The sequence below is a fragment of the Mucilaginibacter arboris genome (assembly GCF_009754915.1).
GTDB lineage: Bacteria > Bacteroidota > Bacteroidia > Sphingobacteriales > Sphingobacteriaceae > Mucilaginibacter_A > Mucilaginibacter_A arboris.
Genome location: NZ_WPIK01000001.1, coordinates 115343 through 173013, shown reverse-complemented (window position 1 = coordinate 173013; position 57671 = coordinate 115343). Strand labels below are relative to the sequence as shown.

58 protein-coding genes (2 of these 58 running past the window's edge) are annotated in these 57671 nt (G+C 38.7%); 23 read left to right on the top strand and 35 right to left on the bottom strand.

Translation table 11 applies throughout. The features are described from left to right. The 9 genes from GO621_RS00825 to GO621_RS00785 all read left to right on the top strand — a co-directional run. A protein-coding gene (locus GO621_RS00825; RefSeq protein WP_157563033.1) for a glycoside hydrolase family 88 protein crosses the window boundary here: on the top strand, positions 1 to 1034 show its 3' portion. Its footprint begins 880 nt before the window's first position; only the last 1034 of its 1914 coding nucleotides appear in the window; the start codon falls outside the window, past its left edge; the stop codon is at positions 1032 to 1034. A gap of 50 nt (positions 1035 to 1084) precedes the next feature. Beyond that, a complete protein-coding gene (locus tag GO621_RS00820) occupies positions 1085 to 2062 on the top strand; it encodes a pectinesterase family protein (RefSeq protein ID WP_157563030.1) in 978 nt (325 codons plus the stop codon). Between the two features lie 158 nt (positions 2063 to 2220). Then, on the top strand, positions 2221 to 3735 hold the full coding sequence (locus GO621_RS00815) for a tagaturonate reductase (RefSeq protein WP_157563027.1): 1515 nt from the start codon (positions 2221 to 2223) through the stop codon (positions 3733 to 3735). 3 nt (positions 3736 to 3738) lie between these two features. Then, positions 3739 to 5391, top strand: a complete 1653-nt coding sequence (locus tag GO621_RS00810) for a UxaA family hydrolase (protein WP_157563024.1) — start codon at positions 3739 to 3741, stop codon at positions 5389 to 5391. Positions 5392 to 5463: 72 nt separating this feature from the next. After that, on the top strand, positions 5464 to 6864 hold the full coding sequence (gene uxaC / locus GO621_RS00805) for a glucuronate isomerase (RefSeq protein WP_157563021.1): 1401 nt from the start codon (positions 5464 to 5466) through the stop codon (positions 6862 to 6864). 1 nt (position 6865) lies between these two features. Next, entirely contained in the window at positions 6866 to 7879 is a 1014-nt protein-coding gene (locus GO621_RS00800; RefSeq protein ID WP_157563018.1) for a sugar kinase, read from the top strand. Then, the gene (locus GO621_RS00795; RefSeq protein WP_157563015.1) at positions 7869 to 8531 is read left to right on the top strand and encodes a bifunctional 4-hydroxy-2-oxoglutarate aldolase/2-dehydro-3-deoxy-phosphogluconate aldolase; all 663 of its coding nucleotides are present in this window, start codon (positions 7869 to 7871) and stop codon (positions 8529 to 8531) included. The genes GO621_RS00800 and GO621_RS00795 overlap by 11 nt, the downstream gene beginning before the upstream one ends. 24 nt (positions 8532 to 8555) lie before the next feature. After that, positions 8556 to 9905, top strand: a complete 1350-nt coding sequence (locus GO621_RS00790; protein WP_157563012.1) for an MFS transporter — start codon at positions 8556 to 8558, stop codon at positions 9903 to 9905. 79 nt (positions 9906 to 9984) lie between these two features. Further along, a complete protein-coding gene (locus tag GO621_RS00785; protein WP_157563009.1) occupies positions 9985 to 11610 on the top strand; it encodes an NADP-dependent glyceraldehyde-3-phosphate dehydrogenase in 1626 nt (541 codons plus the stop codon). A 165-nt stretch (positions 11611 to 11775) separates the two neighbouring features. Here GO621_RS00785 and ispF read toward each other — a convergent pair whose 3' ends face one another. Continuing rightward, entirely contained in the window at positions 11776 to 12255 is a 480-nt protein-coding gene (gene ispF, locus GO621_RS00780; protein ID WP_157563006.1) for a 2-C-methyl-D-erythritol 2,4-cyclodiphosphate synthase, read from the bottom strand. 23 nt (positions 12256 to 12278) lie between these two features. Next, the gene (gene porV, locus GO621_RS00775) at positions 12279 to 13421 is read right to left on the bottom strand and encodes a type IX secretion system outer membrane channel protein PorV (RefSeq protein WP_157563003.1); all 1143 of its coding nucleotides are present in this window, start codon (positions 13419 to 13421) and stop codon (positions 12279 to 12281) included. Between the two features lie 266 nt (positions 13422 to 13687). Between porV and GO621_RS00770 the strand changes: the two genes are divergently transcribed. Continuing rightward, on the top strand, positions 13688 to 15298 hold the full coding sequence (locus GO621_RS00770) for an SUMF1/EgtB/PvdO family nonheme iron enzyme (protein WP_157563001.1): 1611 nt from the start codon (positions 13688 to 13690) through the stop codon (positions 15296 to 15298). 242 nt (positions 15299 to 15540) lie between these two features. Here the strand turns inward: GO621_RS00770 and GO621_RS00765 are convergent, their stop codons facing one another. From GO621_RS00765 to GO621_RS00640, 26 genes are all read right to left on the bottom strand, one after another. Then, positions 15541 to 16188 (bottom strand): DUF4159 domain-containing protein, encoded by a 648-nt coding sequence (locus GO621_RS00765; protein WP_157562998.1) that lies wholly within the window; start codon positions 16186 to 16188, stop codon positions 15541 to 15543. After that, positions 16185 to 16889 (bottom strand): 16S rRNA (uracil(1498)-N(3))-methyltransferase, encoded by a 705-nt coding sequence (locus GO621_RS00760; RefSeq protein ID WP_157562995.1) that lies wholly within the window; start codon positions 16887 to 16889, stop codon positions 16185 to 16187. The genes GO621_RS00765 and GO621_RS00760 overlap by 4 nt, the downstream gene beginning before the upstream one ends. A 24-nt stretch (positions 16890 to 16913) precedes the next feature. Continuing rightward, a complete protein-coding gene (locus GO621_RS00755) occupies positions 16914 to 18254 on the bottom strand; it encodes a hemolysin family protein (RefSeq protein ID WP_157562992.1) in 1341 nt (446 codons plus the stop codon). Continuing rightward, a complete protein-coding gene (locus GO621_RS00750; RefSeq protein ID WP_157562989.1) occupies positions 18254 to 18811 on the bottom strand; it encodes an inorganic diphosphatase in 558 nt (185 codons plus the stop codon). The genes GO621_RS00755 and GO621_RS00750 overlap by 1 nt, the downstream gene beginning before the upstream one ends. A gap of 24 nt (positions 18812 to 18835) precedes the next feature. Further along, positions 18836 to 19492: a DedA family protein gene (locus GO621_RS00745; protein WP_157562987.1), complete on the bottom strand. Its 657-nt coding sequence runs from the start codon at positions 19490 to 19492 to the stop codon at positions 18836 to 18838. Between the two features lie 58 nt (positions 19493 to 19550). Beyond that, positions 19551 to 20930: an NADH-quinone oxidoreductase subunit N gene (locus GO621_RS00740; protein WP_157562984.1), complete on the bottom strand. Its 1380-nt coding sequence runs from the start codon at positions 20928 to 20930 to the stop codon at positions 19551 to 19553. Positions 20931 to 20933: 3 nt separating this feature from the next. Then, on the bottom strand, positions 20934 to 22394 hold the full coding sequence (locus GO621_RS00735; RefSeq protein ID WP_157562982.1) for a complex I subunit 4 family protein: 1461 nt from the start codon (positions 22392 to 22394) through the stop codon (positions 20934 to 20936). Positions 22395 to 22413: 19 nt separating this feature from the next. Further along, a complete protein-coding gene (gene nuoL / locus GO621_RS00730; RefSeq protein ID WP_317163368.1) occupies positions 22414 to 24318 on the bottom strand; it encodes an NADH-quinone oxidoreductase subunit L in 1905 nt (634 codons plus the stop codon). A gap of 34 nt (positions 24319 to 24352) precedes the next feature. After that, positions 24353 to 24682 carry an NADH-quinone oxidoreductase subunit NuoK gene (gene nuoK / locus GO621_RS00725; protein WP_157562976.1) on the bottom strand — a complete coding sequence of 110 codons (330 nt, stop codon included), beginning with the start codon at positions 24680 to 24682 and terminating at the stop codon, positions 24353 to 24355. Between the two features lie 6 nt (positions 24683 to 24688). Continuing rightward, the gene (locus tag GO621_RS00720) at positions 24689 to 25177 is read right to left on the bottom strand and encodes an NADH-quinone oxidoreductase subunit J family protein (protein WP_157562973.1); all 489 of its coding nucleotides are present in this window, start codon (positions 25175 to 25177) and stop codon (positions 24689 to 24691) included. A gap of 55 nt (positions 25178 to 25232) precedes the next feature. After that, the gene (locus GO621_RS00715; RefSeq protein ID WP_157562970.1) at positions 25233 to 25730 is read right to left on the bottom strand and encodes a NuoI/complex I 23 kDa subunit family protein; all 498 of its coding nucleotides are present in this window, start codon (positions 25728 to 25730) and stop codon (positions 25233 to 25235) included. Between the two features lie 13 nt (positions 25731 to 25743). Beyond that, on the bottom strand, positions 25744 to 26787 hold the full coding sequence (nuoH, locus tag GO621_RS00710) for an NADH-quinone oxidoreductase subunit NuoH (RefSeq protein WP_157562968.1): 1044 nt from the start codon (positions 26785 to 26787) through the stop codon (positions 25744 to 25746). Beyond that, the gene (locus tag GO621_RS00705; protein ID WP_157562965.1) at positions 26788 to 27792 is read right to left on the bottom strand and encodes a 2Fe-2S iron-sulfur cluster-binding protein; all 1005 of its coding nucleotides are present in this window, start codon (positions 27790 to 27792) and stop codon (positions 26788 to 26790) included. Between the two features lie 101 nt (positions 27793 to 27893). After that, entirely contained in the window at positions 27894 to 29261 is a 1368-nt protein-coding gene (gene nuoF / locus GO621_RS00700; RefSeq protein ID WP_157562962.1) for an NADH-quinone oxidoreductase subunit NuoF, read from the bottom strand. Position 29262: 1 nt separating this feature from the next. Continuing rightward, on the bottom strand, positions 29263 to 29811 hold the full coding sequence (locus tag GO621_RS00695) for an NADH-quinone oxidoreductase subunit NuoE family protein (RefSeq protein ID WP_157562959.1): 549 nt from the start codon (positions 29809 to 29811) through the stop codon (positions 29263 to 29265). After that, positions 29804 to 31015 (bottom strand): NADH-quinone oxidoreductase subunit D, encoded by a 1212-nt coding sequence (locus tag GO621_RS00690; protein ID WP_157562956.1) that lies wholly within the window; start codon positions 31013 to 31015, stop codon positions 29804 to 29806. The genes GO621_RS00695 and GO621_RS00690 overlap by 8 nt, the downstream gene beginning before the upstream one ends. 13 nt (positions 31016 to 31028) lie before the next feature. Next, positions 31029 to 31532 carry an NADH-quinone oxidoreductase subunit C gene (locus GO621_RS00685; protein ID WP_157562953.1) on the bottom strand — a complete coding sequence of 168 codons (504 nt, stop codon included), beginning with the start codon at positions 31530 to 31532 and terminating at the stop codon, positions 31029 to 31031. Next, positions 31532 to 32074 (bottom strand): NADH-quinone oxidoreductase subunit B, encoded by a 543-nt coding sequence (locus GO621_RS00680; protein ID WP_157562950.1) that lies wholly within the window; start codon positions 32072 to 32074, stop codon positions 31532 to 31534. Before GO621_RS00680 ends, GO621_RS00685 begins: the two co-directional genes overlap by 1 nt. Positions 32075 to 32188: 114 nt before the next feature. Further along, entirely contained in the window at positions 32189 to 32560 is a 372-nt protein-coding gene (locus GO621_RS00675; protein WP_157562947.1) for an NADH-quinone oxidoreductase subunit A, read from the bottom strand. Positions 32561 to 32636: 76 nt separating this feature from the next. Then, on the bottom strand, positions 32637 to 34349 hold the full coding sequence (locus GO621_RS00670) for a tetratricopeptide repeat protein (protein WP_157562944.1): 1713 nt from the start codon (positions 34347 to 34349) through the stop codon (positions 32637 to 32639). A gap of 22 nt (positions 34350 to 34371) precedes the next feature. After that, positions 34372 to 35292 (bottom strand): PstS family phosphate ABC transporter substrate-binding protein, encoded by a 921-nt coding sequence (locus GO621_RS00665; RefSeq protein ID WP_157562941.1) that lies wholly within the window; start codon positions 35290 to 35292, stop codon positions 34372 to 34374. Between the two features lie 224 nt (positions 35293 to 35516). Next, positions 35517 to 36353, bottom strand: coding sequence for an energy transducer TonB (locus GO621_RS00660; RefSeq protein ID WP_157562937.1), 837 nt, complete (start codon positions 36351 to 36353; stop codon positions 35517 to 35519). 64 nt (positions 36354 to 36417) lie between these two features. After that, positions 36418 to 36954 carry an ExbD/TolR family protein gene (locus GO621_RS00655; RefSeq protein WP_157562934.1) on the bottom strand — a complete coding sequence of 179 codons (537 nt, stop codon included), beginning with the start codon at positions 36952 to 36954 and terminating at the stop codon, positions 36418 to 36420. A 15-nt stretch (positions 36955 to 36969) separates the two neighbouring features. Then, positions 36970 to 37575, bottom strand: coding sequence for an ExbD/TolR family protein (locus GO621_RS00650; protein ID WP_157562931.1), 606 nt, complete (start codon positions 37573 to 37575; stop codon positions 36970 to 36972). A gap of 59 nt (positions 37576 to 37634) precedes the next feature. Continuing rightward, positions 37635 to 38471: a MotA/TolQ/ExbB proton channel family protein gene (locus GO621_RS00645; RefSeq protein ID WP_157562928.1), complete on the bottom strand. Its 837-nt coding sequence runs from the start codon at positions 38469 to 38471 to the stop codon at positions 37635 to 37637. A gap of 311 nt (positions 38472 to 38782) precedes the next feature. After that, positions 38783 to 39121, bottom strand: coding sequence for a translation initiation factor (locus tag GO621_RS00640; protein ID WP_317163358.1), 339 nt, complete (start codon positions 39119 to 39121; stop codon positions 38783 to 38785). Positions 39122 to 39470: 349 nt separating this feature from the next. Here GO621_RS00640 and metK point away from each other — a divergent pair, with 349 nt between their 5' ends. The 5 genes from metK to GO621_RS00615 all read left to right on the top strand — a co-directional run bounded on the left by metK (position 39471) and on the right by GO621_RS00615 (position 42855). Beyond that, a complete protein-coding gene (gene metK / locus GO621_RS00635) occupies positions 39471 to 40721 on the top strand; it encodes a methionine adenosyltransferase (protein WP_157562925.1) in 1251 nt (416 codons plus the stop codon). Between the two features lie 34 nt (positions 40722 to 40755). After that, a complete protein-coding gene (locus GO621_RS00630; RefSeq protein ID WP_157562922.1) occupies positions 40756 to 41316 on the top strand; it encodes an NUDIX domain-containing protein in 561 nt (186 codons plus the stop codon). Between the two features lie 21 nt (positions 41317 to 41337). Further along, complete coding sequence (locus GO621_RS00625; RefSeq protein ID WP_157562920.1) at positions 41338 to 42099, top strand: lysophospholipid acyltransferase family protein; 762 nt, start codon at positions 41338 to 41340, stop codon at positions 42097 to 42099. Position 42100: 1 nt separating this feature from the next. Next, positions 42101 to 42502: a VOC family protein gene (locus GO621_RS00620; protein ID WP_157562917.1), complete on the top strand. Its 402-nt coding sequence runs from the start codon at positions 42101 to 42103 to the stop codon at positions 42500 to 42502. 152 nt (positions 42503 to 42654) lie between these two features. After that, complete coding sequence (locus GO621_RS00615) at positions 42655 to 42855, top strand: hypothetical protein (RefSeq protein ID WP_157562914.1); 201 nt, start codon at positions 42655 to 42657, stop codon at positions 42853 to 42855. Positions 42856 to 42915: 60 nt separating this feature from the next. On the opposite strand, the gene GO621_RS00610 is transcribed toward GO621_RS00615, so the two are convergent. Both GO621_RS00610 and GO621_RS00605 read right to left on the bottom strand, forming a co-directional pair. Next, positions 42916 to 44277 carry a M28 family peptidase gene (locus GO621_RS00610; protein WP_157562911.1) on the bottom strand — a complete coding sequence of 454 codons (1362 nt, stop codon included), beginning with the start codon at positions 44275 to 44277 and terminating at the stop codon, positions 42916 to 42918. Between the two features lie 377 nt (positions 44278 to 44654). Next, complete coding sequence (locus GO621_RS00605) at positions 44655 to 46055, bottom strand: MBL fold metallo-hydrolase RNA specificity domain-containing protein (protein WP_157562909.1); 1401 nt, start codon at positions 46053 to 46055, stop codon at positions 44655 to 44657. A gap of 102 nt (positions 46056 to 46157) precedes the next feature. Here GO621_RS00605 and GO621_RS00600 point away from each other — a divergent pair, with 102 nt between their 5' ends. Beyond that, entirely contained in the window at positions 46158 to 46532 is a 375-nt protein-coding gene (locus tag GO621_RS00600) for a BlaI/MecI/CopY family transcriptional regulator (protein ID WP_157562906.1), read from the top strand. A gap of 2 nt (positions 46533 to 46534) precedes the next feature. Further along, positions 46535 to 48496 carry a TonB family protein gene (locus GO621_RS00595; RefSeq protein WP_157562903.1) on the top strand — a complete coding sequence of 654 codons (1962 nt, stop codon included), beginning with the start codon at positions 46535 to 46537 and terminating at the stop codon, positions 48494 to 48496. 175 nt (positions 48497 to 48671) lie between these two features. On the opposite strand, the gene GO621_RS00590 is transcribed toward GO621_RS00595, so the two are convergent. Next, a complete protein-coding gene (locus GO621_RS00590) occupies positions 48672 to 49700 on the bottom strand; it encodes a dipeptide epimerase (protein ID WP_157562900.1) in 1029 nt (342 codons plus the stop codon). 56 nt (positions 49701 to 49756) lie between these two features. Between GO621_RS00590 and GO621_RS00585 the strand changes: the two genes are divergently transcribed. Continuing rightward, on the top strand, positions 49757 to 50746 hold the full coding sequence (locus GO621_RS00585) for a hypothetical protein (protein ID WP_157562898.1): 990 nt from the start codon (positions 49757 to 49759) through the stop codon (positions 50744 to 50746). A gap of 128 nt (positions 50747 to 50874) precedes the next feature. On the opposite strand, the gene GO621_RS00580 is transcribed toward GO621_RS00585, so the two are convergent. From GO621_RS00580 to GO621_RS00565, 4 genes are all read right to left on the bottom strand, one after another. Next, a complete protein-coding gene (locus GO621_RS00580) occupies positions 50875 to 51489 on the bottom strand; it encodes a rhomboid family intramembrane serine protease (protein ID WP_157562896.1) in 615 nt (204 codons plus the stop codon). Between the two features lie 131 nt (positions 51490 to 51620). Beyond that, on the bottom strand, positions 51621 to 51968 hold the full coding sequence (locus GO621_RS00575; RefSeq protein ID WP_157562894.1) for an MmcQ/YjbR family DNA-binding protein: 348 nt from the start codon (positions 51966 to 51968) through the stop codon (positions 51621 to 51623). A gap of 6 nt (positions 51969 to 51974) precedes the next feature. Further along, positions 51975 to 52697, bottom strand: a complete 723-nt coding sequence (locus tag GO621_RS00570) for a hypothetical protein (protein ID WP_157562891.1) — start codon at positions 52695 to 52697, stop codon at positions 51975 to 51977. 58 nt (positions 52698 to 52755) lie between these two features. Continuing rightward, positions 52756 to 53490 (bottom strand): hypothetical protein, encoded by a 735-nt coding sequence (locus tag GO621_RS00565; RefSeq protein WP_157562888.1) that lies wholly within the window; start codon positions 53488 to 53490, stop codon positions 52756 to 52758. 105 nt (positions 53491 to 53595) lie between these two features. On the opposite strand from GO621_RS00565, the gene pepT reads away from it, so the two are divergent. The 5 genes from pepT to GO621_RS00540 form a co-directional block, all read left to right on the top strand. Next, positions 53596 to 54846 (top strand): peptidase T, encoded by a 1251-nt coding sequence (pepT, locus tag GO621_RS00560; protein WP_157562885.1) that lies wholly within the window; start codon positions 53596 to 53598, stop codon positions 54844 to 54846. A gap of 135 nt (positions 54847 to 54981) precedes the next feature. Continuing rightward, on the top strand, positions 54982 to 55311 hold the full coding sequence (locus GO621_RS00555) for an L-rhamnose mutarotase (RefSeq protein WP_157562882.1): 330 nt from the start codon (positions 54982 to 54984) through the stop codon (positions 55309 to 55311). Positions 55312 to 55320: 9 nt separating this feature from the next. Further along, positions 55321 to 56085 carry an SDR family NAD(P)-dependent oxidoreductase gene (locus GO621_RS00550; protein ID WP_157562879.1) on the top strand — a complete coding sequence of 255 codons (765 nt, stop codon included), beginning with the start codon at positions 55321 to 55323 and terminating at the stop codon, positions 56083 to 56085. A gap of 51 nt (positions 56086 to 56136) precedes the next feature. Then, the gene (locus GO621_RS00545) at positions 56137 to 56994 is read left to right on the top strand and encodes a fumarylacetoacetate hydrolase family protein (RefSeq protein WP_157562876.1); all 858 of its coding nucleotides are present in this window, start codon (positions 56137 to 56139) and stop codon (positions 56992 to 56994) included. Then, a protein-coding gene (locus tag GO621_RS00540; protein ID WP_157562873.1) for an amidohydrolase family protein crosses the window boundary here: on the top strand, positions 56981 to 57671 show its 5' portion. It continues 140 nt past the right edge of the window; 691 of the gene's 831 nt are visible here — the first part of the coding sequence; it begins with the start codon at positions 56981 to 56983; the stop codon falls past the right edge of the window. The genes GO621_RS00545 and GO621_RS00540 overlap by 14 nt, the downstream gene beginning before the upstream one ends.

Genomic DNA, 57671 nt, shown 5'->3' with positions numbered 1-57671 from the left:
CCAGCATGTTTGTTTACACGCTGGCTAAGGGAACACGTTTGGGTTATCTCCCCGAAAAATACAAAGCGGTTGCAAAAAAAGGGTACGACGGAACAGTTAAGGAATTTATAGAAACGGATGCCAGCGGCAACACCAATTTAAAAGGAACGGTTGCTGTTGCAGGTTTAGGCGGAAATCCGTACCGCGATGGCAGCTTTGAATACTACACGAAAGAAAAAGTGGTAACCAACGACCCAAAAGGTGTTGGCGCGTTCCTGCAGGCTGCAAATGAAATGGAATTAGCGGAAATCCCGAAAGCAGGCAAAGGACAAACAGCCATGCTGGATTCTTACTTCAACAATGAACACATGAAAGATGTAACCGGCCGCACAATTTCTTTCCATTACAAATGGGACGAAATGGACAATAACGGCTTTTATTTCTTTAAATGTGCTTTTAATTATCGCGGCGTAAAAACAGCAACATTATATGCTGCGCCAACTACAGCTAATTTAAAAGGCTCTGATATTTACATTATTGTTGATCCGGATACCCAAAAGGAAACGGATAAGCCGAATTATGTAAACCAGCAGGATGCAACAGCGATAGCAGAATGGGTAAAAGCTGGCGGTGTATTGGTTTTATTGGCGAACGATGTTGGCAATTGCGACCTGGAACATCTGAACATTTTGGCAGGAAAATTTGGAATCCGGTTTAATGAAGACAGCCGGAATAAAGTAACTACCGATCTTACCACAGGTGATTTCCAGATGCCGGCCAATGATCCGATTTTTAAAACGGGCAAGAAAGTCCACATTAAAGAAATTTCTACCTTAAAGGTAACACCGCCTGCCGTTGCAGAGTTTACTGATGGAAAGGATGTAATTATCGCGACAGCAAAATATGGTAAAGGTTCTGTTTTTGCCGTTGGCGATCCATGGTTTTATAATGAATATACTAATGGCCGCAAGATTCCGGCTGATTATCAGAATTACGAAGCTTGTCAGGATTTGGTGAATTGGCTGATTAAACAAGTTCCTGCAAAAGCCAAGTAACGATGAGAAAATGCTTCTTTTACCGATGTTTTTTCATCATTCTTAATTTTATGCTGATAAAAGAAGCATCGGCACAAAAACAAATTGTGGTCGATGCAAACGGAAAAGGAGATTTTAAAACGATACAGGCAGCAATTAATAGTTTGCCTGATTCATCAGCAACAGACCGGGTTATTTTAATTCGAAAAGGAACTTACGCGGAAAAGGTTTCCATCACCAAAAACCATATTGTTTTGCAAGGCGATAACAGCAGCAATACAATAATTACGCAGGCAATTTCGAGGGATATGTGGTTGTGCAATAATACGGGCGATTGGGGCGTGGCAACGATTAATTTAAGCGGAAACGACATCACGTTAAAAAACTTAAGCATTATTAATTCTTACGGAAGGGATTTTCAAAGAGATACGTTGCTTGATTGTCCGAACGGAAAAGGATCTCCACAAAAAACAATAACTAAAAACGGCCATCAAATGGCGCTGCGGTCAACCCAAACTACGCGATTAAAAGTGATTAATTGCGTTTTGCGAGCTTATGGAGGCGATACCGTTAGTCCGTGGAATGGTGTTTCCGGCATGTATTATTTCCAAAACTGCACGATGGAAGGTGGCGTAGATTTCTACTGTCCGCGCGGCTGGGCTTATGCCGAAAACTGTACTTTTATCTGTCATAATAAAGAAGCGGCAATCTGGCATGATGGCTCCAAAAATAAGAATGAAAAAACAGTGCTTAAAAATTGTGTTTTTCGTGGAGATGAAGGATTTAAGTTAGGAAGATATCACCTCGATTCGCAGTTTTATCTGATTGATTGCCTGTTTGCTAAAGAAATGGCGGATGCGCCAATTTACCAGGCAGCCAGTTCGAAAGGTGTGCAATGGGGAAACCGCTCTTATTACTACAATTGCCATCATTCAGGCGGAGATTATGCCTGGATAAAAAACAATCTAATAGAAGCTGAACACGCGCCATCAGCACAACAAATTACCGCAAACTGGGCTTTTGACAATCAGTGGGACCCTTTGAAATAAATGAATAAGCTTACGAAAAGATATACATTTTAACCCGATAAAAGAAGCATTGCAGGACAGCACAGTATTGTGTAAATTTTGATACTGACTAAAAAATCGATACTTTTCAGCTCTTCAATAACCTGAATTAAGCGAATACCAATAAGAATAACCTAAAAATGATTTTATCAAAGTCTAATTTAAAAGAAATTCAGTCGCAGGAAGTAATCGTTCCTGATGAAGCAATTTTAAGCCTTCCGGAGAAAGTTTTACAGTTTGGAACAGGTGTATTGCTTAGAGGTTTGCCAGATTATTTTATTGATAAAGCCAATCGTGAAGGTGTGTTTAACGGACGGATTGTGGTGGTAAAATCAACTTCAACAGGAAGCTCTTCCGAATTTGACGATCAGGACGGCTTATATACTTTATGTGTAAAAGGCATTGAAAACGGACAGAAAATAGAAGAGAATATTATCTGTTCTGCTATCAGCCGTGTTTTATCAGCAGGAGAACATTGGGAGGAGATTTTAAAATGTGCCCAAAAACCGGAAATGAAAATTGTGATTTCCAACACTACAGAAGTTGGGATTCAGTTGGTTAAAGAAGATATTAAATTAAGTCCGCCAACTTCTTTTCCAGGTAAATTATTAGCTTTTTTAGTAGAACGATATAAAGCCTTTAACGGAAGCGAAGAAAGCGGAATGGTGATTGTGCCAACAGAATTAATTGTTGGCAACGGTGATAAATTAAAATCGATCGTGTTGGAATTAGCTGCTTTTAACCAGTTGGATGCAGCACTGATAGATTGGTTGGATAAAAGTAACTCTTTCTGCAATTCATTAGTTGATCGGATTGTTCCCGGAAAGCCTGATGCAGAAACGGTTTCTGCTTTCCAGGAAAAAGCCGGTTATGAAGATAAGCTGTTGACCGTTTCCGAAGTTTACCGCTTATGGGCGATAGAAGGCAATGAAAAAGTAAAGGCTGTTCTAAGTTTTGCTGAAGCTGATAAAGGTGTAATTATTGCGCCGGATATTGAAATTTACCGGGAACTAAAACTGAGAATGTTAAATGGTACGCATACATTAAGTTGTGGCCTGGCTTTTCTTGCAGGTTTTAATACGGTAAAAGAAGCAATGGACGATGAAACGTTTTCGAGTTTTGTAAGTGAGTTGATGAAAGAAGAAATAGCATCGTCAATTCCGTACGAAGTAAGCAAACAGCAAACGGATGGGTTTGCAGGCCAGGTTTTAGATCGTTTCCGTAATCCGCACATTAAACATCAATGGATTGCTATTACGGTACAATTTTCCGCCAAGCTTAAAATGCGTGTTGTGCCTGTTTTGGTAAAGCATTATCAAAAATCCGATCAAATACCTGCCCGTATTGCTTTAGGTTTTGCTGCGTACATCGCTTTTATGCAGGTTCAGAAAGAAGAAAACGGCAAATTTTACGGCGGGGTAAACGGAAAAAGTTATCCGGTGAATGATGATCAGGCACGCTTTTTTTATGACCTTAAAAACAGTATTCCTGCTGATATTTTGACTTATACCATATTAAATAATACCGAGCTTTGGGGAACAGATTTAACGCTTCTGCCAGGATTTGAAGATGCCGTACAACAATATTTTGCTAAAATAACCAGCGAAGGGGCTTTAAAAGCGGCTGAAGGGCTATCTGTAAAAAACAAAATTTAAAACATGAAGAACCAAGTATTAAAAGTACACCCTGATGATAATGTAATTGTGGCTTTAACAGATTTACCACAAGGAACAGTAGTTAAATATGATGATCAGGAATACACCTTAATAGATAATGTTCAGGCAAAACACAAGTTTGCCGCAAAAGATTTTGAAAAAGACGACGACATTATCATGTACGGCGTTTTGGTTGGTAAAGCGCAGTATCATATTTCAAAAGGTGGCGTTTTAACTACCAAAAATATTCATCACGCTGCAAACGATTTTACAATTGGCGACCGTAAAACCGATTGGAACAAACCTGATGTAAGCAAATTTGCTGATCGTACTTTTTACGGTTATCCACGGTCTGACGGCAGCGTAGGTACAGCTAATTACTGGTTGGTTATTCCGATGGTTTTTTGCGAAAACCGAAATTTAGAAGTGCTTGAAGAAGCATTAATTACACCTTTGGGTTATGGCCGAAACAAAATGTACACCAACCAGGCGCAGGAACTGATCAAGATGTACAAATCTGGTCAGGATGTTTCCCAGATTTTAAACGCCGATATGCCTTATGTGGAACAGGTTCCAAAACAAGAACGTTTATTTCCTCATGTTGATGGCATTAAATTCTTAGTACATAATGGCGGCTGCGGTGGTACTCGTCAGGATGCGCAGGCGCTCTGCGGATTATTAGCTGGATATATCACACATCCAAATGTTGCTGGTGCAACTGTTTTAAGTTTAGGTTGCCAGAATGCGCAAGTTTCTATCTTGGAGGAAGAAATCAAAAAACGTTCTCCTTTATTTGATAAACCTTATTTTGTGTTAGAGCAGCAAAAAGTTGGAACTGAAGCTGAATTGCTTTCATTGGCAATCAAGCAAACTTTTGCAGGACTGGTTTTAGCAAATAGAAATACACGTCAGCCTTCTCCAATCAGTAAAATTTGTATTGGCTTGGAATGTGGCGGTTCCGATGGTTTTTCAGGGATTTCTGCCAATCCGGCCATTGGTTATACTTCTGATTTGCTGATTGCAGCTGGTGGTTCAGTTATTCTGGCCGAATTTCCAGAGTTATGTGGCGTGGAGCAAAACATGAGCGATCGCTGTGTAGATACCAATAACGCCGAACGTTTTTCTTACCTGATGCGCACTTACAACGAACGTGCAAAAGCGGTTGGTTCTGGTTTTGATATGAACCCTTCTCCCGGAAATATTAAGGATGGTTTGATTACGGATGCGATTAAATCCGCAGGAGCAGCTAAAAAAGGCGGAACATCACCGGTTGTAGAAGTTTTAGATTATCCTGAAAAAGTAACCAAACCAGGATTGAATTTATTGTGTACACCGGGAAATGATGTAGAATCTACCACTGCCGAAGTTGCTTCCGGTGCAAACGTTGTTTTATTTACAACTGGCTTGGGCACGCCAACCGGAAACCCTGTTACGCCTGTAGTTAAAATAGCAAGTAATACCAAGTTGTATAATAAAATGCGTGATATCATCGACATTAATACCGGAACTGTGATTGAAGGTGAAGAAACGATTGAACAAGCCGGAGAACGTATCCTGGATTATGTTATCCGTGTTGCCAGTGGCGAAATTGAAGTAAGCGCAGTGCGTCATGGCCAGGACGATTTTATTCCATGGAAAAGAGGCGTTTCTTTATAAAAAGAAATGCTTCTTTTACCACCTAAATATTTACCTTTTACTGCTCCTTTTCGAGTGTAGAAAAAAACCTAAATGAAACCTTTTTTAGACGAGAACTTTCTCCTGCAAACACCAACTGCCCAAAAGCTTTACCATGAGTTTGCTAAAAATCTACCCATTATAGATTACCATAATCACTTGCCGCCGGATCAGGTTGCAGATAATATCAACTTTAAAAGCATCACGCAGGTTTGGCTTTATGGCGATCATTATAAATGGCGTGCCATGCGAGCCAACGGAATTAATGAGGATTACATCACCGGAGGAAAAAGCGATTACGAAAAGTTTGAAAAGTGGGCAGAAACAGTTCCGTTCACATTACGTAACCCGCTTTACCATTGGACACATTTAGAGTTACAACGCTACTTTGATGTTCACGATTTATTGTCGGTAAAAATAGCACAAAGTGTTTACGATAATTGCACGGCAAAACTGCAAACGCCGGAATATTCTGTTCAAGGTTTGATGAGCAAAATGAAAGTAGAAACCATTTGCACAACAGATGATCCGGTTGATAATTTACAATTTCATCAGCAACTAAAAAAAGAAGGAGGTTCCGTTAAAATGCTTCCTGCTTTTCGTCCGGATAAAGCAATGAACCCGGATGATTTGGAGGCTTTAAACGTTTATATTAATAAGCTGGAAGAAGTAACCAATACTTCAATTGATAGTTATGATGCTTATTTATCAGCCTTAAAAATGCGCCATGATTACTTTGCAGAAAATGACTGCTCGGTTTCCGATCATGGTTTAGAGCAGATTTATGCTGAAGATTATACAGAAGAGGAAATCAAAAATATCTTCCAAAAAATACGTGCTAAACAAAGCATCAGCTACGAAGAAAACCTGAAGTTTAAATCGGCAATGCTTTTTCAATTTGCCGTTTGGGATCACGAAAAAGGCTGGGTGCAGCAATACCATTTAGGCGCACTACGGAATAATAACGTGCGAATGCTGAAACAACTTGGGCCGGATACAGGCTGGGATTCTATTGGTGATTTTAGTCAGGGAAGGCAAATTTCAAAGTTCTTGAATAAGCTGGATACAGAAGATCGCTTGGCAAAAACAATTCTATATAATCTTAATCCAGCTGATAATGAATTAATAGCAACAATGATTGGTAATTACAATGATGGTTCCGTTGCCGGAAAAGTACAATTTGGTTCAGCCTGGTGGTTTTTAGATCAGAAAGATGGCATGACTAAACAAATTAATGCTTTATCCAACATGGGGTTGTTAAGCAAATTTGTTGGTATGCTTACAGATTCGCGTAGCTTTTTATCTTTTCCTCGACATGAATATTTCCGCAGATTACTTTGTAATTTATTTGGAGAAGATGTAGAAAACGGAGAATTGCCTGCTGATATGGAACTTATTGGAAAGATTGTTTCTGATATCTGCTATTACAACGCTAAAAATTATTTCAACTTTTAAGATGAGCAAAATACTCAGTTTCGGCGAATTGTTGCTGCGGATTTGTCCGGATACCGAAGGAAACTGGCTAAAAGAAAATTCCCTTCCTTTTTATGTTGGCGGTGCAGAATTGAATGTTGCTACAGCTTTGGCGCTTTGGGATTTGCCTTCGGCTTATTTAACAGCTTTGCCGGAAAACATGTTGTCGGAACAGATCGTTCAGTATCTTCAGGAAAGAAAAGTTGATACTTCTGCCATTATTTATCAGGGAAACCGAATTGGAACGTACTATCTTCCGAAGGGAAAAGACCTTAAAAATGCAGGCGTAATTTACGATCGTGCTTATTCTTCGTATGCAGAATTGCAACCTGGAACGATAGATTGGAATGCTGTTTTTGAAGATGTTTCCTGGTTTCATTTCAGCGCAATTTGTCCGGCTATCACTCAAAATGTAGCAGATGTTTGTGAAGAAGCTTTAAAAGTGGCTTCTCAAAAAAATATCTTCATTTCGCTGGATTTGAATTATCGCGCAAAATTGTGGAAGTATGGTAAACAGCCGATTGAAATTATGCCTAATCTGGCACAATATTGCGATCTAATTATGGGCAATGTTTGGGCAGCAAATCAAATGCTGGGAACGGCAGTAGATGAAAATATACACGAAATCGGTACCAAAGAAAATTACCTGAATCATGCGATAAAAACTTCAGAAGCACTTATTAAAACTTATCCAAAATGTAAATATGTAGCTAATACTTTTCGTTTTGGTGATCCTGGTATCCAATATTACACTACCTTGTACACCGACGGGAAACTGGAAGTATCGAAAGAATATTCAGCGGCTCATATTGTAGATAAAGTTGGAAGCGGCGATTGCTTTATGGCAGGCTTAATTTATGGTTTGTACCAAAAACAACCGGTAAAAGAAGCATTGGAGTTTGCCACAGCAGCAGCTTACGGCAAATTATTTATTGAAAGCGATGCCACGACAATGAGTGCGGACGAAGTAAAAAAAATCATTAAAAATGAACAGTAAAAAAGAGCATTCTTTAAACCAGATTTTAGAGCAGGGCACCTTGCCTTTGTTTTTTTATAGAGACCCTGAAGTCAGTTTAGAAATAACAAGAACCATTTACAAAGCAGGCGTAAGGGTTTTTGAATATACCAATCGCGGGCCGGAAGCTTTAGAGAACTTTAAATTATTGCGGGAGCTGGCAAACGAAGAAATGCCTGACCTGGAATTAGGTATCGGAACAATTAAGTCGGTAAAAGAAGCAGAAGATTTTCTGAAAGCCGGAGCAGATTTTTTAGTTAGCCCGATTGTAAACCCGAAAGTAGGGCAGATGGCTTTAGAAGCAGAGTTACTTTGGATTCCAGGTTGTATGACGCCGACGGAAATTTTTCTCGCACAAGAAAATTCAGCCGCTTTAATCAAGCTTTTTCCGGCAAATATTTTGGGTGAAGCTTTTTTAACTTCTATCAAAGAATTATTTCCTGGTCAGCTTTTTATTCCAACGGGAGGTGTAGATTTAACAAAAGAAAACATTTCCGGCTGGTTTAAAGCTGGCGTAAGCGCTGTCGGTTTAGGGAGCAAACTCATCAGTAAAAAAGTAATGGAAGGAAAGCTTTATGATGAGCTTTTTACTGCCACAAAAGAAGCACATGAATTAGTAAAAAGCTGTAGATAAATTAATTTGATAAGCCGATAAAACATGAAAATAGGTAAATATAGATGGACAATTGCTACACTGCTTCTTTTTTCAACAACGATCAATTATATGGACCGTCAGGTAATCAGTTACCTGAAAGAGCATTTTTGTACACCTGTTGAAAAAGGAGGTTTTGGCTGGACAAATACTGATTTTGCCTATGTTACTTCATTTTTTACAGCTTTTTATGCAGGTATTACCATTGTTGCCGGCTGGGTAATTGATAAGATTGGCACAAAATTGGGTTTGGCGCTATCCTTAATTATCTGGTCTGTTTTCGGAATGCTGAATGCGCTTGCAGGAAGTACGGTAGCCTTGCATATTGTAATCAGAAGTTTATTTGGTATTGGAGAAGCAGGAAACTTTCCTGCTTCCATAAAAACCGTAGCAGAATGGTTCCCGAAGAAAGAACGAGCGCTGGCAACAGGTGTTTTTAACAGCGGATCAAACATCGGCGCCATGATTGCCTCTTTGTTTGTTCCCTGGTGTTTAATTCATTTCGGTGTTGATTTAGGCTGGAAAATGGCTTACATTATTACTGGCGGTATTGGGTTTTTATGGCTGATTTTTTGGTTCGCTTTGTATAATTCACCTTCCAAACACAAAGGTTTAACAAAAAGTGAATTTGATTATATCCATAGTGATGATATAGCTGTTCATGCAGCACCATCTGAAGATGTTCCAATCAATAACCAAAAAGTGTCCTGGTCTAAATTATTCAAATACCGCCAAACCTGGGCTTTCTTTTTCGGTAAATTATTAACCGACGGTATTTGGTGGTTCCTGCTTTTCTGGCTTCCGGATTATTTGAAAAAGCAGTTCGGCATGACCAGTCATGAAGTGATGTGGCCAACCTTTATTGTTTACGGTACAGCTATTTTCGGTAGTGTTTTTGGTGGAAGTATTCCGATGTTCTTTATTAACAAAGGCTGGGAAACTTACCGCGCAAGGATGACTGCGATGCTGCTTATTGCCGTTTTTCCTCTGATTTTGCTATCAACACAATTCTTTGGTAATGTAGAAAAATTTGGGGCCAATGCTTCCATTATGGCTATTGCGGTTATTTGTGTTGGCGCCGCTGCACACCAGGCATGGTCTGCAAATTTGTTTACCACTGTTTCAGATATGTTCCCTAAAAAAGCAGTTGGTTCTGTAGTAGGTATTGGTGGAATGGCTGGTGGAATTGGCGGCGTACTGGTGCAACAACTGGCTGGCAGGTTAACAGATTTTTATGTTGCCACCCCACAAATTGCTTATGGTATTATGTTTTTTATTTGTGCTTTATCTTACCTGATTGCCTGGTCTTTCATGAAATTTCTTGTTCCGAGGTTTAGCCCAATTTCAGATTTATAAGCAAACAATACTGATGCTGATTTTTTACCGGTAAAAGAAGCATCAACATTTAAAATTATCCCTAATCTAATACTACAATATGGATTTTAAAGATCAACTGGATGCTATTTTTGTAGAAGAAAGCCAGATACCTGAAGAATTTATGCTGAAAGAGCAGATCATTCAACGGGAATATCTCTCTAACGGAGAAATGAAACAATGGGAGGGCGAGCTGAGCGAAGTTTCTTCTCCTGTTTGCATCAGAACTACTGAAGGATTAAAACGAAAGGTAATCGGTGCTTTTCCGGTTTGCGGAACAAAAGAAGCCATGGAAGCGCTGGATGCTGCAATGGCAGCTTACGACAGTGGCCGAGGCGAATGGCCAACCATGAGCGTTGCTAACAGGATACAACGTGTAGAGCAGTTCACCTTTAAAATGGTAGCACAAAAAGACCTTGTTGTGAAGCTGATTATGTGGGAAATAGGTAAGCCCTACGCAGAATCTGTAAAAGAATTTGACAGAACGGTTGAATATATCAATGCTACTATTGATGCTTTAAAAGATATGGACAGGCAATCATCCCGATTTGAAATTGAGCAGGGAATTGTTGCACAGGTCCGTCGCTCCTCGTTAGGCGTTGTTTTATGTATGGGCCCGTTTAATTATCCCTTAAACGAAACTTTTACCACACTTATTCCGGCATTAATCATGGGCAATACGCTGCTTTTCAAACCACCCAAACACGGCACGTTATTGCACTATCCTTTGCTGAAAGCTTTTCAGGAATGTTTTCCAAAAGGTGTTGTCAATACCATTTATGGCCGTGGCGCAGATATTGTTCCGCCATTAATGCAATCCGGAAAAATTAACGTTTTAACTTTAATTGGTTCGAGCAAAGTAGCTAATGAACTGAAAAAGCAGCACCCTAAAGTAAACCGTTTGCGTGCTATTTTAGGATTGGATGCAAAGAATGCAGCTATCGTAACTAAAAATGCTGATATTAAACTGGCTGTAAGCGAAACCGTTTTAGGTGCGCTTTCTTTTAACGGACAGCGTTGTACCGCTTTAAAAATTGTGTTGGTGCATGAAGATATTGCGGATGATTTCTTAAAAGAATTATCAGTTGCGGTAAGTAACCTGAAATTTGGTATGCCTTGGGAAAAAGGTGTAAACTTAACGCCTTTGCCCGAACCGGGAAAACCAGCTTATTTAAAAGCTTGTATTGATGATGCGATAGCAAACGGTGCTAAAGTAATCAACGAAAACGGAGGAGAAAACGTAGCTTCTTTTGTTTATCCGGCTATTGTTTTTCCCGTGAACGAAAAAATGAAATTGTACCGGGAAGAGCAATTCGGGCCGGTTATCCCGGTAATTCCTTTTAAAGACCTGGACGAAACGATAGAATACCAGATCGAATCGCCACATGGACAACAGGTAAGTATTTTCAGTAATAATGCCGAAGAAATAGCTTCCTTAATCGATCCTTTTGTTAATGAAGTGAGCCGGGTAAATATCAATTGCCAATGTCAGCGCGGACCGGATATTTTTCCTTTTACCGGCCGAAAAGACAGCGCCGAAGGAACATTGTCTGTAGTAGATGCGTTGCGGGCATTTTCTATCCGGTCCTTGGTGGCTACCAAACTGAACGATAGCAACAAAAAGCTGATCAATGAAATTGTGAACAATAATGAATCGAACTTTTTAAGTACCAAATTCATTTTTTAGGCGGATAAAAGAAGTATGTTTTGTTATTTCGATCCCATGGGAGAAATCTTCCTTCAAAAAGAATAATAATTTTTAGGTGATAAAAGAAGCATTTTAAACCTATCGTTTTGATAAAGATTCCTCCTATCGTTGGAATGATAACGGCAACAATGCTTCTTTTATCACCTAAATCTTCTCAATCAAACAAACCGCGTAAGCAACCACGCCTTCTTCTCTCCCGATAAAACCCATTTGCTCATTAGTAGTAGCTTTGATAGAAATATCTTCTTCACTAATTCCTGCGGCATTGGCAATATGCGCTTTCATGGCAGGAATATGCGGATTTATTTTAGGTGCTTCTAAACAAATCATAGCATCAATATTACCTATTATCCAGTTTTTTTCAGCCAATAGCTTCATTACTTCTTTTAGCAGGATTAAACTGCTGATGCCGCGCCAACGCTCATCGGTATTAGAAAAATGGAAACCAATATCGCGCAGATTGGCAGCGCCTAACAGAGCATCGCAAATGGCGTGCAGCAAAACATCAGCATCCGAATGGCCGTACGCGCCCGAAGTATGTTCTAAATTTACACCACCCATCACAAAAGGATGGCCTTTACGCAATTGATGGACATCAAAGCCGAAACCAACCTTTATTTTCATCAGTATAAATTTTGGCCTGCTTGTTATTTGGAATAATCTTTACCAAAAGTATAACCCAAAGTAAAGCGCAGCGTATTTGCCAGCGCGCTTTGCTGCTCATTAGCTACCAGATAAGAAAAATCCAGGTTAAAAGCATCAAAACGAAAACCAGCGCCCAGGGTTAAATAGTTACGGTTTCCGCGGTTTGGGTTTTCATAAAAATATCCGCCGCGCAAAGCAAACTGATGGTTGTACCAGTATTCTAAGCCACCGCCAAAATTAATTTCCTTTAGTTCACCTGTAAAACCAGCATCTGTAAAAGAACCAAAAATACCTGCGGGCACACTTGCTGTAGAGTTAGGGTTGGTTGGGACCAAAAGCTTATTTACATCCAAAACAGCAGTTAATTCATTATAATTATCTAAGAACCAAGTATTGGCAACACCTACTTTTAAATTAGTTGGTAAAAAATACTTTTGTCCGGTTTCGGTATAACTCATTTTAGAGCCAATGTTAGAAATATTCAGGCCAAAGGCAAACAGATCGTCCTGCCCGAACATCTGGGTAGGTTTTTTATAATATAAAGAAACATCTGCTGCTATTGCCTGTCCCGGTTTAGTTTGCTGCCCTTCTGAAAAAGTACCGCTGGAGAGGTTTGAATAAATATAACGCAGGGAAGTACCTAATGAAAAATTTTCGCCAAATTTACGGGCAAAAGTAGCATCAATGGAAAATTCATTTGGCGTGTAAGTGCCCTGGTCCTGCTGGTTAATATCAACTAACTGAATTTTACCGAGGTTAAAATAGCGTAAAGAAAGGCCAATGGTATTACGGTTATCCAGTTTATGGGCATAACTTAGGTAAGCCAGGTTAATATCTGGCACCAAACGGCGCAGCCAGGGGCTATAAGACAAGGAAACCTGATCGCCGTTTTCTATAAAAGCTAATTTTGACGGGTTCCAGTAATTTGCATTTTTATCGGATGACAGGGCAACGCCGGCATCACCAATAGCGCCAGAACGTGCATCCGGAGAAACCGTTAGAAATGGAACTGCTGTTAATATTGCGCCAGAAGACGAACTTCCGTTAGTATTTGTACCGTTAACTTGTGCATCTGCATAAAAAATACTAAAACCTAAACTTATTGTTAGTATTAAAAACCTCTTAACTATTGTATTAATTTCCATTAAACTGAAATAATAAGTTTAAAGCCAGTATTAAAATTTCTGTACCTACAGAATAAACAAATATAAAAACCGTTGTACAAAGCAAATAACTTCTTTATAACGCCCTTATTGCCAAAGCTAATTAAATTTTAATCTGCTTGTAACCCTAAAGAAGTAATTTCGTTGAATATAGTAATATCTGCAAAAAAATAAATTTACGATGCTTAAATTTTTTATTGGCGTTTTTACGAAATATATTAAATTTACATTTGACAGGATTTAAAAAAATGAAAAGAAATTTTATCAACTGTGCCTTAACAGTGATTGCGCTTGGCGGGATATTAAGCAGTTGCAATAAGGCAAAATCCCCTAAAACCGGATGGGCTTATAATGACCGTACGAATGGCGGTTTTCAGGTTTTTGCAAAAAAACACCCGGCGCCGGGCCCAGGTTTAGTACCAATTGAAGGAGGTACTTTCGTTCTGGGAGGTTCACTAAACGAAGATTTACAGTTCGATTATAATAATGTTCGCAGAAGGGTTACGGTAGCTTCTTTTTATATGGATGAAACCGAAGTGGCCAATACAGACTGGCTGGAATATTTATACTGGATTAAAAGAACTTATCCTCAGGACCGGGAAATGTACTACAATGCGCTTCCGGATACTTTGGTTTGGCGCCAGCCTTTATCCTACAACGAGCCTTATGTAGATAATTATTTACGCCATCCAGGTTATCAGGATTATCCGGTAGTTGGTGTAAATTGGGAACAAGCCAATGATTATTGCGACTGGCGTACTCAACGCGTGAACGAAGAAATTTTACGCGAACGAGGTATCATTACCGATTGGAAAACCATGAGCAAAAGCGGAAAAACCGGTGGCGCTGCTGCTTTTAACACTGATTTATATTTAAACGGGCAATATCGTGGTGCAGGCATTGACGGTAAACACATGCCTAAAGATTTAAATGCAGCCGCAAAAGGAAATAATGGCAAAGCAGCTACACGCCCAGCCCGTATTGAAGACGGTGTTTTAAAACAACCGTATCGTTTGCCATCAGAAGCCGAATGGGAATACGCAGCACTTGCACTTGCAGGAAATACCCAATATGAAAACATCAGCGACGGAAAAGTTTATCCATGGAATGGCATGGGCGTAAGGTCTCCTAAAAAAGTCACACGTGGTTTAATTCTGGCTAACTTTAAACGTGGTGCCGGTGATAATATGGGAACTGGTGGCGCTTTAAACGATAAAGCTGATATTACAGCACCGGTAAGGTCATATCCGCCTAATGATTTTGGCTTATATAATATGGCTGGAAATGTAAACGAATGGACTGCTGATACTTATCGCCAGCTTTCTTATGAAGATTTTGAAGATTTTAACCCTTTCCGAGGGAACATATATACCAATAAAAGATTAGCTAATACTGATAAAGGACTTTTAGCTAAAGATAAATATGGCCGCCCGATAAAAGATCTGGCTAAAACGTCTAAAAAACAAAAATGGAGTGAGTTAAACGGTAGCCAGGCAACTGCTGCAGAAACTAATGCAACTAACGCCAATCCAAATCAAAGTGCTGTAGTTGCAGCCAATAATTCTGGTAAAGCTTTTACACCTGATGTACGTGGTTACGGAGATTCTGTAAATACTTCTTTGTATGGTAATACCACTTTGGTAAACGATCATTCAAAAGTCTTTAAAGGAGGTTCTTGGAACGATCGAGCTTATTGGTTAAACCCTGCCACACGCCGTTTTATGGATGAAGAAGATGCCACTGCAGAAGTAGGTTTCCGTTGTGCAATGGGCATGATTGGCGCGGCAGAAATCCATCCTGAAGGTAAAGCTCACTTCCGGGTTAAAAAGGAAAAATCACCGAAGAAGATTCAGTTATAAACTCTTCTTAAATCATTAAAAAGCGAAAGGCTTCATTTTAAATGAAGCCTTTCGCTTTTTAATGATTTAGATGCTTCTTTTATCGCATAAAAAACATGATCAAATAATACAGGCATAAAAGAAGCATTACCAATAATGCTGATATTAAATTTGAACAAGCGCTAATTTTATGCCGATAAAAAAAGCATCAGTTTTCCTGTGATTTCTCTTTATAAATTTACCTGTAGCTTTTAAAGATATTATTACTGCGTTAAGGCGTACTGGATTAAATTAGCACCCATTTTTAAGGCTTTTAAACGGCTTTCCTGGGTATCGGAAGGATATGTTCCAAAATCTTCCCAACCGTTGCCTAAATCGCACTCGTAAGTGTAAAAACAAACTAAGCGCCCTTTGTAAATCAAACCAAAACCTTGCGGCCGTTTGCCATTGTGTTCATGGATTTTAGGCAAACCATTTGGAAAAGCGAATTTTTGATGAAATATAGGATGGTTTACAGGAAGTTCTACAAAATCGAGTTCAGGGAAAACCTTTTTCATTTGCGGCCGGATAAATTGGTTCAATCCGTAGTTATCATCAATATGCAGAAAGCCGCCGCCTGTTAAATATTTGCGCAGGTTTTTAACTTCCTGATCAGAAAATACAACATTTCCATGGCCTGTTAAAAACGTAAACGGATAATTGAATAACGTTTCGCTTCCAACTTCTACCACATCTTCTTCTGGTTTAATGTTGGTTTTTAAGTTTTCATTACAAAACTTAATTAAGTTGGTTAACGCAGTCCGGTCGCCGTACCAGTCGCCACCGCCGCTATATTTTATTTTGGCAATTTTATAAGTTGGTTCTGTATGGCCGAACAAAGAGAAAAAGCAGATCAGCAATAAGTGTTTCATAAGCGGTTTAAAAAATTAACTTCAAAACAAGCTTCGAGTGCAGCCGTTTCTGTTCTTAAACGACTATTACCTAAAGTTATGGTTTGAAATCCATTTTCTAAAGCGGTATTTATTTCCGGCGGAGAAAAATCACCTTCAGGGCCAATCAGTACCAAATATTTTTTTTGTGGGATTAATACTTCTTTTATCGATACTTTTTCTCCATCGTTACAATGGGCAATCCATTTTTGTGCTTGAGTTTGATCTTTAAGCAAACTTGATAAATTGGTAAGCGGGTTTAACTGGGGATGATAAGCTTTAAGCGATTGTTTTACAGCAGGAGTAATTACCTTGTTCAGCCTTTCGTGATTGATAATTTTACGTTCGGAACGCTGGCAAAGAATTGGCGTAATTTCATCAATCCCGATTTCGGTAGCTTTTTCTATGAACCATTCCAGCCGTTCAATATTTTTGGTTGGTGCAACTGCTATGTGCAAATAGTGGTTTCGTTTACCAAATTCCTGCTGTGTTTGCAGTACAACAAACCTTGTTTTTTTAGGATCGGGAGCGGTTATTTTTGCATGATAAAAGTTTCCTTTTCCATCAATAACCTCAATCACGTCTTCTTTTTGCAAACGAAGCACTTTAATGCAATGCCTGCTTTCTTCTTCATTTAAAAAGCAATCTGCTGTATTTAAATCAGGAGCATAAAACAAGTACATTTAAACTGGTATAAAGGCAAATTTTTAGTGATTATCGGTTACATCTTCTTCATTAAGCAAGAGTTCCAGCTTAACAGATTCAATGTTTTGTCCTGCTTTTTTTAGCACTGTAATATTATAACCGTTTGCTTCTTTTTGCTCTCCAACTTCTGGTATTTTGCCAAATATCTCTCCCAGCCAGCCAGAAACGGTATCGAAATCGCCGTCTTCCGGCAAGTCATGCGGCAACTCCTCGTTAACATCGTAAATGCTGGCCAAAGCGTTAACCACAAATTCAGTCGAATTAATGCGTTCTACAATTGGCTTTTCTTCGTCATATTCATCCTGAATTTCGCCCACCAGTTCTTCTACAATGTCTTCCAGGGTAACCATTCCTGCTGTTCCGCCAAACTCATCCATTACAATAGCAATCTGGATGCGTTTTAACTGAAGCTCGGTCATCAAGTCATTGATCTTTTTAGTTTCCGGAATAAAGTAGGGTTTACGAATAATATCTTCCAGTTTAAAATCTGTTTGGTTTACCAGTAAGGGCAAAATATCTTTTGCCTGTACAATACCAACAATTTTATCCATCGTATCATCATAAACCGGCATGCGCGAATAACCCTCTTTGATGATACAGTTTAATAATTCTTCATTACTTGAATGAAGTTCGACACCAGATATTTTAGTTCTGGGAACCATAATGTTTTTGGCTACGCGCTCGTTAAAATCAAAAACGTTTTTTATCAGTTCGTGTTCGTTAGAATCCAGCACGCCGCTTTCTTTTCCCTGGTCCAGTAAATACTGCAACTCCTCAGAACTATGGTGTGCTTCGCCGGAATGGATATTTTCGATACCAAAAAGCTTTAATATCGCATTTGCAAAACCATTTAAAAGCCAGATAAAAGGCCGGCAAACGATATAAAAAACACGTAATGGAAAGGCAATGAACAAGCTTGTTCTTACGGGTTGTTGTATGGCAAAAGTTTTTGGTGCAAGTTCACCAAAAACAATGTGCATGATGGTAATAATTAAAAAGGCCAGAAAATGGCCTAAGTTTAATGCAAAACTACCTGTAACTGTAATATGAAAAAGACTAAACAAGTTAAAAACAAGCTTAGTCATAACTTCTTCGCCAACCCAGCCCAGCCCTAATGAGGCAAGCGTAATACCTAATTGAGTAGCGGCTAAATATGAATCCAAATGGTGAAGGATCCCTTTTGTAATTTTAACTACCTGGCTTCCAGATTTTGCCTGTATTTCAATTTGGGAAGCCCGGACCCTAACAATTGCAAATTCGGCTGCTACAAAAAAACCATTTAAAAAAACTAAAAAAACAGTTAAAAAAGCATGAAAACCGCTAATGTCAAGATCAGGACCCATTAAATAGTTTGTTTCTGAAACGTCGATTTATACAGCTCTATACTTTCTTCGATTATTTGATAGGCTGCTTCTCTTCCTTCGAACATTTCTACTGTAACAGCATTACTGTGTTCCAGTTTTTTATAATCTTCGAAGAAACGTGTTATTTCTGCCTCTGTATGCGGAGGAAGGTCGGTAATATCATTAATATAATTTACAGACATATCGTGTGCCGCAACCGCAATAATTTTATCATCTCTTTCGCCTTTGTCCACCATGTGCATTACACCAATTACTTTGGCTTCTACCAAACACAAAGGTACAACTTCCTGCGAGCAGATCACCAAAATATCCAACGGGTCATTATCATCACAATAAGTTTGCGGGATAAAGCCATAATTAGCGGGATACATTACAGATGAAAATAACACACGGTCTAACTTAAGCAGGCCGTAATCTTTATCTATTTCGTATTTGCATTTTGATCCTTTCGGAATTTCAATAATTGCATTAACATGTTCGGGTGATTTGTCTCCTTCGCCTGGTGGAATAGTATGCCAGCAATGTTCTAATGTCATAGTTTTTTATTATAAAATTAAATATTATTTCAATTTTGAAAAGTCGTTTTGTTCAGAATTGTTTTTGGTAGATTTATGATAAGCAATAATAATAGGGGTTGCTGTAAAAATAATAAGTACTACAATTATATACGGCATATAATGAACAATGCCCGGAAACTCTTTACCCAGAAAGAAACCGAGTAAAGTAAGCAGCAATACCCACAACAAACTTCCCAACAGATTATAAAGTGTAAATTTTTTGAATTTAACTTTAGCAACTCCTGCAAAGATAGGGGCAAAAGTTCGTATTATCGGAAAAAAACGGCCAAAAACCAGAGCCATACCGCCATATTTTTTAAAAAAGTCTTCCGCCATATAAACATAGCGTTTTTTAAAAAAAAAGGAGTCTTCCCGGTTAAATAATACCCTGCCAGTGCTATAGCCAAACCAGTAACCTACATAATTGCCTAACACACCTGCTACAAAAAGTGCGGAAAGCAATTGGTAAATGGAAACCTCTAATAACCCGGTTGCACAAAAAATACCTGCTAAAAACAGTAAGTAATCACCAGGTAAAAAAAATCCGAAGAACAGGCCAGTTTCAGCAAAAACAATAAAAAAAATCAGGTAAATTCCGCCCTTGCTAATAATAGCCTGTGCATCAATTAAGTTGGTTAAATGTTCCCAAATCTCTTTCATTAGCGATGTTAGTCTGTAAAACTACAAATATTATATTAATTGCAGTCCAGCCCGAAAGCTAAATAATATGGGCTATGAAACCCGGATAAATACCAATGATTAGGGTAATTAAAGCAGCTATACCTAACACAAAACTTACGTTTCCAGGGATGCTGATGGCTGTTCTTTCTTCCTGATTAAAATACATTGCAATTATCACCCTGAAGTAATAGAAGATAGCTATAATAGCATTTATTACAGCAAGTACAGTAAGCCAGATCTGATACTGAGACAATGCCCTGGAAAACATAAAAAACTTACCGATAAAACCGGCAGTTAAAGGAATGCCAGCTAAAGAAAGCATGGAAATGGTAAGCACAAAAGCCAGAAAAGGATTGCTTTTGCCCAAGCCGTTAAAGTTATCAAAGCTGCTGTTGCCAGTTTGCTGTTGCACCAGCATCAACACACCAAAAGCAATAATTGAGGCTATAGAATAAGCTGTAGCATATATAAAAACAGCGTTTGCAGAAGCTGCACCAATAGCAACTATGGCAAAAAGCATATACCCTACGTGGGAAATGCTGGAAAAGGCAAGCATCCTTTTAAAATTATGCTGATACAACGCGGTAATATTACCGATAAACAAAGTAATGATAGTAATTATGAGCAGCGAAGGTGTCCAAAAATCCGACAATGGCGCAAAACAAACCGCAAACAAACGCAGAAATGCTGCAAAACCAGCAGTTTTAACTACGGTTGCCATATAAGCAGTAATTAATGTTGGCGATCCTTCATAAACATCCGGTGTCCAGAAGTGGAAAGGGGCTGCCCCTACTTTAAAACATAAGCCTACAATCATCAATAAAATTCCTGTATAGAAAAGAAAAGATATATCACGAGGATTGGACAGGATATAATCACGGATCACCTCCAGATCAAAAGAACCGGTAGTCCCGTAAATCAAAGCAATTCCAAATAACAAAAAACCGGTAGAAAAGGCACCCATTAAAAAGTATTTTAAGGCTGCTTCGTTAGAGCCAAAATCTCTTTTTTTAATTCCTGCCAGAATGTACAAGCTTACAGACATAATTTCTATGCCTATAAACAACATGGTTAAGTTATGATAAGAAACCATTACAATAATTCCGGCTAAGGAAAATAAAATAATGGCATAATATTCTGCTACATGTGCGCTAATGCGCTCAAAATAATTTTTAGAGAGCAGAATAATTAAAATAGTAGAGAGGATACAAATCACAGAAAATGCAATTGCATAATGATCAAATAACATCATGCCACTGTAAATAGGCCGGGCTACTGTATTCCATTGTGCTACTGCAAAACCTGCAGCCACAACAAGCCCAATTACAGTTACCGGAAGTAATGCTTTGTTTACCCGGTATAATCCTAAATACAAAACAATTATGGCTAAAACAGAAATTGAAATAAGACTACCCATTTTTTATTTGGCTGATATTAATTTTTGGTTTACCTGTTCGATCAGGTTGTTTACGCTTGCTTCTGAAAGATGCGTAACCATTTGCGGATATACGCCGAGCACAATTACTAAAGCACAAATTATAACTAAAACTATTTTTTCTGAGCCGGAAACATCGGTAAAAGAAGCTGTGAGTGAACTGGTTTCTCCCTGCATCATTTGCTTGTACATCCGAAGCATATAAACGGCGCCAAAAATAATCGTTAACCCTGCAATAGCAACTAACCAAATGTTGTATTGATAAATGCCGTTCATCAGTAAAAACTCACCTATAAAACCATTAGTTAAAGGAAGCGCAACTGTCCCCATAATTATGATGATAAAAGAAGTAGCAAGAAACGGAGCACTTTTAGCAATTCCCCCCATTAAACTAATATCGCGTGTGTTGATCCTTCTGCTGATAATGTCAATTACGAAAAATAATCCAATTACATTAATTCCGTGACTTAACATCTGGAAAACTGCACCTTGCACACCTTGCATATTCCAGGCAAAAATCCCGGCAGCAATTAAACCAACGTGTGCGATGGAAGAATAAGCAATTAAACGTTTTGCGTCTTTTTGGTTGAAAGCAATCAGCGAAGCATAAACAATTCCGATTACAGCTAAAATAATTACGGTACTTTGCCAATGCGCAAATCCAAGCGGAGCAATTGGAATTAACCAACGAATGGCCCCGTAAATGCCCATTTTCAGCATAATTCCTGATAGCATCATTGTTCCACCGGTTGGAGCAGTTGTATAAGTATCCGGCTGCCAGGTATGAAAAGGAAATATGGGCATTTTAATGGCAAACGCAATAAAGAAAGCCCAGAATATCCATCCCTGGTGATAAGGATCAAAGTTTAGGTTATAAAAAGCCTGAATGTCGAAGGTTTTATCAGGAGTTTGCAGGTACAGGTAGATAATTCCAAGCAGCATAAACAGCGAACCGGCAAACGTGTAAATGAAAAACTTGATGGTTACTTTAATCCGGTTTTCGCCTCCCCATAAAGCACAGATAAAATAAATCGGGATTAAAGCAACTTCCCATCCAACATAAAACAGGAAAGCGTCCATCGCCGTAAAAACCAGCAGCAAGCCGGTTTGCATGAACAGGATTAATGCGTAGAAGGTTGAAGGTTTATTGTATTGATGCTTGAAGGTAGAAAGAATAATTAGCGGAACTAATAAGGTAGTCAGGACTACCATAACCAAGCTAATGCCATCAACTCCAGCTTTAAAATGAATTCCCAGATCCGCAATCCAGAGATAATCTATTACATATTGATAAGAAGCATCTGCATGGAATCCAGCAACCATGATTCCGGCAACAACTAATTCTGCAATGGCAAAAAACAGCGCTGCAATTTTTACGGTTTCGCCTTTTAACAATAACAGGACAAGAGCTGCAAATACGGGTAATAAGAGTAGAATAAGCGTCATATTTTATCTTGCAATCTCGTTAAATCCTGAATAAACCATAAGCCATCATGGCGATAATACTAAGAACCATCACAAAAATATAAAAGCCAACATTTCCTGTTTGCAGTAAACGTAAGCCCTTACTGCTTTCGATAGAAACTTTACCTAATCCGTTTACTAATCCGTCTATAATTTTTAAATCAACAACTTTATAGAAGAATTTGGAAATAGCATCCAGCGGTTTTCTGATTATCCAATCATACAACTCATCAATGTAAAACTTATGATAAGCCAAAGCATTTACAGGTGTTCTGTCTTCGCCTTCTGCAGCAGGGATATTACCACCTTTGCCATAATTAATGTAAGCGTAAATAATTGCCAGGACAGCGCCGCCGGCAGAAACGCACATTAAAATTAATTCCATGTTGTGCCCAATATGAAAATCTGTAGTTTGAGCAGTTGTCAAGGCAAATATTGGCGTAAGATATTCTGAGAGCCAATGATGTCCGCCTAATGCTTCCGGAATTCCAATAAATCCGCCTGCAATAGAAAGTATGGCCAGAACAATTAAAGGAACAGTCATTAAAGATGGAGATTCATGCAGATGATGTTCCTGCTCATGCGTTCCCCTGAATTTTCCGAAGAAAGTGAGATAGATCAGGCGGAACATGTAAAAGGCGGTAAACATGGAACCAATTACGCCTAACACATACATGCTTTTGCTGTAAACAAAAACGTGCGCTAAAATTTCATCTTTAGAAAAGAAACCCGAAAACGGAGGAATACCAGAAATAGCGATGGCGCCAATCAGCATGGTGATAAAAGTAACAGGCAACTTCTTGCGTAGGCCGCCCATGTTGCGCATGTCTTGCTCGCCGCTTACTGCGTGAATAACAGAACCGGCACATAAGAATAAAAGTGCCTTAAAAAAAGCATGTGTGATGACGTGAAAAAAAGCCCCGGTATAAGCGCCAACGCCTAAACCTAAAAACATATAACCCAACTGTGAAACCGTTGAATAGGCTAACACTTTCTTAATATCTGTTTGCGCAATCGCTATAATTGCGGCCAAAAGAATAGTTGCCAGACCAATACCTGCAATTAAATGTAGTGTAAAAGGGGCAAGCGTAAATAATACATTGGAACGGACGATCATATAAATACCTGCGGTAACCATTGTTGCTGCGTGGATTAATGCAGAAACGGGTGTTGGGCCCGCCATTGCATCCGGCAACCAGGTAAATAAAGGTATTTGTGCCGATTTACCGGTAGCACCAATAAATAGCAAAATGGTAATGAGAATTAAAGTCGGATCACCAAACTTTAAAGTTGCCGCCTTCATAAAAACCTCGCTAAAAGAAGCACTGCCGAAAGTGGCAATCATCACGAAGATGGCAATCAGGAAACCTAAATCGCCAATACGGTTCATCACGAAAGCTTTTTTTGCAGCATCAGCATAATCAGGATTGGTAAACCAGAAACCGATCAGTAAATAAGAACAAAGGCCAACACCTTCCCAACCGATAAATAAAATGATATAGTTAGAACCCAGAACCAGCAGCAGCATAAAGAAAATAAAGAGGTTTAGGTAAGCAAAAAACTTCCCAAAACCTTCGTCATCATGCATATAGCTAATGGAATAAATATGGATTAAAAACCCAACTCCGGTAATTATCAGCAACATTAAGGAGCTTAACTGATCTACCAGAAAAGAAAAAGGCACGCTTAATTTTCCGGCTTTTATCCATTCAAAATAAGTAACGTTAATAGGCTGACCTGAATTTTTTACCGATAAAAACAGCATCACGCTTAAGATAAACGGAATTAAAACGACCAAGCTTCCCAGCAAACCAATCAGGTTTTTGGGTAAAGTATTACGGCCTAAACCGTTAATAATAAATCCTGCTAAAGGAAGTACAGGAATTAACCAAATATAATTACTGATCATGAATGGCTTATATTTTGATTTTTATACTGACCTACCATTTTAATCTGTTCAACACATTAATATCAATTGTATTGGTGTTCCGGTAAATCATCACGATTATAGCCAGCCCAACTGCTACTTCTGCCGCTGCTAATGCCATTACAAAAAACACAAAAACTTGTCCGGCTGCATCGTTCCTGTAAATGGAGAAAACTGTCAGCAATAAGTTTACTGAATTCAGCATCAACTCCACGGACATAAAGATCACGATTGCATTACGACGGGTAAGCACGCCGATTACACCGATAGAAAATATAATCGAGCTTAAAATGATGTAATGATTAAGCGGAATGGTTTGTATTGCGTTAGATATATGTTCCATCGTAGATCAGGATTCTTTTTTGGCCAATAAAACAGCGCCTACCATTGCAGAAAACAGCAGGATTGAGGAAACTTCAAACGGGAGTAGAAACTGGTTGAACAGCACTTTACCAAGATTTTTTACCAAACCGAGATTAGGGTCTTTTAAAATCACCATTTCAGAATTGCCCGAAACTTTTAAAGAAGCAATCAGCGTTACCAATAAACAACCACCGGCAATCACACCGATCACTTTCAACAGGTTTGATTTTACCGGCTCTGTCTCCTGGTTCAGGTTCATCAACATTAAGGTGTATAAAAACAGCACCAGGATGGCACCCATATACACGATGAAATTCACTATCCCCAAAAATTGCGCGTTAAGCAAAAAGTAGTGAATGGTAAAAGTAAAAAATGTTAGAATGAGGTAAAGAACGCTGTGCACCGGATTTTTAGAAAAGATCACGAGCAGCGAAAAGAATACAGATAAGAATGCGACGAAGTAAAATAAACTCATGGGTTAAAATAAAAATACCTCTGCCCGGGCAAGAACGAGGGCAAAGGTATAAAACTTATTGATTCAAGGGCGCTTCTACTAATTTGTCTTTTCCGTAGATAAAATCTTTCCGCAGAAAATCTGATGGTACAATATCGCCGTCTAAGTAAATTGCTTCTTTCGGACAAGCTTCTTCACATAAACCGCAAAAGATACAACGCAACATGTTTATTTCGTAAACTGCTGCATATTTTTCTTCGCGATAAAGCTTTTCTTCTCCCGCCTGGCGCTCTCCTGCAATCATTGTTATGGCTTCTGCCGGACAAGATAATGCACATAAACCACAAGCTGTACAACGCTCCCTGCCTTCTTCATCTCTTTTTAAAGAATGTAAGCCCCGGTAATTTTCGGAAAATTCGCGTTTTTCTTCAGGATATCTAATCGTAGCCGGCTTTTTAAAGAAGTGCTTTATGGTGATGGAAAGTCCTTGCGCAATAGCAGGTAAATAAGCGCGCTCCCAAAAGTTAAGCGGCTTTGATTCGAGAACTTTCTTTTTATTAGTTAATGATTCCATTTATTCAATCCGGTTATTTAAAAATTGTAGCAAAAACACCGGTTAAAACGATGTTGGCAATAGCAAGCGGGATTAATACTTTCCAGCCAAGGTTCATCAATTGATCATAGCGGAAGCGCGGAATTGTCCATCGGACCCACATGAAAAAGAAGATGAAGAAAATGATTTTAGCAAACAAAGCAACCACGCCTAAAATAGTTACCAGGTTTTCTGATAAACCCAAATGGTGCATAAACGGAAAGTTATAACCACCAAAATATAAAGTAGCCATTACTGCCGATGAAATAAACATGTTGATGTATTCTGCAAAAAGGTAGAAACCTAACTTCATGGAAGAATATTCAGTATGATAACCGCCAACCAGTTCTGTTTCACATTCCGGTAAATCAAATGGACTGCGGTTGGTTTCTGCGAAAGCACAAATAATAAATATTAAAAAACCTAAAGGCTGACGGAAAAAGTTCCAGGTAAACCAGCCATTTGCCCAAAAACCATGCTGCTGTTGTGCAATTTCTTTCAGGCTTAAAGTTCCGGTTAACATCAATAATGCAATAATGGATAATCCCATTGCAATCTCGTAGCTGATATTTTGTGATGCCGCGCGAATTGCTCCCAACAAAGAATATTTATTGTTAGATGCCCAGCCACCAATCATAATTCCATAAACACCCAGTGAAACCACGCCAAAAATGTATAAGATGCCTACGTTGATATCGGTTACCTGCAAATCAATTACACGCGAACCAATGGTTAAAGTTTGCCCCCAGGGAATTACGGCAGAGCCGATACAAGCCGTCAAAATAGCCAGCGACGGGCCAACAATAAATAACAAACCACTGGATTGAGTAGGAATAATTTCCTCCTTCATAAACATTTTGGCGCCATCTGCCATTGGCTGAAAAATACCAAAAGGGCCGGCACGGTTCGGGCCAACGCGGTCTTGCAAAAATGCAGCTACTTTACGCTCGGCATAAGTAGAATACATGGCGGTTACTAAACTGATCCCGAAAATGATCGCAACCAGAATAAATTTTTCTATAACTAAAGCTAATTCCATTTATAATCTGGTATAACGTTCTAATTGTTCTTTGTTTGATTCCTGCAAAGCCAGATTTTTCTTAATAACAGGTGGCTGATGCAAAGAACCATAATGGTTGGAACTGATTACGGAAGTATTCGAAACATTACGTGGGCCTTCAATTACCCAGTCGTCTGTTCTCTTTTTCTCAAAACGGCAGGTATTGCAGATGAATTCTTCTACTTCTCCATAAACATCTTTACGGCCGGTTACCCTTAAAACATCTTCGCCCTTGTACCATAAAGTTACTTTTCCGCAGCATTTATCGCAATCGCGGTGCGCTTCTACCGGTTTGGTAAACCAAACACGATTTTTAAAGCGGAAAGTTTTATCTGTTAAAGCGCCAACCGGGCAAACATCAATTACGTTTCCCGAAAAATCGTTATCAACTGCTTTATGAATATAAGTTGAGATTTCGGAATGATCACCTCGGTTTAAAATACCATGGATACGATGATCGGTAATTTGATCGGCAACAAAAACACAACGATAGCATAAAATGCAGCGTGTCATGTGCAACTGGATTTTATCCCCAATATCAATTCGTTCAAATTTCCGGCGCTCAAACTCATAACGTGTTTTTGCCGCGCCGTGTTCGTAAGCTAAATCCTGTAAGGAACATTCCCCGGCCTGATCGCAAACCGGACAATCCAACGGATGGTTCAATAATAGTATTTCTACAATGCCCTTTCTTGCTTCAATTACTTCTGCCGAAGTAATGTTTTGCACTTCCATCCCATCCATCACAGTAGTTCTGCAGGAAGCAACTAATTTTGGCATTGGGCGCGGATCTTTTTCTGATCCTTTGCTTACTTTAACCAAACATGTACGGCATTTACCGCCGCTCCCTTCTAATTTAGAGTAATAGCACATGGCAGGCGGCACAATATCGCCCCCGATTTGCCTTGCAGCATTGAGGATAGTTGTTCCCGGTGCTACTTCAACCGGTATCCCGTCTATGCTTACTTTAACTATATCTGACATTTTTTAATCTCTCAATCAACAATAAAAACTTTAAAGCCAGGATGTTTATTTTTAGGTGATAAAAGAAGCATGCTAACGATGCTTCTTTTATCACCTGTTTTTTATACTGCAACTGCAGGTTCTGGTTTTGGCAAAGGATCAGCATAATGCGCTAAACCGTAATTACGCTCTAAACAAAGTCTTGGTTCGGTAACATGCCATTCAAACTCATCCCTAAAATGGCGGATCGCGCTGGCAACCGGCCAGGCAGCAGCATCTCCTAACGGACAAATGGTATTGCCTTCTATTTTTTTAGAAACATCTACCAGCAAATCAATATCGCTTAATTTGCCGTGGCCGTATTCTAACCGATGTAAAACTTTTTCCATCCAGCCTGTTCCTTCGCGGCAAGGCGAACATTGTCCGCAGCTTTCATGGTGATAAAAACGCGCAAAGTTCCAGGTATTTCTAACGATGCACTGATCTTCATCAAAAGCAATAAAACCGCCGGAACCCATCATCGAACCGGTTGCAAAACCACCATCAGACAAAGATTCGTAGCTCATTAACCTTGCCTCCTGGTTAATGGTTTTGGTGATTAAATTAGCAGGAAGGATTGGAACGGATGAACCTCCGGCAACAACTGCTTTTAAACGTTTGCCGTTGGCGATACCACCGCAGAATTCGTCAGAATAAATAAATTCTTCTACCGGAACACCTAATTCAATCTCGTAAATTCCTGGTTTTACTAAGTTTCCGGAAGCCGAAATCAGTTTAGTTCCGGTGCTTCGGCCAATTCCAATTTTAGCATATTCTTCTCCGCCATCACGAATAATTGGTACAACTGCTGCAATTGATTCAACATTATTTACAACCGTTGGGCAACCCCATAAACCAGCGATAGCCGGAAACGGAGGTTTAATACGCGGATTGCCGCGCTTGCCCTCCAGCGATTCAATTAATGCGGTTTCTTCTCCGCAGATGTAAGCTCCGCCGCCTGGCTGAACGTATAACTCAAGTTCGTAACCTGTTCCTAATATGTTTTTTCCTAAAAATCCTGCATTTTTAGCTTCAGCAATTGCTTTTTCCAGAATGCGAATTTGCGGCATCATTTCGCCGCGAACGTAGATATAAGAAGTTTTTGCACCAAGCGCAAAGCTGGCAATGATCATTCCCTCTATCAAAAGATGAGGGATTTTAGTCATTAAAAAACGGTCTTTAAACGTTCCCGGTTCAGATTCATCAGCATTGCAAACCAAATAACGCGGTTTGCCTTCCGGCTTCGCCAAAAAGCTCCATTTCATTCCCGTAGGGAAACCTGCACCGCCACGGCCGCGTAAACCTGATTTCTTTACTTCCTCTACAATTTCTTCCGGAGTAAGTGTTTTCAAGGCTTTTTCTACAGCGGCGTAGCCGCCTTTGGAACGGTAAACATCAAAAGTTTGAATGCCTTCAACGTCAATATGTTCTAATAATAGTTTTCGTCCCATATTAATTTGTCAGTTGCTGATTTGCCTCGATGCTTCTTTTACCACCTAATTTCTCTATCAGCTGATCAACTTTTTCTTCCGTCAAATTTTCATAGAAAGTGTATTCGGGCCCGATCTGTAAAACCGGAGCAAAGCCACAGGCAGCCAAACATTCTACACCTCTCCAGCTAAAAAGTCCATCAGGCGTTACCTCACCTTCTTTTACGCCTAACTTGTGTTCTATGTATTTCATGATCTTTTCTGCCCCTACCAAACAACAAGGGCCTGTACGGCAAACTTCCAGCATGTATTTTCCCTGTGGACGTAAAAAATACATGGTATAAAAAGAAGCGACCTCGTAAACCTCAATCGGCTGAATATCTAAGTAAGAAGCAACTTTGTCCATTCCATCAACACTAAGCCAGCCAAACGCTGCCTGTACTACATGTAAAATTGGCAATAAGGCTGCTTTAGGTTGTTCTGGCGGATAACGCTTTACAATTTCCTGAAATTGCTGGTACATCCTAGGAGAAAACTCGTGTACTACGGTGGTTTCTTCAATTTTAAGCATCTAACTCTCCTGCAATTACATTTAAACTACTCATGTTGATAATAGCATCAGATAGTAACATTCCCTGGCTCATTGGTGCGTACATCTGGTAATTGATGAAGCTTGGCCTGCGAAAATGCAATCTGAAAGGTGAGCGGCCACCGTCGTTGATCAGGTAAAAACCTAATTCTCCGTTGGCACCTTCTACAGCATGATAAACTTCTTTTACCGGTGTTTTTACTTCGCCCATCACAATCTTAAAGTGATAGATCAAAGCTTCCATGTTGTTATAAATTTCCTGTTTTGGAGGAAGGTAATATTCGGGTACATCAGCATGAAAAACGCCTTTTGGCTCTTTTTCAAGTTTTTGCAAAGCCTGCCCAATCATTCGCATACTTTGTTTCATCTCTTCATTACGGACCATAAAACGACTGTAAACATCGCCATTTGTTCCTACCGGGACTTCAAAATCAAAGTCTTCATAAGAACTGTAAGGTTCCATTGCACGAACATCATAATCAACACCTGTTGCCCTTAACAATGGGCCGCTCCAGCTATAACTTAAAGCTGTTTCGGCATCAACAGGCGCAACACCACGCGTACGATCAATAAATATACGGTTACGGTTAAAAAGAGATTCAAACTCTTTTAAAACCGGAGGAAAATCAACCAGAAATTTACGTATTTTTCTAAAAGCGATTTCATTAAAATCACGTTCAAAACCACCTATGCGCCCAATATTTGTAGTTAAGCGCGAACCACAGACTTCTTCATAAATTTCGTAAATGGCTTCCCGGTATTGCATCATGTATAAAAAGCCGGTAAATGCACCTGTATCTACACCTAAAACACCATTACAAATGATATGATCTGAAATACGGGCTAGTTCCATCACAATTACCCTTAGATAATCCACCCGTTTTGGTGTTTTTATATCAAGTAATTTTTCCACTGTCATGTGCCAGCCCATATTATTGATGGGGGATGAGCAGTAGTTCATACGGTCAGTTAAGGGCGTAATTTGATAGAAAGGACGATGTTCGGCAATTTTTTCAAAAGCACGATGTATATATCCGATGGTAGAAACACCGCTGACAATCCTTTCGCCGTCCATTTGCAACACATTCTGAAATACGCCATGTGTGGCAGGATGTGTTGGGCCGAGGTTTAACGTTGTAGGCGAATCCTGCGGATCGTTATCAGTAAAAACAGGAAAATTTTCCATTTATAATTAGCTCCTATCTTCCAAAAAAATAATCTTTTTTATCTACACGGTTTGGGTCTTCCAGCGGAAATTCTTTTCTCATTGGAAAAACCGTCATGTCATCCACATTTAAAATCCTTCTTAGGTCCGGATGTCCGTCAAACTCAATTCCGAAGTAATCATAGGTTTCGCGCTCCATCCAATTAGCGCCATTCCATAAATTCGTAGCTGTTGGGATATGAACGTCGCTTTCACTAAGGAAAACCTTAACCCTTATCCTGATATTATTTACAAAACTATGCAAATGATAAACAACAGCAAATTGCTTTTCCTTGTCTGGAAAATGAACAGCGGTAATGTCAGTTAAGTAATTGAACTGAAGGGCAGCGTTAGTTTTTAAAAATGTTAAAACTTCGATAATTGACTCGCGTGAAGTTTCAAAATTCAATAAATCAGAAGGCTCTGAAAGCGGTAAAACCTGTTCTCCAAATTTTAAATTCAACTGATTGATAACATCATCGTTAAGAATCTTACCCATTATTGAATTCCATATTTAGCCAACAACTCTTTATATTCTGGTGCTTCTCTTCTCCTACCGCTTTCTGTTTGCACTAATTTTTGTATATTCATAAACCCATCGATTATTCCTTCCGGCCGGGGCGGACAACCCGGAACATAAACATCAACCGGAATAATTTCATCGATACCCTGTAAAACAGAATAAGTATCAAAGATACCTCCGCTGGATGCACAGGCACCAACAGCCATTACCCAACGCGGCTCTGCCATTTGTAAATAAACCTGACGTAAAACCGGCGCCATTTTCTTTGCAATCGTTCCCATCACCATTAACAAATCTGCCTGCCGCGGCGAGAAACTCAATCTTTCTGCCCCGAACCTTGCTAAATCGTAATGTGAACCCATTGTGGCCATAAACTCAATTCCGCAACAAGAGGTTGCAAAAGGCAAAGGCCATAGTGAATGCGAGCGGGCCATTCCTATTGCTTTATCTAAAGAAGTGGCAAAAAAGCCAGAACCTTCTACTCCTGGCGGCGCTTCAACTACCTTAATATCACTCATATTTTAATGACAAAAACTCATCTTTTTTAAAGATGAGTACAAATCTACAATAATAAATTTTTGTGTAACAGGCACTGATTAAGAGTTAACGTATTTAGAATTATTCTATTGTAGTTAATCCCAATCTAACGCTTTCTTTTTCAGGATATAAATAAAACCAAGCAGCAATGTTCCCATAAAGATGAACATTTCGATCATGCCATCTGATCCTAAATCCCTGAAATTAACGGCCCATGGATACATGAAAATTACTTCTACATCAAAAAGCACAAAAAGGATAGCTACCAGAAAATATTTGATGGAAACAGGTGTCCGAGCATTTCCTATTACTTCTATACCAGATTCAAATGGAGTTAGTTTATCTTTCGTGCTTCTTTTAGGGCCTAATTTATGAGTTACCAACATGGTAGTGAATACAAAACCTATTGCTACAATCATTTGAAAGATAATGGGAAGATAATTTATCGGTAAACTTTGTGCTTCCATAAAAATACTTTTAAAAATTCTTCAAATATATAAAAAGGCCTCTAAACGAGGCCTTTTTATATAAAGCAATTCTGTTTTACTTGCTTTTGCCAGCACCTCCGCCTTTCCTTGCAAAGAAATCCGCTACTTGCTTGTTTGTTGGGTCATTCTCTTTTGCTTTAGCAAAATTTTCAGCAGCTTTAGCTTCGTTTTTCTCCACATACTCATAATAGGTTCCCAGATACACATATGCTTCCGCTAAAAACTGCTTATCTGCATCAGCAACGGGCCCTTTAGCAGTAATTAATTGAATGTATTGCTCATAGTATGGCTTAGCGTAACCTTGAGAAGTATTCCGGCTCGGTTCTTTCAGGTCATTTGCCCTTGCTTCGTAAAGCGCCACCGTAGCTATTGGTGCCGTTGCGTGCTTCTGTATATAATTAAATGCAGTATCAGCTTTTACAATTAATGTTGTATCCGGAATTGGTTTCGGAGTTGCAGTACTATAGTATTGGGCCTTAAATGCATTGTAATAACTAACGCCTTCCCTCAAATAATCATTTAAAGTAGCTTCGTGAGATTTAGCTATATATGTTTTATAAGCATCTCCGGCTTCCAGATATTTCTTTTGATTATAAAGTGATTTGGCTATCTCTCCATAAGCTTCAACTTGATTCGTATCTAATTGTAAAGCTTTTCTTAATGAATTTATACCTAATGAATCTTGGCCTAAAGCAATTTGCAAACGCCCCTGGTACAAATAATCTAATGGAATAATTCTTTTTGGGTTAGCCTGGCTTATAAATTTGTTTAAAGCATCAAGGCCTGCAGCGTAATTCTTATTTTCATAAGCAGAGTATCCTAAGAACCTGTAAACAATTAAATCATTTTTAGGAGCTATCTTGGCTAATTCATTTGCTTCCTGCTCTAAAGCTTTATAGTCCTCAGCATAAACCAGAAACTCAGCATAACGTAATCTGGAATCGATGGACCGATCAGTTAAGTCAAGATATTTTTTATAAAAATCTACCGCTTGTTTGTATTTCTGCTCGGAAACAGTCTTTGTACTGTTTCTGCCCCATCGTAAATAGGTCTCTGCTAATTCACGATAAGCAGGACCGTAACTTGGATCGATAGACAAGGCTTTACGATACTCTTTTTCAGAATCTTCAAAATTGTTAGCTTGTTTCCAGATCACCCCCGTTGCTACCACTGCACTTACCATTTTTGGATTAATAGCTAATGCCTGAGTGTAATTATCATAAGCATCTGTATTTTTCAACTGCGAACGGTAAGCATCACCTAAAGCAGCATATAACTCCGGATTTTTTTCTTTAGGGTTTGCTGCTATACCTTTTTGTAAAATCTGAATAGCTGCATTTGCATCCGGATTGGGATCTAACAAATATGCCTTCCCAATATACACATAAGGTTCTGTGTCTTTTTTATCAATAACAGCAACAGCTTTATCAAAGTTAGATTTTGCAGCGGCTGTGTTTTTATCTACACGGTCTGCTGCACCTAAACCAGCATAATTTAAAGCTGATTTTGGGTTAATACTAATTCCCTTTGTAAAGGTAGCCCTTGCAGAATCAGAATAGTCCTTTTTTAAATATAGCCACCCCAGATAAAAATAATTTTCATCTTTAGACGGTTGGGTTTGTGTCAGGTTTTTCAGCATCGACTCGGCCTTCTGGTATTGTTCTGCATCTATTGCTTTTTTGGCATCTGCCAAACTTTGCGCAAAAACAGAAGAACTTAACATGGCTAAACCGGAAATGGTCATTGCTGCTTTATTGATCATCTTCATAGTTAAAATTCTAAATGTTAAATTATAAGTCCTTTTTTATAGTTATTTCTCTTGTAGGCATAGAATCTGGCAGTAAGCCTGATCTTAGCACTATTTTTTGCCCTCTTTCACTTTGTAAAAATGACGCAAAACCTGTGCCTAATCCTACTTTGCCCGTACAATCTATTACATATACAGACCTTCTTAAGGGATATTGTTTTAGAGCTAATGTTGATTGGTTTGGTTTAAAATAACTATTTGGTTCGTCTTTCGAACTTTCATCTTTAATACCCACTATTTTAATATTATTTACTGCATTTTCATAATCTGCATCCGGTTCTGTTAGCCAGCTATAACTGATAAAACCAATAGCATTTTGATGGGCTGCAATATATTTTATAACTTCTTTGCTGTTTTTAAGGGCAAAAATATTTTTTTGTTCTAATTGAGAAATGCCCGAAAAGTTTTTAAAATAACTAATTATACTTGAGTTTTGATTATCAAAAACGAGATTTTTATTCCCTTTAGTATTTTTGCCGAACAAGTTTTTAATATCCGATAATAACATTAAAGAGTCAGGTGAATTTTTAGCAACAATTACAGTTATTGCATCAACAGCAACTTTGCCAATTTTTGGTGGCAAATTTCTATTATTTAGTATCTTAACTTCATCAGGCCTTAGTGTTCGCCCCATCACTGCAAACCGTGCTTTATTATTTAAAATTAAATCTAAAATCTTGTTTTCAGGCTGATAAATAACATTAGGTTTTGCATCAGCATAAATAGATTTAAAAACATATATTTCTTGGTCTAAAAGAGGAGAAAGGGAATCATCAAAAATAAAATTATAGCTTCCAGAAGTAAATTGATCTGAACCATTATCAGCATTATTTTCATTACAAGAAGCAAGAATAATAATCAATAATAAAGCAAAAGTTAAAAAGCTTATTCTTGTTGATTTCATCTTTTAGTAAATAATCTTGAAAAACGGATAATTGAATAAATAATAATTACAGATCCAAATAGATATTTTTGAGTAGTGGTCATGTTTAAAGGAAGCTTGTTCCAAAACATAATCATTAAACCTAATCCTAAAAAACAAATAAATGTGACCAGCCCTAAAATAAGGAGAAACCGCTCTTTGAGCGGTTTCTCCTTAAAATTAAATCCATTTAACATAACAATCTACTACTGATCTCCTGCAAGGGTAAAGTTAATCGGCATTGTGTAAGCAACACGTACCGCTTTACCGTTTTGTATGCCAGGTGTCCAATGTGGTGACTTAGATAAAACCCGGACAGCTTCTGGCCCGCAGCCACCGCCGATATCGCGTAGCACTTTAATGTCTGTTAAACTACCATCTTTTTCTACTACAAAGGATACAATAACACGTCCTTGAGTATTATTTTCCTTAGCAACTGGCGGATAACGAATGCTTTTACTTAAATAATTACCAAAAGCTGCTTCGCCACCTGGAAATTGTGGCAATTTTTCTACTGCTGCAAAACTTACAATCGCATTTGTGTTTTCTTCTACAACTGCTTGTTTAACATCAGAATTACCTACCGCTTCATCAATACGAATATCAGCAGAAGGATCGCCTTTTTGATCCTTTTGTCCAGGATCTTTTACTTCCAGCTCTTTTACCGTTGGTGGATCTTTTTCAGGCACCTGATTGTCTGGTTTTACAACAAGAGGTGGAAAACGAACCTGATCAACCTTTGGTTTAGGTGGTTCCACTGTTGGAGGCGGTGGAGGAGGTTTTGTCATATCAACTGCCGGTGGCGGCGTTAATACCACATCCTGAATTTTTACCTTTTCATCGGCCTTCGGAATAAAACCCTTGATCTTGTTAATAATAGTGGGCATTGCAATAGCAAGCAAAAACAAAGAACTGGCGATGATTAAAGCCCTTACAGAAGTCTTTGCATTTTCTTTACGAAGCACATAAGCTCCATAAGCCTTATTACGGCCACTAAAAACAACATCAAGCCATTCCGGATTCAGTATATCTAATCTTGCCATGGTTTGTGTTTATAATTTATTGTAATTAACGATTTTAATATTCTTTTTATTATAATGGATTATATTAGTATAACCCATCCCTTTTTAACAAATCAATCTCATTAGGAAGGATATCCCCAATAGCATAAATCTGTAAATTGGCAATTTTCAGTTCATCTAATATATCAACCATGTTTTTATAGTTTGATTTATCTGATGGCTTGATAATAACAATCATTTCTTTTCCTCCTGATTGTTGTTTAACCCGTTGATAGTTGTCAAGTAGTGCTTTACGAATGCCATTCTTACCATAATCGGTAGCGGTTGGCGGCACTTTTCCTGGTTCACCTACAAAGTATTCTAACTTATCTTTACTTCCAAGCAATACTGTCATTGTTCTGGAAGCCGGAACAGGTTTTTGATCTTTAATCTTTTCATCCTTATCTGGCATAGCTAAATCCATTGCTTGTGGTTTAGCTAATGTTGTGGTAAGCATAAAAAACGTAATCAGTAAGAACGCCAAATCTACCATGGCTGTTAAATCAACACGGGTGGATGCTTTTTTACTTCTTACTTTTCCTCCGCCTTTCTTGCCACCCCCGGAGGTATCTAATTCTGCCATTTTATTTTAGTTTAATTATTTTGCAACCCTTAATGAAGTAATCAGGCTAAATTTATTTACTTTTTGCTTTTGCAATACGTCAATTACCTTTTTAATAGTAGGATATTCTTCCTTACTGTCACCTTTAATACTAATCCTTAATTCTTTATTTACAAGTGCTTTTGCAGAAACGCGTGCTTCACGGACCCAATTAAACAATTCATTACTAACAGAATCTGTTGGGATCCCGGGCTGTTTCAGCGCCTTACGCTGATCTGGGGTCATATCCAGAAACTGCTTCATGCTGGCAATAGGCACACCAAATGATGGCAGGGTTTCAAACTGTGCTTTTTCTGAGGGTGTAAAAGTAATATTGTACTTCTGGCCAACGCTTTCCAGTGTTTGCCTCCGGATTGCTTCGCCTTCCATCCCAAAAAAAACTTTTCCCTCGCCAATAGTTAACGTAGCAACATCATCCGGTAATTTAACAAGGACTGAGGATCCGGGAATGTCTACCGGAACAGGGTCTTCTGTTTTAAATTTAGAAGTAAGAATGAAAAAAGTAAGCAAAAGGAAAGCCATATCGCACATTGCCGTCATATCAATTGCAGTACTTTTTCTTTTTATATGAGCTTTTGGCATAATTGCTTTTAATTAATATAATTTGTTATAATGATAAATAAACAAATGGGCACAAAGAATTAAGAATTCTTATGAGATGCTGCATAAGTTTGAACGATACTAAAACCTGTTTCATCAATAGCATAGGTTAAAGTATCAATTTTAGACGTAAAGAAGTTATAAGCAATAACAGCTAAAGTTGAAGTGAAGATACCTAATGCTGTATTGATCAATGCTTCTGAAATACCAGTTGCAAGAGCAGCCTGATTAGGGGCACCTGATGTTGCTAATGCAGCGAACGCCCTGATCATACCGGTTACCGTACCTAATAAACCGGTTAATGTACCGATAGATACCAAAGTTGCAATAATGGTTAAGTTTTGCTCCAGCATAGGCATTTCTAAAGAAGTTGCTTCTTCAATGTCTTTTTGGATAGCTAAACATTTCTGGTCCACATCCATATTGGTTTCCAGTTCCATTTCACGGTATTTTTTCAAACCTGATTTAATTACGTTTGCAACAGAACCTTTTTGTTTATCGCATTCTGCACTTGCAGCTTCGATATTACCAGAATTTAAATAAGCTTGTACTTTTTTGATAAAAGCATCAACATTACCAGAACCTGCTGCTTTACCAATAACTACAAATCTTTCTATAGAAAAAATAATTACACATAGTAAGAAAGTCATTAACACGGGTACAATTGGCCCTCCTCTGTGTACGGTTCCAAAGTAATCTGTCGGATCGCCGTGTTCTACATCACCACCTTTGTAGTGACTTGGATCACCCAAAACAAACATATATACTAATATAGCTACTATAAAAGCAATTGGAATTACTAAAGATGCAAAAATGCTCGATGAACCTGAGCTTTCTTTTTTTACTGTTGTTGTTGGTTTTGGTGGAGTAGTTGCCATTTTTTAGATTGTTTAGTTTTAGTTAGATTTTAGTTTTATAAATATAGACTTTATTAATGGTGTTTTTAACAATGCAATAACAAATTTAAAGTTTTACAATTATTTAAAAAAGAATAAATGTAACCTTAATTATCATTTAACCGTATCATTTATTAAACTGCCGTATAAAATTACAAATAAAGAATTGCTTTTACAAAGAGCAGCTAATGCATTTTAAGCATTTTCTTTTTACAATTAAAAAGAAAATAATCAATTTATGCAAGTGTTAAGTGTAAAATATACACTATTTACGGTAGTGTAAAATATCTTGCTTATCCTCCTGCTATTTTTGCTTTATAATTATCAATTTTCAAAATTTCGAGTACCTTATCACGAAAATTTCCTTGTATTAGTATTTCCCCGTCTTTTACAGCGCCTCCAACCCCGCATTTTGTTTTTAATTTTTTGCCTAATTTTTCTAAATCTTCTTCACTGCCTTTAAAATCAGCAATCCGCGTTATTAATTTGCCTCCAGATTTTCGGTCAAGGAAAATCTTAAGCTGTTGCTGCTGAACCGGCAAAGTCTCTGCTTCTTTATTTTCCTGCTCATATTCAAAATCAGGATTGGTAGAATAAACTACGCCCGAAATATTCTTATTTTTTTTACTCACTTTAAATTAACTGAATGCAATGAGATTTAATCTTTGATACTGTTTTTATAGCCTAAAAAATTGTGCCTGACCTATTAACAACATTCATAGCTCATCTTTCTGATAATCCTTTTTTGCTTCTCAACCGCACTCATATTTTGGTGCCCTAAAAACAGCATATAAATTTAAAAAAACAAATTTGATTGCGATTTGGGCAATTATAAAAATGTTTTAATTTTGCTGCCTGTTAAGTGGACTGATTTGAATTGATTGCAACCACATTAAAAAAAGTGCTAAAAACGTATTCCTTTTTGCGCTTGCAATCCAGATCAGCTATTTACTGTTTATTTACACTTTCGTTAAAATAGCTATGTCATATTTATTTACTTCGGAGTCTGTTTCAGAAGGACATCCCGATAAAGTTGCCGATCAAATTTCTGATGCTTTAATCGATAATTTCCTTGCCTTCGACCCTGATTCTAAAGTTGCCTGTGAAACGCTGGTAACCACCGGCCAGGTTTTTTTAGCAGGAGAAGTAAAATCTAAAGCTTATTTAGATGTTCAGAAAATTGCACGCGATGTGATCAACAAAATTGGTTATACTAAAGGCGCTTATATGTTTGATGGTAACTCTTGTAGTGTTTTATCTGCCATCCACGAACAATCTCCGGACATTAACCAGGGCGTTGACCGCGAAAACAAGCAGTTGCAAGGTGCCGGCGACCAGGGAATGATGTTTGGCTATGCCACCATTGAAACAGACAATTACATGCCGCTTACTTTGGATATTGCCAATGCGTTATTGATAGAACTGGCTGCAATCCGTCGTGAAAATACACAAATTCAATACCTGCGCCCGGATGCAAAATCCCAGGTAACGTTGGAGTATAATGATGATAACCAGCCTATCCGGATTGATGCCATTGTTATTTCTACCCAACATGATGATTTTGACGAAGAAAAAGCGATGCTTGATAAGATCAGGGAAGATATCATCCAAGTACTTATTCCGCGTGTAAAAGCAAAATATCCTAAATACAGTCATTTTTTTAATGTGGAGATCAAATATCACATTAACCCAACGGGTAAATTTGTAATTGGTGGCCCGCACGGCGATACGGGTTTAACCGGACGAAAAATTATTGTAGATACTTATGGCGGTAAAGGTGCACATGGCGGCGGCGCTTTCTCCGGAAAAGACCCTTCTAAAGTTGACCGTTCTGCGGCTTATGCCACCCGTCATATCGCTAAAAACTTAGTTGCTGCCGGTGTTTGTGATGAAGTTTTGGTTCAGGTTTCGTATGCTATTGGCGTAGCGCAGCCTATGGGAATTTACGTTAATACTTACGGAACAGCCAAAGTAAGTATGCACGATGGGGAAATAGCAGAAAAGGTTTCTGCTATTTTTGATATGACGCCTTACGCCATCGAAACACGCTTTAAATTGCGTAACCCAATTTATGCTGAAACCGCTGCTTACGGGCATTTTGGCAAAGCTTCCCAAACGGTAACCAAATCTTTTTTTACACCTAATGGCGAGGAAACCAAAGTAGAGGTAGAGCTTTTTACCTGGGAGAAACTGGATTATTTAGAGCAGGTAAAAGAAGCATTCGGTCTATAATCCAATGCTTCTTTTACCCTATATTTTTTGCTGAATGAGTGAAATTAATCCCTGGAAGATCAATCTCGAAGAAAATATTTACGATAACCCCTGGATTAATTTAACCGAATTTAAGGTGATTAATCCTTCGGGAAACCCGGGGATTTATGGTAAAGTTCATTTTAAAAATAAAGCAATTGGTGTTTTACCGCTGGATGAAGAGGGAAACACTTATCTGGTTGGCCAATATCGCTTTCCTCTAAATAAATACAGTTGGGAAATTCCGGAAGGGGGCGGGCCGTTAGAAAGTTCTCCGCTTGATTCTGCCAAACGGGAACTGCTCGAAGAAACCGGTTTAAAAGCTGCAAAGTGGACGGAAATTCAGCGCATGTATCTTTCTAATTCTGTTTGTGATGAAGAGGCAATCATTTATCTCGCCCAAAACCTGGAACAGTTTGAAGCCGAACCGGAAGAAACCGAGCAATTAATCATTAAAAAACTGCCTTTTGAAGAAGTTTACCAAATGGTTTGCAAAGGCGAAATTACTGATGCCATTACGGTTGCCGCTGTGTTAAGAGTACATATTCTAATATCAGAAAACCAGTTAACAGCTTAAACGGTTAATGCTTCTTTTACCATGAAAAAGTTATTGAGCTATCTTTTAACGCCGCTGCATTACATCGCATTCACTTTTTTTCTGCTGATTTTTCATCCTTTACAATGGATCGCCTTTCGTTTTTTAGGATACAAAGCGCACAAATCTGTTGTTGATCTTTTAAACTTTTGCCTCGTTTCTACTTATTATTTGCTTGGCAATACGGTTAGTTTTACCAATTATGCTCATTTACCATTAAGCCGGCCAATCATTTTTATCGCCAATCATCAAAGTTTGTACGATATTCCGCCGCTCATTTGGTTTCTGCGGAAGTATCATGCAAAATTTATTTCTAAGATCGAACTAACTAAAGGTATTCCTTCCATTTCTTTCAATCTAAAATATGGCGGTGGCGCTAATATTGACCGAAAGGATTCGCGGCAGGCCATTCCCGAAATGTTAAAATTAGGTTTGCGGATGAAGGAAAACAATTGGTCGGCCGTAATTTTCCCGGAAGGGACACGATCAAAAAATGGAGTTGTCAAAGACTTCCAAATCGGAGGGATTGCTACCTTGTTAAAAAAATGTCCGGATGCACTACTTGTTCCGGTTGCCATCTGCAATTCCTGGAAAATGGTGCGGTTTGGTACTTTCCCGTTAGGGACTTTTTTAAAACTGGAATTTGAAGTGTTAGAACCGATAGAACCGGAAAAGCAACCGGCAGAAATTTTAGTTAAACGTGCAGAAAGGTTAATTAAAGAAGCATTGGGACAAGTAAGTTTATCTACCAGTTTCGATAATTAAAATGAAGCGAATTATTGCTCATGTAACTCTTGTTGTTGACGATTACGATAAAGCAATTGAATATTTTACTACAAAATTAGGTTTTGTTTTAGTTGAAGATACTGTTTTAACAACAACAAAACGATGGGTTTTAATTGCGCCGTCAACATCTGTTGAATCCTGTATTTTACTTGCAAAAGCAGCAAACGAAAAGCAAAAGCTAAGTATTGGTAATCAAACTGGTGGCAGGGTTGCTTTTTTTCTATATACAAATGATTTCCGAAGAGACTTTGCTATAATGAGCACAAATGGAGTTGAATTTGTACGAGAACCAAAGGAGGAACCTTATGGTACTGTTGCCGTTTTTAAAGATTTGTATGGCAATCTGTGGGATTTGTTAGAGCCGGTTAAAAAATCTTTGTAGCGATAGTTTCATAAAAATGAAATTTTAACTTTATCGGTAAATTTTTTCGTCGGTAAAAAACTGCTGTTTACCGGCTTTTCTTACGGATTTGCCTAATACCTGTTTAGCAGCTCTGCAATTAGTTTTTTCTTTGATCCATCAAACCGATAGTCATGAAAAAATTCATCAACAACACAAACCCTTTTATACTTCTTTTAGCACCTGTAATTTTTGCTTTGCTCTTGGGCATCAATTATGAAGTGGGGCATTTGCGCACTTTTGAAATAACCAGCCCGGAAACTGTTTCTTTATTCTCCGGAAAAATGAACCTTTTCCAGACTGTTTGCGAAGTGGTGAAGGAGCAGGTTTGGTAAGAACTTTTACCTGATAAAAGAAGCATCAGAATTGATTTTAATTCAACCAATTCCAATAACTTATCTTATTGGTTTCGGTACAACCGGTAAGCTTTCGTGCCCTTGTTCATCAACAGCTTGTACGGCAAAAAAGTAATTATCCTTAGAGTAATCCATAGTTGCTTTTGTATCTGTTACAAAAAACTTCTTTTCCCAGTATGGGCTAATGGTTTCGCGCATCATTACATAATAACCGGCCGGTTTTTTGCCGGTTTTTGACGCTTCCCATTTTAAGGCAGTTTTATTGGTTAAACCGCTGGTAATTACGCCTACGGTTTGCGGTTCTGCAGGAGCTAAAGCAAGGTTGGCCAATACTGATAAATTCATCCGGGCAACTTTCTGGATATAATCATAATCGGCAAAATCAGGCAGATCGCCATAATCCACGCCGTTTTCTTTGCGGATGTCCTGGTGCTGGCGGTTAAAATCTTCGTTCATTTCGGTAAAACGGACCGCGGTAAATCCTTGCTGTAAAAAGGGGACATGATCACCACTGCGCAAAAACCGGTCGCGGCGATAGATCATTTTTACATCTAATTGTGCTACATAACGTTCGCCAATCTCTTTGGTATAACGCGCGAGTTGCCGCGATGGACTGTCATTTTCTCCGCCTAAAGCAATTAAACCAGCAATTGCTTTTTCATCTTTTGCAGCGATGGTAGGAACGCCATCGCTAAAAACCCGTACACTTCGGTTATCTTTTAAACCTGTTTCCATACCGTAAGTATTGCCTACAATATCATTGTTCAGCATGGCATCAATGTTCCAGTTCTCTGCTTTTGCACGTTTGGCTACGTTTGATGACCCGTTTAAGCCCTGCTCCTCGCCGGCAACAGCCATAAAAATAATAGTTGCAGGAAATTTTCTGGAGGCCATCACGCGGCAGAGTTCCATGGATAGCGCAGTTCCCGAAGCATCATCCACAGCGCCGGGTTCAACAGCATTGGCATTCATTACATCGTTTACCCGCGAATCATAATGGCCGGAAACCATATAAATACGGGTATCATTAGGGTCCGTTCCTTTTAAAATAGCCAAAACGTTTTTTAAAACCGTAGACTTATCAATGCGGCCGCCGGCAGGTTGGGTAAACGTATCAAACTCAACTTTCATTCTTCCACCCGAAGCTGCTGCGTATCTTTCCATTTCGGCCTTGATCCAGTTTCTGGCTGCGCCGATGCCGGTTGTTTTGCTGGTTGTATCGCTTAACGTATGGCGGGTTTTAAAACTCACCAGTTTACGAACAATGGTTTCTATGTTTTTTGATGAAACCTCATCCACCATTTTACTGATCTGCGGATCTTGTTTGATGATGGTAGTTTGCGCAAAAGCACAGATACTTAAAGAAGTTATTAAAAAAGTGCTGAGTAAAGTTTTTTTCATCATTCCAGTCAATTAGTCACCTGTTTTTTGCCGGTAAAAGAAGCATTGCTTCTTTTACCGGCAAATTTTAATCATTGCCCAAATTAAAACTTAAATCATTTACGGGGCTGTAACAAAGTTGTTAAATGCAGTTGGCCCTATATAAAAAGCTTACTAATTTTTAGGTGGTAAAAGAAGTATCCGTTTTACCTGATACTCCTTTTATCGTTGTAATTATGATGCTTTCGCAAATGTTTTTAAAGAAGATGTGGTTACCATAAGCACATGTTATCCGATGATAGGAGGAATCTTCTTTAATCAACGTAGTTTTATTTTTGTTTAAAGAAGATCTCTCCCGTTGGAGATGACAATGCATATAACCTTTCCGCCTTTCCCCTCTACAACTCTACCTTTTGGTGTTGTTCCGGAATTTCCACTTCCTTAAAATTATACGTTTTGATGCGCTCGGCAAAGTTTTGCTGCACGTTGTATTCGCCATGAACTAAGAATATCTTTTTCACATCTTTCGGGTCCTGGCAGGATAAAAACCGCAGCAGGTCTTCATAATCTCCATGCGCACTCATCGATTTAATCACTTTTACATCTGCCATTACCTGGTATTCTTCTCCAAATATCGAAACCCATTTATCGCCCTTGCTTAAACGTCCGCCTAAAGAATTAGGCTCACAATAACCAACCATTAAAATAGTATTGCGCTGGTTGCTGATGTTGTTTTTAATATGATGTTTTACACGGCCGGCTTCCGCCATGCCGGATGCAGAAATAATGACACAAGGCCGCGGATCATCGTTTAACGCTTTAGATTCTGCCAGCATCTCGATAAACCTTAAATTTTTAAAAGCAAACGGATCAGCATCTACTTCGAGCACTTTCTGTACACCTTTATTATATACTTCGGGATGTTCTTTTAAAACTTTTGTTGCTTTTTCTGATAGCGGACTATCAACATAGTAGCAAACATCGGGCAAAATACCTTTTAACTCTAAACTGTTTAATGCGTACAATAGTTCCTGCGTGCGGCCAACACTAAATGCCGGGATAATGAGCTTACCGCCTTTTACCAAACAAGTTTGCTCGATCATTTCTTTTAACTGATCTTCTATTGGCTCCAGGTCTTTATGCAATGAATCACCATAAGTTGATTCCAGGATAATATAATCTGCCTGGGCAAAAGGCTGCGGGCTTTTCAGCAACAGATCATTGTACCGGCCAACATCTCCGCTAAAAGTTAACTGCGTAAATTTTCCATCTTCTAAAATGGATAAATGCACCGAAGCGCTGCCGATAATATGGCCTGCATCGGTAAATTTTAAAGTGATGCGCGGCGTAATATCAAATTCTTCGCCGTACTCTACAATTTTAAACAAACGCAAGGCTTCAAATACGTTTTCTTCGGTGTAAAGCGAGCTTAATTCTTTCAGGTTTTTTTGTCGGCGGTGTTTATTGCTATATGCCGAATCCTGTTCCTGTATCCGGGCAGAATCCGTCATTAATATCCTCGCCAAATCCATGGTTGCCGAAGTACAAAAAATCGGCCCTTCAAAACCTTCTGCAACTAAACGCGGGATTAATCCGCAATGATCAATATGAGCGTGGGAAAGGACCATGTAATCTACTTTTTTGGGGTTGAAGCCGAAATACTCGTTCAATTCTTCTGTTTCTTCGCCCATTCCCTGAAACATGCCGCAATCCAGCAAAATACGTGTTCCGTCACCAAGTTCTAATAAATGTTTACTGCCTGTTACATTGCGTGCAGCGCCATGGAAAGTTATATTCATGTAGTCTTTATTCTTTAAGTTGAGGTCAACGTCTTTTTTTGATAAAAGTTCTTTTTTAATTTTTTAGTTGTAAAACTAAAATAATAGTTATAACTTAGTTTTATGAAACAGATCAAAGAACTAACCCGCGCAGAAGAACAGATTATGCAGGTATTATGGCAGCTGGAAAAAGCCTTTGTAAAAGAAGTGATCGACGAATTGCCGCTGCCGAAACCTGCTTATAATACGGTTTCCACTTTTATCCGCATTCTGGAAACCAAAGGCTTTATCGGCCACAACTCTTTTGGCAAAAGCCATCAGTATTATCCGCTGGTGAGCAAGGAAGAATATCAGAATTTTTCTGCCGATAAACTGCTGAATGGCTATTTCGACAACTCCGTAGAGCGCATGTTTTCCTTTTTTGTGGAGAAGGAAAAAATTGACCTGAAAGAAGCAGATGAGATTATAAAAATGATTGAAAAACTTAAAAATAAATAATCATGAACTGGTGGCACTATCTAATATTGGCAAACCTGTATTTAGCGCTGTTTTACGGGTTTTATCTCCTGCTTTTGCGCAAGGAAACCTATTTTATGCTCAACCGCATTTACCTGGTTTCGGCGGCGCTGCTATCATTTTTCATTCCAATGATGCAGGCAGAATGGGTTAAAAACCTGTTTATCACACAAAAAGTACAGCAAACCATTTATTATATAGATCCTGGTTTTGTTTATCGGGTTTCACCAGCAACAGAAAGTGGTTTTACCATTTCTCAATTTTTTTCGGTAGTTTACTGGGCAGTAGCCATGCTTCTTTTAGCACGCTTATTTTATCGTTTTGTTAAGCTGAAAAGGTACATGCAATCGGAAGAAAACGGAAGCGCTTTTTCCTTTTTTGGTAAGATCAAGGTTGATGAAAACCTGCCGCAAAAAGATGTTATCCTGCAACATGAAAGGGTTCATGCCATTCAATTTCATTCTGCCGATGTGCTTTTGTTTGAAGTATTAGCCATCCTCAACTGGTTTAACCCGGTAATTTATTTCTACCGGAAAGCTATCAAATACATTCATGAATTTATTGCCGACCGTAATGCCCTCAGTTTCGGGGTCGATAAATCAGATTATGCACTGTTACTGCTTAGCCAAACCATGAATGTTCAGCCAAATACCTTAACCAACAGTTTTTTTAACCACTCACTTTTAAAACAACGCATCATGATGCTGCATAAAAACCCTTCCCGCCGGAGCGCGCTGCTTAAATATGGTTTATCAGCGCCACTTTTTGTAGCCATGCTGATCCTGACTTCAGCAACCGTAAGCGAGCAGAAAACCATTCGTAAAATTTCAGATAAAATCAGCAGTGATGCAACGCTGACGGAAGTAGCGCAGGATATTAGCAAACAGGCAAGCTCTCTTGCTGAACCAGCTTCTACAGAAAAAAGTAGGATAAAAACAGCATCGACTTTAAAAGGGAAAGTGGTTAATGTTAATGGCGATCCCTTAGCTAATGTCAAAGTTTCCTATGCTAAAAAAGGCAATTCTGCTAATACAAATCAAGAAGGAAGCTTTAAATTAACGGATTATACGGAAGGCGATTTGTTAACTTTTGAACTTGTAGGATATGTAACAATAACAACGAGCTTTTCGGATCTAAAAAATAAAACTCCTTTGATTATTCTTCTCGATATGACGCGCGTTAATAAGTTAGTTGCAAAGTATAATTTTCCTTCAACTACTGATAGTTCTATTGTGTCTTTTGCAGCTGTAGAAAAACTGCCAACTTTTCCTGGTGGCCAAGCAGCATTTGGAAATTATTTATCTAAAGCCATCCGTTATCCAAAGGAAGCTAAAGATCAAAAAACGCAAGGCCGTGTAATCGTTTCTTTTATTGTAGAGAAAGATGGTAAATTAAATAACATAAAAGTGCTGCGCGACATTGGCGGAGGATGCGGAGAAGAAGCTATACGTGTTTTATCAGAATCGCCAGACTGGATTCCAGGAACACAAAATGGCAAACCGGTAAGAGTTGCTTATACGATGCCGATTAATTTTTCATTCACCAATGGTAACAATGAAACAACTACTTATGGAAAAACGACAGTTAAACGCACTGTAAGGTTTATGAATGAAGATAGCGTTATCAAGCGCGCAAAAGCCTTAAACATGAATATAGATAATATGACGATGAGTGGATTTGGTGGAAAAGATTCTGCACGCCAACGCCCTCCAGCAGATGTAGTCCGTATTCAATCTAAAATTATGGGCATCGACCCGATTTATTTGTTAGACGGAAAAGAAATAGATAAAGATGTTTTAGTCAAAATAAATCCAAATGATATCGAAAACATCAGCGTTTGGAACGGTGCTACTGCAACTGCAAAGTATGGTGATAAAGGTAAAAATGGTGTTGTCGAAATAACCACTAAAAAAGGTAAAAAAGCTACAGATACAAGCAAACCGTAATGCTTCTTTTACCACGTAAAAATCAGCAGTGCCAAATTGGTGCTACTTTTTTGTTAATAGGCGCTCTGTCATTCCGACGATAGGAGGAATCTTATTTAAAGAAGTTAGAGCAGTCTTTTTTGATTGAATAAGATCTCTCCTATCGTCGAGATGACAACGCGACGAAACTGGAAACTCACAACTCCAAACCTTCAACCGACCGCAAACCCAAACCAAATGCTTCTTTTAGCACATATTTTCCATCAGCAAAATCAGGGTTTTGGTAAGGGTTGTTTTTGGTGAGGAACGGCCCGTCCAAATCAGCCCAATCGCACAGCGGGGCCAAAGCGGCGGCAGCTAAAGTGGCACAACTCGTTTCGCTCATGCAGCCAATCAATACTTTTAAACCTGATTCTTTGGCTTTTAAAATCATCCGGTATCCTTCATACATTCCAGCCGATTTCATCAGTTTCATGTTGATGCCGTGGTAAACGCCTTTTGCTTTTTCCACATCGGCAAAACGCTGCACAGCTTCATCTCCAATAATCGCAACCGGACTATTTTCTGTTAACCAGGCATTTCCATCCAAATCGTTTTTATCCATCGGCTGTTCAATCAGTTCTACGCCTTGTTCGTGCAGCCAGAAAATTTTATCCAGCGATTTTTGCCGGTCTGTCCAGCCCTGGTTGGCATCAACATAAAGCGGAACTTGGGTAACCGAACGAATGGCACGGATAATTTCTTCATCATTATCGCGTCCAAGTTTAATTTTTATCACCTTAAAAGAAGCTGCTTCCTGCGCTTTTTTGATCATCATTTCCGGCGTATCTAAACCTAAAGTGTAACTGGTAACCGGCATTTTCTGCGGATCAGAGCCGAACATTTGATAACACGGCTTTTGTTCGATTTTGCCGATCAAATCATGAAAAGCAATATCAATAGCTGCTTTGATATTGGGGTTTCCGGGAGCAAGGCTGTCTAAATAAGCCATAATTTCTTCCATCAAAAAAGGATGATAAAAGGAGCTTAGATCAACCTTTTGCAAAAAAGCAGCAGCAGTTTCCAGGTTTTCGCCCATATAAGGGACCATGGAAGCTTCTCCGTAACCTGTAAATCCTTCGTAATCCAATTTTAACAGCATTAAAGGAGTGGAAGTTCGTGAGAATTTTGAAATCGTGAACGGATGTTTCAGTTCGAGTTCGTAAGGTTGGTAAGTCAGTTTCATGTTAAATCGCATAAAGCTAAAAAATCCTGCCCAAAATCATTTCTATCTTTGGCAATATGCAAACGGAAATTTATCAGCCTTTCGACAAGTTTAATTTTGGCAACCGGACCTGCTTTTTAACCGGAAAAGCGCTTCAATCTGAAGAAGAAAAAATACAGGTTTTTCCGGCCTGGCTGCTTTCAAAATATAATCTGTACGACCAGCCTTTTAAAATGCTGGATGAAAATTTCCCGACTTACAAAGATTTAAAGCTGCCATGCTCCGCAGAAGTAAACGAACTTTATTTAGAGCCGCTGGAAGAAGAAATAAAGGCAGCTTTTGAACAAGGTTTTGAAGCAGTAAAAGCTTTAGACGAATGGAAACTGTTTATCTGGTCGGGCAAAATTATGTACGGTATTATTTTTAACGAGTTGCAATCGGCGATCAAACAGCAATATGCGCAAGGGCAGGGATTAAATATTTCGCAATCGCTAATGCACAAGTTTAGCCAGTTGCACATCATGTTGCAGATGCTTCTTTTACCGATAGTTTTTGAGGGTTTTAAACCTTATAGTTTCTTTCTGTTTAAAATTAATCCGGCTACCGATCAGTTTAATTACCGAGATGAGATCAACTCGCTTACCTTTTCGCTTCGTTTAAACGATTTTGGGTTTATTTTTTGTCTGCAGGACAATAGTGCCAATATGCTTTATCATCAGGAAATTCTGCAAAAAATAGCCGGACAAACTTTGCACCCTATTCAATTTGAAGAGTTTTCGGGAAGGATTTTTTATTCCGCTTATTTGTTTAACCGCTTGCCAGAATATCATTTACTGGAGGTTGAAAATAAAATTTATATAGAAGCAATGCCCTTGCAAGGTTTAAGTTCCAAGCCTTTTTTTGATGAATGGAAGCCAAAAGTTTACGGGCAGGTTTTAGAAAACTTCTGGAAACCCTGGGGCTTTTTGCTGCTGGAAATTATTAAAAACCCCGAAGAACCAATGAGTTTTTTAGTGGATAAAAACAGTATGTTTATTAAGGCTGAGAAGATTGAGCTGCCGGGATAAGTTATTTTGCGCTTTACTTATTATGGTTTATGCTGTCATTCCGACGATAGGAGGAATCTTCTTTAAAGCAGGAGGAACTTATCTTATTTAATGAAGATTTCTCCCGCTGGTCGAAATAACAAGAAAATTTACCGCAGCCCCAGCTTCCCCAAAAAATAAGGAACTACTTCAGGATATAAAATAATGGTGATGATAATACCGTTTAAAGCGCCATAAAAATGCGCATCATGATTAATCGTATCAGCCTGCTGGCGGCCTGCATAAACGCAGTAAACCAGGTATAAAACACCAAATAAAATAGCGGGAATAGGAATGGGCAGCGGCAGGATCATCATTTTAGTCATCGGATCGAACATAATGAAGCTGAAGACAACTGCAGAAATTGCCCCGGAAGCACCTAAGGTTCGGTACCAGAAATCTTCCCTGTGCCGCATAACTGTTGGCAAGTCACTTAATATTAAACTAACAATATACAAAACTGCAAATTGCCAGTGCCCAATAATCCGTTCCAGATTAAAAGCAAAAAAGTAATAGGAAAGCATGTTGAAAAACAAATGCTGCCAGTCTTTATGGATTAAGCCACTGGTAAAAAGTGTATAAAGTTTTTCTTTTCGGTAAACCTGGTACGGGCTTAAAATCAGTTTTTCATAGATCTCAGGATTTGAAAAAGCCAGCAAACTGGTTAAAAGTGTGATTACGAAAATAGCCGAAGCTACAGGTGTTACATAAATATAGTCGAGCATGCGTTGTTCTGTTTAATTTAGCCAAAGTAACGAGAATTACGATAGGATTTGAGGTTGAATAATTGTACTTTCAGTAAAAAGGCTTGCAGTATTACAGCAAAAATTTAGATGCTTCTTTTACCAGCCTTTTTTTATTGCAGGTCTTGCTGTAATTTTTTCGGCAGGCTTTTTACAATGAGTCCGTAAGAATGATCGATCATTTCCAGCAGTTGCTTTTCGGTCAGGTTTCCATCAAAATAAACTGTGTTCCAATTAACTTTGTTCATGTGATAGCCAGGCTGAATTTCGATGTAACGTTCGCGTAAATCTATAGCCAAAGCAGGATCGCATTTTACGTTGAACCGATTGGCTTCTTTTAAAGATGCTAACAGAAATATTTTTCCGCCAACTTTAAAAACCAGCGTATCATCACCAAAAGGCATGGTTTCTTCTGTTCCAGGTTTCTGCAAACAATATTCCCGTAAAGATTCTATGTTCATAACCTTCTAATAAAAAGCACGGATTGGTTTTTTATAAGATACAGCATTCCCAAAACTATATTTAATGCCAGCACCAATCATACCATATCTGTCAACGTAATGGTTTTTAAATTTTGTAGGCGGGTCATTATAGCCATCTAAACCTTCTCCATAAACCCAGTTCATCTGGCAGCCTGCGTTTATGCGGATATACGGTTCATGGTAGGAGTTATATAATTTAAACTCATAACCAAACCTTACAGGTAACATTAGTTCTGTACTTGCATCCTGGCCAGGAAAAATATATCCCGGATCATCTAAGCTGGTACGCTGAATAAAACTCATGCTGTTATGAATTACGCCTATACCTGTACCTGCATAAAAATTTTTGATGATATTTAGAAATGAGCTGTAACGGTATTCAATGTATTCTCCAGCCTGGAAATCTGCATAAATAATAGCTGCTTTAAAGCTGTTTTCGAAAGCGCGTTTGTATGGGTCGGTTACAATATCGCCTCCTGCTAACTTTCCTATTTGTAATTCACCGGTAAAAGTTGTAAAAGGGCTATAATTATAATTTAAATTAACAAAATAAGCAGTTTTATTAATTTGTTTGGCTACATCTGCAAAAGCCCGGGTAAGGCCACTCCCGGCGCCAATACTATAATTACTGAAGTTATAACTAAGCTGTGCTATACAAATTTTACTGCTTAAAAACAGCCAGGCGATTAATACAATACTTTTTCTCAAGAGGGTTATTTAAAAGAAATAAAATCAACCTAAACTTAATAAAGGTATTGATTTTATTTTAAAAAGCACCTACATGAATAGGTTTGCGGTAAGAAGTAACACCACCAATGCCTATTTTAAGCCCCAGTGTTAATTGGGAGTACCAGTCGCCGTAGCGGCCGGATTTAAAGCCATCCATGTTATCGCCAACAGAAAAATTGGCCTGGTAACCCAGGTCTATCCGAATTTGAGGTTCATCATAGGCATTGTATATTTTGTACTCGTAACCAATTCTAACCGGGATAATCAGCTCGTTACTTTTATCTAAACCACCGATACTAAAATTGGGGTCATAATAATCCTGGCGGTTAATATAATCCATCTTATTAAAAATGACACCTGCGCCAGTACCAACATAAATATTTTTAGCACCGTTTAATATTTTAGTAAGGATTGGTATAGCACTAAAATCATCATTATAATTGATAAACTCGCCCAACTGCACATCGGCATGAAACATGATAGCCGTGTATTTATTCGTAGATTGCTCTCCGTAATAAGATTTAGTAGTGTCGGCATTTGCACTTGCCAGTTTGCCAAATTGTGCTTCGACTCCAAAAGTAACAAAAGGTGTATAATGATAATTGAAGTTTACATTATAAGCAGCCTGGCTGTAAGACTTATGCAAATCGCCATGTATCTTTACACTGCTTATGCCTGCACCCAAACTAAACTGATCATAATTGTAACCGATCTGGGCAGAAACGGATAAACTTAATAATACAAATGCAAAAAATAAATAGGTCTTTTTCAAGCGGTTATGATTTAATGATCAGTAACTTAACAACACTATCGCTTATTTTTGGCAGCGATAGTCCCAAAAATATAATTATTAACTTATTATCAAAAATGTTTAACGATGAATGTCCCGCTTATGTTGCACTATACAGTACAAAATAGATTTTTAAAATATGTAACGATTGATACCCAATCTGATCCCGAATCAAAAACTACACCCTCTACAGAAAAACAAAAGAATTTAGGGCAGTTACTGGTTGCAGAATTGTTGGAAATAGGTTTGCAGGATGCGCATTTAGACGGGTACGGTTACGTGTATGCAACCATTCCTGCCAATACCACGAAAGCTGTTCCGGTTATTTGCTTTTGTTCGCACATGGATACGTCGCCGGATTGCAGCGGAGAACATGTAAAACCAATAATTCATCAAAATTATCAGGGACAGGATTTGATTTTACCTGATGGTCCTGCTGTGGTTATCCGTTTAAACGAACATCCTGATCTGCAGTACCAGATAGGTAACGACGTTATCACTGCAAGCGGAACTACTTTGCTTGGTGCGGATAACAAAGCCGGACTGGCAGCAATTGTAGATGCCTGTAAACAATTAATAGATCATCCGGAAATAAAACATGGCAAAATCAAAATATTATTTACACCTGATGAAGAAATTGGAAGGGGTGTTGATAAGGCAGACATGCAGAAATTAGGTGCAGATTTTGGTTATACAATAGACGGAGAATCTGCAGGGACCATAGAAAATGAAACCTTTTCTGCGGATGGCGCCCGGTTAACCATCAAAGGTGTTAGTACGCATCCTGGTTTTGCAAAAGGTAAAATGCAAAGTGCCATCAAAATTGCAGGAAAAATTCTGGCTGCTCTTCCTTTAAATCTTTCTCCCGAAAACACTTCCGGAAAAGAAGGGTTTATCCATCCGGTTTCTGTTAACGGTCATGTGGAAGAAGCGACGATTGATTTCATTATCCGTGATTTTGAAGACGAAAAACTACAAGCACATGCAGCAGTGATCCGGCAGGTAACCGGAAACGTATTGAAAGATTTTCCTGATGCTTCTTTTACCATACAAATTTCTCAACAGTACCGCAATATGAAGCAGGTGTTCGACCAGCATCCGCAGGTAACAGAATATGGGATAGAAGCCATCCGAAGAGCAGGTTTAGGGCCACGTTTACGAAGCATCCGCGGCGGAACAGATGGTTCCCGTTTATCTTTTATGGGTTTGCCTTGTCCTAACATTTTTGCAGGCGAGCATGCTTTTCACAGTAAACAGGAATGGGTTTCGGTACAGGATATGCAAAAATCAGTTGATACAATTGTACACTTATGCAGCATTTGGGAGGAGAAGAGTTAAAGCAATTTAAATGGTTTATTTCTACTGTTCGTCCATAATTCCTATAATTAATTTTAATAGAAATGCGCATTTGTATAATTGTATCTATATTTTAGCAAAACCAATTTACCAAGCACTTTTTACTGTTATAAATGAATGAAAAGATACTGTTTAGCGCTTGATCTTATTAATGATCCTAAATTAATAACAGAATATAAAGCCTATCATCAAAACGTTTGGCCAGAAATTAAAAAAAGCATTACCGATGCAGGAATTATTAACCTTGAAATCTATCTTCTTGATAATCATTTATGCATGATAATGGAAACAGACGATAAATTTAGCTTTGAAAAAAAGAACGCGACGGATGCTGCCAACCCAAAAGTGCAGGAATGGGAAAACCTGATGTGGAAATACCAGCAGGCGCTTCCGCAAGCAAAGCCAGGCGAAAAATGGTTATTGATGAACAAAATATTTCAACTATAAAAAAAGCACATGTTTAGTTTAACAGGTAAAAACACCATTATAACGGGCGGCGGCAGCGGCATCGGCAAAGCAATTTCCACTTTATTTGCAAAGCAGGGAGCTATAGTCCACATCATCGAACTAAATGCAGAAGCCGGCGAGCAAACAGCAACAGAAATTGAGGAAGCCGGCGGAAAATCTTTTGTATATAGCGCCGATGTAAGCAACCAGCAACAAATCCTGGAAACTTTTATGAAGATCGATAAAATCGATATTTTGATTAATAATGCCGGGATTGCCCACATTGGCAGGGCTGATACAACTGAAGAAGCAGATTTTGAACGTGTTTTCAATGTAAATGTAAAAGGAGCTTACAATTGTTTATATGCGGCCATTCCAAATATGAAAGCTAATGGCGGCGGCGTTATTCTCAATATGGCTTCTATTGCTGCCTGGGTTGGCTTAACCGACCGTTTTGCTTATTCTATGAGTAAAGGCGCTATTTTTGCCATGACCTTATCCGTTGCCCGCGATTACCTGGACGATCAGATCCGTTGCAACAGTATTTCCCCGGCACGCATTCATACGCCTTTTGTTGATGGCTTTATTGCAAAAAATTATGCCGGGCGCGAAGCAGAAATGTTTGCAAAATTATCTGACAGCCAGCCAATTGGCCGCATGGGCGAACCGGAAGAAGTTGCCGCATTGGCACTTTATCTTTGCTCCGATGAAGCTGGTTTTGTTACTGGCTGCGATTATCCGCTGGATGGTGGTTTTATTAAATTGAATAACTAAAAACTATCGATAAAAGAAGCATGCTTCTTTTATCCAATAAAAATTTACCTTATGAAACTAATACGATACGGCCAAGCCGGAAAAGAAAAAATAGGCGTTATCCTAAATGGCGTTCGTTATGATACTTCTGCCTATGGCGGCGATTATAACGAAAAATTTTTTGAAGATAATGGATTAGCGCGTTTGGAAGAATTTGTAAAAGCAAATCAAGGCAGACTAATCGAAGTTCCGGATTCAGAACGTTTGGGTTCTCCGGTTGCAAGGCCTTCTAAAATTGTTTGTATCGGTTTAAATTATGCAAAACACGCACAGGAAACGAATGCAAAAATTCCTGAAGAACCAATCCTTTTCTTTAAATCTACTACCGCTTTGGTTGGCCCGGACGATGATATTATCATCCCTAAAAACTCAACAAAAACCGATTGGGAAGTAGAATTGGCTTTGGTAATTGGTAAAAAAGCAAGTTATGTAAGTGAAGAAGAAGCGATGGATTATGTAGCCGGATATTGCCTCCATAATGATGTTTCAGAACGTGAATTTCAACTTGAACGAGGCGGAACCTGGGACAAGGGCAAAGGCTGCGACACATTTGCGCCTGTTGGCCCGTTTCTGGCTACAACTGATGAAATTGACGATGTGCACAAGCTTCGTTTATGGCTGAAATTAAACGGCAAAGTATTGCAGGACGGCAATACAGACGATCTGATTTTTGGCATTCCAACTTTAGTTTCTTACCTCAGCCAGTTCATGACTTTATTGCCAGGCGATATTATTTCTACCGGAACGCCTGCCGGTGTTGGTTTAGGTTTTAATCCGCCGTTTTATTTAAAACCCGGTGATGTAGTTGAATTAGGGATTGATGGCTTAGGAAGTGCCCGGCAAGTTGTAAAAGCGTATGCTAAAGATTGATGCGCATCAGCATTTCTGGAAATTCGATCCGGTAAGGGATAGCTGGATCGATGAAACAATGTCAGCAATCCAACGCGATTTTTTGCCGGAAGATTTGAAACCGATTTTAAAGCAAAACGGTTTGGAGGGTTGCGTAGCAGTGCAGTCTGATCAATCAGAAACAGAAAATGAATTTCAGCTCAAAAACGCCGCCAGTAATGATTTTATAAAAGGTGTTGTGGGTTGGGTTGATCTTTGTTCACCTCAAATTGAAGAACGATTAAAATATTACAGTCAGTTTAAGCTGCTAAAAGGTTTCCGCCACATATTGCAAGGCGAACCGGATGCTTCTTTTATGCTGCAAAAATCTTTTATGCATGGCATTTCTCTTCTCAACAAACACCATTTTACTTATGATATTCTGATTTTTCCCATTCATCTTCAAAATGCCAAAACATTAGCACAAACATTTCCAAACCAACCTTTTGTAATTGACCATATTGCCAAGCCAAATATCAAAAATAAAACCATTGATACCTGGAAAAAAGGCATTAAAGCAATTGCAGAACTTGAAAATGTAAGCTGCAAAGTTTCGGGGATGGTTACCGAAGCAGACTGGAAAAACTGGAAACCAGCAGATTTTACGCCTTATTTAGATGTAGTATTTGAAGCTTTCGGCACAAAAAGAGTAATCTTCG

What these genes read in the sequence shown, in the direction of transcription:
- GO621_RS00750 (WP_157562989.1), bottom strand. Translation starts at nt 18,811, where the DNA reads ATGACATTAGAACATTGCTGGCATACTATTCCACCAGGCGAAGGAGAC.
- GO621_RS00645 (WP_157562928.1), bottom strand. Translation starts at nt 38,471, where the DNA reads ATGGCAACTACTCCACCAAAACCAACAACAACAGTAAAAAAAGAAAGC.
- GO621_RS00770 (WP_157563001.1), top strand. Translation starts at nt 13,688, where the DNA reads ATGAAAAGAAATTTTATCAACTGTGCCTTAACAGTGATTGCGCTTGGC.
- ispF (WP_157563006.1), bottom strand. Translation starts at nt 12,255, where the DNA reads ATGAAAATAAAGGTTGGTTTCGGCTTTGATGTCCATCAATTGCGTAAA.
- GO621_RS00785 (WP_157563009.1), top strand. Translation starts at nt 9,985, where the DNA reads ATGGATTTTAAAGATCAACTGGATGCTATTTTTGTAGAAGAAAGCCAG.
- GO621_RS00655 (WP_157562934.1), bottom strand. Translation starts at nt 36,954, where the DNA reads ATGGCAGAATTAGATACCTCCGGGGGTGGCAAGAAAGGCGGAGGAAAA.
- metK (WP_157562925.1), top strand. Translation starts at nt 39,471, where the DNA reads ATGTCATATTTATTTACTTCGGAGTCTGTTTCAGAAGGACATCCCGAT.
- GO621_RS00660 (WP_157562937.1), bottom strand. Translation starts at nt 36,353, where the DNA reads ATGGCAAGATTAGATATACTGAATCCGGAATGGCTTGATGTTGTTTTT.
- GO621_RS00590 (WP_157562900.1), bottom strand. Translation starts at nt 49,700, where the DNA reads ATGAAACTGACTTACCAACCTTACGAACTCGAACTGAAACATCCGTTC.
- GO621_RS00815 (WP_157563027.1), top strand. Translation starts at nt 2,221, where the DNA reads ATGATTTTATCAAAGTCTAATTTAAAAGAAATTCAGTCGCAGGAAGTA.
- GO621_RS00800 (WP_157563018.1), top strand. Translation starts at nt 6,866, where the DNA reads ATGAGCAAAATACTCAGTTTCGGCGAATTGTTGCTGCGGATTTGTCCG.
- GO621_RS00585 (WP_157562898.1), top strand. Translation starts at nt 49,757, where the DNA reads ATGCAAACGGAAATTTATCAGCCTTTCGACAAGTTTAATTTTGGCAAC.
- GO621_RS00755 (WP_157562992.1), bottom strand. Translation starts at nt 18,254, where the DNA reads ATGGGTCCTGATCTTGACATTAGCGGTTTTCATGCTTTTTTAACTGTT.
- GO621_RS00545 (WP_157562876.1), top strand. Translation starts at nt 56,137, where the DNA reads ATGAAACTAATACGATACGGCCAAGCCGGAAAAGAAAAAATAGGCGTT.
- GO621_RS00795 (WP_157563015.1), top strand. Translation starts at nt 7,869, where the DNA reads ATGAACAGTAAAAAAGAGCATTCTTTAAACCAGATTTTAGAGCAGGGC.
- GO621_RS00760 (WP_157562995.1), bottom strand. Translation starts at nt 16,889, where the DNA reads ATGTACTTGTTTTATGCTCCTGATTTAAATACAGCAGATTGCTTTTTA.
- GO621_RS00600 (WP_157562906.1), top strand. Translation starts at nt 46,158, where the DNA reads ATGAAACAGATCAAAGAACTAACCCGCGCAGAAGAACAGATTATGCAG.
- GO621_RS00820 (WP_157563030.1), top strand. Translation starts at nt 1,085, where the DNA reads ATGCTGATAAAAGAAGCATCGGCACAAAAACAAATTGTGGTCGATGCA.
- GO621_RS00690 (WP_157562956.1), bottom strand. Translation starts at nt 31,015, where the DNA reads ATGGAAAATTTTCCTGTTTTTACTGATAACGATCCGCAGGATTCGCCT.
- GO621_RS00670 (WP_157562944.1), bottom strand. Translation starts at nt 34,349, where the DNA reads ATGAAGATGATCAATAAAGCAGCAATGACCATTTCCGGTTTAGCCATG.
- GO621_RS00595 (WP_157562903.1), top strand. Translation starts at nt 46,535, where the DNA reads ATGAACTGGTGGCACTATCTAATATTGGCAAACCTGTATTTAGCGCTG.
- GO621_RS00610 (WP_157562911.1), bottom strand. Translation starts at nt 44,277, where the DNA reads ATGAAAAAAACTTTACTCAGCACTTTTTTAATAACTTCTTTAAGTATC.
- GO621_RS00650 (WP_157562931.1), bottom strand. Translation starts at nt 37,575, where the DNA reads ATGCCAAAAGCTCATATAAAAAGAAAAAGTACTGCAATTGATATGACG.
- GO621_RS00675 (WP_157562947.1), bottom strand. Translation starts at nt 32,560, where the DNA reads ATGGAAGCACAAAGTTTACCGATAAATTATCTTCCCATTATCTTTCAA.
- GO621_RS00735 (WP_157562982.1), bottom strand. Translation starts at nt 22,394, where the DNA reads ATGACGCTTATTCTACTCTTATTACCCGTATTTGCAGCTCTTGTCCTG.
- pepT (WP_157562885.1), top strand. Translation starts at nt 53,596, where the DNA reads ATGAATGTCCCGCTTATGTTGCACTATACAGTACAAAATAGATTTTTA.
- GO621_RS00685 (WP_157562953.1), bottom strand. Translation starts at nt 31,532, where the DNA reads ATGGGTAAGATTCTTAACGATGATGTTATCAATCAGTTGAATTTAAAA.
- porV (WP_157563003.1), bottom strand. Translation starts at nt 13,421, where the DNA reads ATGGAAATTAATACAATAGTTAAGAGGTTTTTAATACTAACAATAAGT.
- GO621_RS00625 (WP_157562920.1), top strand. Translation starts at nt 41,338, where the DNA reads ATGAAAAAGTTATTGAGCTATCTTTTAACGCCGCTGCATTACATCGCA.
- GO621_RS00740 (WP_157562984.1), bottom strand. Translation starts at nt 20,930, where the DNA reads ATGGGTAGTCTTATTTCAATTTCTGTTTTAGCCATAATTGTTTTGTAT.
- GO621_RS00715 (WP_157562970.1), bottom strand. Translation starts at nt 25,730, where the DNA reads ATGGAATCATTAACTAATAAAAAGAAAGTTCTCGAATCAAAGCCGCTT.
- nuoK (WP_157562976.1), bottom strand. Translation starts at nt 24,682, where the DNA reads ATGGAACATATATCTAACGCAATACAAACCATTCCGCTTAATCATTAC.
- GO621_RS00705 (WP_157562965.1), bottom strand. Translation starts at nt 27,792, where the DNA reads ATGTCAGATATAGTTAAAGTAAGCATAGACGGGATACCGGTTGAAGTA.
- GO621_RS00555 (WP_157562882.1), top strand. Translation starts at nt 54,982, where the DNA reads ATGAAAAGATACTGTTTAGCGCTTGATCTTATTAATGATCCTAAATTA.
- GO621_RS00620 (WP_157562917.1), top strand. Translation starts at nt 42,101, where the DNA reads ATGAAGCGAATTATTGCTCATGTAACTCTTGTTGTTGACGATTACGAT.
- nuoF (WP_157562962.1), bottom strand. Translation starts at nt 29,261, where the DNA reads ATGGGACGAAAACTATTATTAGAACATATTGACGTTGAAGGCATTCAA.
- GO621_RS00680 (WP_157562950.1), bottom strand. Translation starts at nt 32,074, where the DNA reads ATGAGTGATATTAAGGTAGTTGAAGCGCCGCCAGGAGTAGAAGGTTCT.
- GO621_RS00605 (WP_157562909.1), bottom strand. Translation starts at nt 46,055, where the DNA reads ATGAATATAACTTTCCATGGCGCTGCACGCAATGTAACAGGCAGTAAA.
- GO621_RS00630 (WP_157562922.1), top strand. Translation starts at nt 40,756, where the DNA reads ATGAGTGAAATTAATCCCTGGAAGATCAATCTCGAAGAAAATATTTAC.
- GO621_RS00665 (WP_157562941.1), bottom strand. Translation starts at nt 35,292, where the DNA reads ATGAAATCAACAAGAATAAGCTTTTTAACTTTTGCTTTATTATTGATT.
- GO621_RS00790 (WP_157563012.1), top strand. Translation starts at nt 8,556, where the DNA reads ATGAAAATAGGTAAATATAGATGGACAATTGCTACACTGCTTCTTTTT.
- GO621_RS00695 (WP_157562959.1), bottom strand. Translation starts at nt 29,811, where the DNA reads ATGCTTAAAATTGAAGAAACCACCGTAGTACACGAGTTTTCTCCTAGG.
- GO621_RS00810 (WP_157563024.1), top strand. Translation starts at nt 3,739, where the DNA reads ATGAAGAACCAAGTATTAAAAGTACACCCTGATGATAATGTAATTGTG.
- GO621_RS00615 (WP_157562914.1), top strand. Translation starts at nt 42,655, where the DNA reads ATGAAAAAATTCATCAACAACACAAACCCTTTTATACTTCTTTTAGCA.
- GO621_RS00765 (WP_157562998.1), bottom strand. Translation starts at nt 16,188, where the DNA reads ATGAAACACTTATTGCTGATCTGCTTTTTCTCTTTGTTCGGCCATACA.
- GO621_RS00720 (WP_157562973.1), bottom strand. Translation starts at nt 25,177, where the DNA reads ATGAGTTTATTTTACTTCGTCGCATTCTTATCTGTATTCTTTTCGCTG.
- uxaC (WP_157563021.1), top strand. Translation starts at nt 5,464, where the DNA reads ATGAAACCTTTTTTAGACGAGAACTTTCTCCTGCAAACACCAACTGCC.
- GO621_RS00745 (WP_157562987.1), bottom strand. Translation starts at nt 19,492, where the DNA reads ATGAAAGAGATTTGGGAACATTTAACCAACTTAATTGATGCACAGGCT.
- nuoH (WP_157562968.1), bottom strand. Translation starts at nt 26,787, where the DNA reads ATGGAATTAGCTTTAGTTATAGAAAAATTTATTCTGGTTGCGATCATT.
- GO621_RS00580 (WP_157562896.1), bottom strand. Translation starts at nt 51,489, where the DNA reads ATGCTCGACTATATTTATGTAACACCTGTAGCTTCGGCTATTTTCGTA.
- GO621_RS00575 (WP_157562894.1), bottom strand. Translation starts at nt 51,968, where the DNA reads ATGAACATAGAATCTTTACGGGAATATTGTTTGCAGAAACCTGGAACA.
- GO621_RS00550 (WP_157562879.1), top strand. Translation starts at nt 55,321, where the DNA reads ATGTTTAGTTTAACAGGTAAAAACACCATTATAACGGGCGGCGGCAGC.